Raw genomic sequence first — 57,671 nt, 5'->3', positions numbered from 1 at the left:
ATGGTCAGCTTCCTCTCTGTGTTCAAACAGATAAGCCACCGTAAACATAACCGCCAGCTTTCCGTTCTCCACCTCATAGAGTGAACTTGTCTCATCCACCCTCAAAATATCCTTGCAGGTCTTTTCAGCGGAAGCGATCATCTGCTCTAACAGCGTGTCATCATCCGTGAAATCAACCCTCAGATAATTTTTCATTTCTCCTACCGTTACAGCCATCTGCTCACCTCCTAAAACTATGGCGGTAGATTTCTCCACCGCCTACAATTCTTATTCCGGCTCCACGATCACAAGCTTATAAACTGTTTCTGCATAGCCATCAGCCCACAAAGTGAAGTTGTCCACGGACTTCTGCGTATTATCACCTGCAAGTACCAGATCAGCCGCAACCCATCGAACAAAATACCCTGCCGACAGATCACAGGCTGTAGCCTCAGATACATCAGCGGAAGATAAGGCTGTTCCGTTATAATACAGATCCGTTATAGGTGAAATACCAACACCAAGACCGATTCCAAGCCACTTATGAACTCCCCATCCATTGCCGCCATCAAAATCCTTAAGATTCTTGACCTTATCGGATAAAGTAATCGTGATGATATGATCCTCATTGTCCACGGATACACTGGAAATCTTTCCTGTGTTGTAAGTACGGTCTGCATGTCCGGAAACACTGTCCGTCACAGCTGCATACTGCATCGTGAAAGCATCGGCCACCATAAGACCTGCATTCTTAAGTTTTGTGATCAGGGCGTTCAGGCTGGTTCTGACCTTTGCCACTGTATCGCTGGTCACATCGGCTGTACTCATATTCGGCATCAGTCCATTGTCATACACAATCTTTCCTCCGATATGAGTGACTTCACCGCCCTGCTCTGTATAATTCTTTGCGTTATACTCGCTCATTTCGCACCTCCTTAAATTAAGGGAGTCACAAAAAGTGACCCCCTCTAACTCTTATCCTTACGCCTTCATCTTAAGAAGCTTGATGCCTTCAGGAAGGATCACCTTGCCGTCAACTCTCTCAGTAGCGACAAATCCGACCTGACCGTTGGTGCTGTAGAGCTCATTGAGTCTCTGTACCGTTCTTCCGGAACGATCAGCAATCCAATAATTCTTGAAGTCACCAAACGCCACAGTATATGCGCCTGCAGCTGCCTGAGGAACATAAGGGCTCGTATAAAGATCGTAGCCCAGAAGCTTGTCAGGCTCACCTGCCTGAAGAGAAGGCTGCCAGAGATAAACCCCGTTGCCGTCCTTAAGCTTACGAATAGCCGCAATAGTCGCATCATTCATAAGGAACTTCGCATTTCTGCGATAAGGACTCTTCAACGCATACACAAGGCTGATAAGCTCATCTGCAGCGATTGAAGTCTGATTTGCCGCAGTCACACCAAGCTGTCCACCATTTGCGGTAAAGATACCGGTAGGCTGATTTGTTCCGTTACCTACGCAGAATGCCTCTTCCTCTGCAATACCAAAGGCTCTTGCAAACTCTCCTGCAATATAACCTTCGAGATCAAACGCAGAATCCTGTAAAAGCTCGATGGAAACCTTCACAAGGTCAGTAAGCTTAAATGCGTCGATGGTCTTCTGATCGAAAGTAGGATCACTCTCGGTGTAAGCCCCATTCTCTGCAGTCCACTGAGCAGCCGAATGAGTAGCCGCAACAGGGATCTTTCTCTCAGCACTGGTAGTGATAACCTTTGCAAGGCTTCTCACCACATTGGCCTCATCAAGACCGGTCACGATCTGACGCTCAAACTCTTCCGGAACAAGATATCCGCCGTCTGCCTGGACGCCCTCGGAAAGCACGTTGTGAACAAGTCTCTTGCCACGAAGATGTGCCCCGAAGTCTTCCTTATAGGCATTGGATGCACGACCGGTCTTTTCCTCAACCTTCTGGGAAGGTCTTCCGGTCAAAGGCTGGTTCATAGCCTTATTAAGCTCCTGCTCCCTTGCATCCGCTCTCTGCTGTCTGTCGATGGCAGCGGTAAGATCCTCGATCTCCTGCTCCATACGACCGTAAGTGGCACTGTCCTCTGCAGACAAAATGCCGTTTTCGTTCTCATGGGTATCCACGAAGTTCTTCGCAGTCTCCCAAACCTTTGCTCTCTTCTGAATCAATTCATTGATAGTCATAATTCAACCCTCCATTAAATGAATTTCCTGATAAAATTCAAGCGCTCCCTGACTTCATCAGCGGAACGCCCATTACCAACACTGTCTTCAGTTACATCTGTTGCACCGGTGCAACTCTCATCCGTCTTCTGGATCCTGCACTTTGCAGCAATCCTTTCCATAAGGGAATTGGTCACCGCCGCCTTGGAATACATAGCCGAAACCTCCGGAGCCTCGATTTCCTCTGCTTCAGTCTCTTCCCTTTCAAGGATCCCGTCCGCAAAGCCAAGCTCCACCGCCTTATGCGCATTCATCCAGGTCTCGGCATCCATCATGCTTGAAAGCTTTGCCCGATTAAGACCGGTCTTGATCTCATAGGCGTTCATAATGCTTTCTTTTACTTCTGCCAGCATATGGATCGCTTTCTGCATCTCAGCCTTGTCGCCAAAGGCGATCGTCGCCGGATTATGGATCATCAGCATACTGACCGGACTCATAAGCACCTTCGTACCTGCCATTGCGATCACGCTTGCAGCACTGGCCGCAATGCCATCGATCTTGACAGTCACATCGCCCTTGTAATCCATAAGCATGTTGTAGATCTGCGCAGCCGCCACGCAGTCACCGCCAGGACTGTTGATCCAGACCGTAATATTTCCGCTGCCGCTTTCCAGCTCCTGTTTAAAAAGAGCCGGTGTGACATCGTCGTCAAACCAGCTTTCTTCCGCTATCGTGCCATTAAGGAAAAGCACCCTCTCTGTCACTTCTTCATTTGTTGCCTGGTCTCTGATCCTTCGATCACGCCAGTTCCAAAACTTCTTCATCGTTTACGCTCCCTTCTGTCCGAATCCGGACTTCTGCTTTTCTGCTTATCGGGATCATCGCCTGACTGCTGTTCCTCCACCTGTGTCTCTGCGTAAGCTCCCGACATAGAGAGCGGAAGCATATTTCCGTTCACAAGATAAAGGTCACCGCCATCTTCCTCAGAGATCCTGTCCATATTTTCCAGCTCACGGATATCATTGGCTGACATCCAGCCGTTCTGACGTGCCGTTGCATAGCCATTCATACGGCTTTCGTAGTCGCCTCTAAGCAATCCGTCCACGTTGAACTTAAAGAAGAACTTCTTCTTTTCATCCGCAGTAAGCAAAGCCCTCACCATAGCCTGTTCCCATCTGCAGACCCACGGGTCCAGTGTGTATTTAACAAACTCCAACGACTGCTGCTCTATATTGGAAAAGCTCGATTTATCCAGATCACCCACCATATGCGGCGGGATACGGAAGATCCTTGCGATCTCATCGATCTGAAACTTCCTTGTCTCCAAAAACTGAGCCTGCTCCGGACTGATGGAGATCGGCGTGTACTTCATGCCTTCCTCCAAAACAGCCACCTTATTGGCATTGCCGGAACCTCCGAAGGTCGCCTGCCAGCTCTCCCTCACTTTGGAAGGATCCTTTATGGTACCCGGATGCTCCAGCACACCCGAAGGCGCCGCTCCGTTTGCAAAGAACTTGGCTCCATACTCTTCGCAGGCAATCGCCATACCTATCGCATTCTTCGCCATAGCGATAGGCGAATAGCCTACAAGTCCGTCAAATCCAAGCCCCGGAATGTGAAGCACATCATAAGGCTGAAGTCTTACGGTACTTCCCTTCATGGTCTTGGCATCATCGGAAGTCAGCGTGTATTCGTAGTAAAGCTTTCCCTTATCATCCCTGTCCACCTTCATTCGGTCAGGCATCAAAGGGTATAAAGCCACCACTTCACCTTTTCCATTTCGGATGATCTGACTGTAGGCATTGCCCCACAAGAGCAGATGCGTCATCAATGTCTCCCTGAACACAAAGGAAGTCATCTCCGGATTCGGCTCATCATGGAGCAAAAAATAAAGCGGATGATCCACCGCTTTTTCCTTACCGCCATCATCGGTATATCTGTAAAATTGTAGCGGCAGGCCTGCAATCGCCTCCGACAGGATCCTCACGCAGCTGTACACCGCCGTCATCTGCATCGCAGATCTCTCGGTCACGTATTTGCCGCTTGTGCTGCTTCCCAAATAGAAAGCAAACGAACTGCCTGCCGTTCTGTCCACAGGTTTATCCCTGCTCCTAAATATTCCGCTCAGTATTCCCATACTCCCACGCTCCTATTCCCTGGTTGATTCCCTCGGAGATCACCAATAATCCGATTAAACATATGATCAGCATTCAAAACCCTCCATCAGAAAACGATGAGGCCTCGCTCATCATAAACACTTCCCTGCTTCTCGCCTTCGTGACGGATGCACCGGTCTAAAGCCATGATCGCCGCTACAATTCCGTCTATCTTTTCCTTGGACTTCGCCTTCGTCACTTTAATGTTGCCAGCCGGATCCGTATCAATGACCACATTTCCAGCCATCCATCTGAGAACCGGATTTCCTCCGTGTATCATCTTGCCTTCCATAAGGATCTTGTAAAACTCCTTGGAAGGCGGGCTCATATCCTTAAAGCCCTGACCGAAAGGAACCACCGTAAAGCCCATTCCTTCCAGATCCTGCACCATCTGCACAGCACCCCAGCGGTCAAATGCGATTTCCAAAATGTGATACTTCTTTCCAAGCTCTTCGATGAAATGCTCGATGAAGTCATAATGGATCACATTCCCTTCCGTTGCCTGGATGAAACCTTGTCTCTCCCAGACATCATAAGGAACCGAAGCCGCCTTTACCCTCTGTGGTATCGTCTCTTCCGGTACCCAGAAATAAGGAAGTACGATATACTTCTCATCCTCATCCCGCGGTGGGAACATCAACACAAAAGCCGTGATGTCACCGGTACTGGATAAGTCCAGTCCTGCGTAACAGTCACGGCCTTCAAGGGCATCCATATCTATTTTTTCATTTCCACGCATATAGATCTGATCCGGGATCCATGCAACCGTGGATGAAACCCACATGTTGCAGCGTAACCATTTGAAGGTTATCTCATCAGCCGGATTCTGCTTTGCTTCCCTATATGCATCTCTCAGTCTCTCGACATCAACGGTATATCCAAGAGAAGGATTTACCTTATACCAGTTTGCTTCATCCTCCCAGTCCTCATCATCCTTAAGCCCATAGACCACCGGATAAAAAGTCGGGTCCGATCGCCTGCCTTCTAAGATATCCACTGCCTTCGTATGCAGCTCATATGCGATAGAATGTCTGTCCGTGCCTGCAGTCGTGATGATGAAATGCAAAGGATTCTGTCTTGCATCTGATGATCCCTTGGTCAAAACATCGTATAACTGCCTGTTCGGCTGCGTGTGAATTTCATCAAACACCAGGCCTGAGACTGAAAATCCATGCTTATTTCCGACCTCTGCAGAAAGCACCTGATAAAATCCTGCATTTCCGTAATTGACAATTCTCTTTGTCGCTGCCATCAGCTTTGACCTTTTCATCAATGCCGGTGACATCTCCACCATTTGTTTTGCCACATCGAAAACGATAGAAGCCTGCTGGCGATCCGCAGCTGCGCCGTACACTTCAGCAGAAGGCTCATTGTCCGCATACAAAAGATAAAGAGCGACGGCTGCTGCCAATTCGCTCTTCCCGACTTTTTTGCAAATTTCCACAAATGCTGTTCGAAACTGTCTGTTACCATCCGGTTTAACAATCCCAAAGATATCCCGGATCAGCTGTTCCTGCCATGGAAGCAACCAGAACCTCTTTCCTGCCCACTTTCCTTTGGTATGACACAGGTTCTCAATAAACTTCACTGCTCTGTCTGCCTTCGCCTTATCATAATGAGAATTCGGAAGCATAAACTTTGAAGGCTTATAGTTCCTTAGCTTTGGATAACCCTTTGGCCTTGTTTCCTTTGCCATCAGCTATCACACCTCCCGGACCCTCCACTGGAGGCTCCGTACGGACGCTCAGGTGCCCCAAGCAGCTCCTCCATCTCATCTTCTGACTCTTTTCCTTTTCCGGAACCGGCAATGATCCTGCTCCTTGAAGAAGGCGTAAGTCCAAACTCGGCAGCCGCCTGAAGCATCAGCTTCTGATTGGTATTTGCTATGCCAACCCAAGGTGTCTGCTGCTGATATCCTTTATCGGTCTCAAAGGTTGAACCTTCCTTGTCGATATGTTCCTGGGCTTCCTTCCATCTGGCATAGGACTGACAGTATGCAGCAAACGCCGCCATGTCCACTTGCGTGAGCACTCCCATCTGATTCATCAGCTTGGCCAGTCGCTCCCACTCTTTCTTTGCCTCCGGCAAAAGCCATTTCGGACAGGCGGGCATTCCCTTATCAGGCACCGGCTCCTTCGTATTCATTTTTCTCTTCCCCGGATTGCCTTCCAGCTCCTTAAGAGCAGTCGGCTTCGGTTTTCTTCCTGCCATCGGGATCCCTCCTTCCTTCAAAATTTTGTATTCCTGACCCCCCGTACTCCATTTCGCGATTTTGCACAGAAGAGGGGGCGTCGGTTTCCGTAGCTAAGGCTCCCAGAGATTTCACTCCCCCTACCCCGACCACGAAAAATCAGAACCTGTACTCCACATCACGATCCTCAGTCTTTGTCTTCACATCGTGATGATGCTTACATAGTGACTGCCAGTTCTCACGGTCCCAGAACAGCTTCATGTCTCCGCGATGTGGAACGATATGATCCACGACCGTAGCCGGCACAATCTTTCCTTCCTCATAACATCTCACGCATATCGGATGCAGCTGAAGATATTTCTTTCGCTCCCGTTGCCATGCACGACCGTACCCACGCTCGCAGGCGTACTCTCTGTCATGTGAATGTAATGGCTTATGCTCATCACAATACATCTGATTATATGGTACAAGCCTTGCACAGCCGGGATGCTTGCAGGGCACATCCGGTTTTCTCGGCATTACCCTCACCTCTTTCAATATAAAAGCCCGGCAAGGATCTCTCCCTCCGGGCTCGTATCATTTTCCACTTTCGTCAGTATAACAATATCATAAGAACAATGTGACATTCTATGACATCAACTGCCAACTTTATGGAATCCTGATATTTTTGATTGCTTCATCATGGATACGATATATGTGCCTTACAGAATATCCAAACTCTCCGGCTATATCCTCCCACCTGTCAAAGCATAGATACCTTCGCTCCAGAACAATCTGTCCTTCACGGTCTTTGACCTGGCTGATGTATCCCATGATTTCTTTTTTCACATCCAGTAGTTGATCGACCTCGGCATTTAATTCCGTTTCAAGATCAAGTATCTTCACAATGATATCTTCCAGCCTGTGGATGTTCTTATTCGGACTCTTTGGCATATCGGATATATTGCTTCCTGCTCTTGTAGCCAGATCATGAAGGGAAGCAATCTGATCAAGCTTACTGCTGATATGCTGGTCGATACGGTATGCTCTCATAAGATTCCTTTTAACTGCTAACTGTTTCTGGTTCATAATCTACCTCCGATAGAAAAGATTTGTTTTCCCTCGGATTGACTCTGATTTACCATGATTGTCTTATTTCTTCCTGTAGCTTTTGGATCAGGAATTCTCCGTCCACGGATGTCAATGTTGAATACCACGAAGAACGAAAGAACTTCTCTAATGTCAGTGCTTCACTGATGGCCTCTTTATTCCTTGGATTTTTCTTCACTCTCTTAAGTGCCATTCGGTAATCCTTAACAGCCTGCAGGATGATCGCATTGGCAAGCGCTTCGTGTGGATCCATTCCGTTACTTGCCATAGGCACTTACCTCTGCTTTTACGGCATCGATCAGTCTGGCCTGTGTATCTCCTTTATGAAGTAGTGCCTTCATAATTCTTTCATCAATGGAATCTGCCGTAATAATATGCTGCACCACGACCGTTCCGGATTCCTGTCCCTGTCTCCAAAGTCTTGCAACAGTCTGCTGATACAGCTCCAGGCTCCATATCATCCCGAACCATACCAAGGTATTTCCTCCACTCTGAAGATTTAACCCATGACCTGCAGAAGCCGGATGTATCAAACCAACTTCTAACCTTCCTGCATTCCAGTCCTCAATGCTTTGATCTGAATCCAGCTTTCCGTAAATAACGCCCAAAGCATCCAGCCTCTCAATGATCCTTGACAGATCATGCTTGTACCAGTAAGCCACAAGAATGCTTTTACCATTTGCAGCCTCGATGATATCCTCCAACGCATCCAGCTTCTTATCATGAATAAATTCAATGCCACCTGCATCAGAATAGACAGCACCATTTGCCATCTGTGTAAGCTTCCCTGAAAGAGTTGCAGCGTTTGCAGCTGTCACTTCGCCTCCCGGAAGATTGATCACCAAGTCACTGGCCATTGCCTCATACTTCTTGCGTTCATCTTCATCTAGATAGACCGGATATTCTGAATTGATCAGCTCCGGCATCTGCAGATGATCGGTACCTTTCATAGATATTGTGATGTCTGAGATTTTTTCATAGATCCTTTTATCTGCACCCTTTCGGAGCCTGTAGCTGTAAACAATCGGACCATTCACCTGATCCGGCACAAAAAACTCTGCTCTGTATTGACTGATAAACCGGCCAAGCCTTTTCCCTAGATCAAGAATTTTATACTCCGCAAACAGATCCATCAGGCCATTACTGGAAGGCGTTCCCGTCAAACCGACAATTCTTTTTACCTTAGGTCTTACCTGCATCAATGCTTTGAATCTCTTTGCCTGCCAGTTCTTAAAGGATGACAGCTCATCTATCACTACCATATCGAAATCAAAAGGTAATCCGCTCTTTTCAATCAGCCAGGGAACATTCTCCCTGTTGATAATATAAATATCAGCCTCTGTTTGAAGTGCCTTTACCCTTTCTGCTGCCGTTCCAACTGCTATGGAATAGCGAAGACCTCTCAGCTGATCCCATTTTTGAATCTCTCCGGACCAGGTATGCTTTGCCACTCGAAGCGGTGCAATGATCAGAACCTTTGTTACCTCAAAGCTGTCAAACATCAGCTCATTGAGAGCCGCCAATACGATACTGGTCTTGCCCATACCCATATCTAAAAGAATCGCTGCTATAGGATGTTCCTTTATAAAATTGATCGCATATCTCTGATAATCATGTGGATTGTATTTCATCTAAAATTCCTCCGATTTGCTCTACCCCATCAAGAATGTATGTGGGGAAACCTAATTTTTTCAATAATCTATGCCTTGAAGCTTGCAAGGCCCTTGGCTTTTCTCCAGGTGCCTTTACTTCCACCATTCCGAAATGCCTGCCCGGCAAGAAAACTAATCTGTCCGGCATCCCGTCAAATCCAGGGGACACCCATTTCGGACATATCCCACCACGGCGTTTAACCTCGGAAACAAGCTTCTGCTCTATTTCTCTTTCGCGCATGTTGACCTCCGCATTTTGCCAAAGGTGACGGTCGGTGATGGTCTATCCAAAAACTCCCTTTAGAACAGTTTTGAAAACACTCTATAGGGACTTTTCCGATATGAGTGTCACCGACTGTCACCACAGCTTAAATAAGGCTTTCTAAAAGACAGCAACCCTGAAAAGGTTTACGGTCTGACTGTCACCGACTGTCACTCCAGAAAATCCTGTCCCTGTTTTAACTTCAAACCGTATACGAATGATCCCGTCTTGACCTTCTTCTTGGGAAAGCCCGACTTCTCGATTGAACTGTAAAAATCTGTCGTGCTTCTGGTAAACTCACCATTCTGCATGCAGTATGCCCTGTATGCCTGATACAGTTCCCCAGACTTCTCCGAAGCTGCCTTATCAATGTCACAGCAATCTGCCAGGAAATGCCCCAGCCAGTCGTTATCCTCGCGGTATGCTTCAATCGCATCTACCACGACCTTTGGTAACGGTACCTTGAAATCCATGTCATACGCCTTTTTCGCACCTTCGATGATCCAGCTCATAATGAAGGAACCGGCATGATCAAAGAGATAATCCGCATAATTCTTAATGTCGTTATCACCAATAATCTTTGCATTGAAGGGGATCACAATCAGTCTTCTCCATATACCGTCATCATTGGCACCGACCTTCGGCAAATGATTCGTGTACAGCACCAGAGTGTGTGAAGGTACAAAATGAAACGGAGCCTTGTACTTCTTCTCTGCCTGAATCTCATCCGTAGAGCAAAGCTGTTTGACGGTAGCCGTGTTTAAGCGCATTCCTTCTTCCATCTCAGAAGATATGATGAGTCTGCGGCCTTTCAGTTCTGCCATCTCAGGTTTGATATTTCTCTTACAATTCATAGTCAACGCTTCCGCAGACAGCTTCCCGGCGTAATCTCCCAGGACCCGAAAGATCGTGTTCCAGAAAGTCGATTTACCATTGGCGCCGCCACCATAGGCAATGATCATATGCTCCTGATAGACCTTCCCGATTGCAGCCATTCCCACTACCAGTTGCACATACTTGATCAGCTCTTTGTCACCGCAGAAAAACAGTTCCAAGGCATCCAGCCACAACTGTCCGTCACCGGATCCCGGTGCACAGGTCGTAATCTTCGTGATCAGATCTTCAGGATTATGCGGCTGCTCACCGGTCAAACCTTTTCTAAGGTCATAGGTGGCATACGGTGTGTTAATAAGAAACTCATTCTTATCCAGATCATTCACGTCAATCCCGATCATCGGCTTAGATGCATTTCCGGTAGAAACGATGTATTTATAATCACGACGTTTAAGCACAAACTTCAGATAGGTTTCTGCAGAGATAAGCGCATATAATAGCGGCATCTGATCCGGCGCAACTTCCTTTGCCACTGCCTTTGATCCGCTTTTTACTATCGCTTCCGGTATCCCGGCATCAACAAGTGCTTTCTCTGCAACTTCTTTTTCCTGCTGGGCATCTGCAAGCTGAAGATCAAGGAATTCTTCGATTGCACCGATTGCAAGCTGCACATCCTCCACCCAACGTTCTCCGTCATATCTCAAATAATCCGTAGCTGCTGAAAACCTCAACTCACTTCCATATTCCTGAACCAGGACCTTAGCTTCTCCGATATCTGAATAGTCTTCCGGCTTAAGAGATGCGTCATTAAAATCTGCATTATACTGATCCGGCGGAACGTATCCATCAGATGATGAGATCTTCTTATTGAAGAATTTTTCTGCACTGTTCCAGATTGTTTTCAATTCTGCTTCCGGGAGCGGTGGATCACACTTCTGTGCGTGCTCCATAAAGACCACATGTGCCTTTTCCGTATCTCCATATCTCTTTAATATTCTGGAAGCAAACCTGCTCATGGTATTGTTACGGCTGCCCTGCACGATTACTCCGGATTCAGCAGTCTCTTCCTTCTCTTCTGACTCGTCCTCATACACCGGTTCAATTTCTTCATCGATTGTCATCCATCCTTCATGCCAGATCGGCTCTTCAACATCAGCCCCGAATATAAATCTTGCCGCATCCAGCGCATTTCCATCGAAGAATTCAAAACACTTCTTAATCCCTCTCTTAATCGCTGCGTACCAGCCTACATCCGTCGTCTCAGCAATCTGAAAATACACATGGAACTTTGGTCTTGCCGCTTTACCGTCTTTTACCTTCATATGGTTCCGACTGAATGCAATTACATAAGAAATATCCGGCAGCATCTCATCAAGCTTCTCAGGTGTGATCCATTCCTTCGGCTCCTCAGTGTGATCATTATCAATGTCCATCACCACCACATCAGACCTGGTGAAGTTCCCGATGCTTCGATAGTTCCCTTTGTACTCAGCACAAACATGGTCGAATCTGACTGCTTCCTTCATTTCCTCCGGTGTGGTCACCACCTTCCGGTTCGGATAGCTGCAGTTACTGGCTTTGCCTGTGCAAGCTGCTGTAAAAATGGTTATCTGCATACTTAAACCTCTTTTCTTAAAAAGTAAGGATATGAAATCCTCCTAACTTCCTAAGCGCCCTATACCTCCGTTTTTCCGGTCAGCAGCAAATTTTTATGTAAAAAAAAATAACGCCATGCAGAATCGCTTCCTTTTATATGCGATCCCAAACCGGCGTCATTCTAAAAATATTTTCAAAAAATCTTCACTTCGACCGGAAAAAACAATTCCAAACCCGCTTAGGAAGATAGAAAGGCACAAAGCCATTCGGAAAGTGAGGTGCTGCAGATGCAGAAAGAATCTACTGTAAACGGCCAGCCGGATGAAGCTATCGATGAAGATCTGATTGACACCCTGATTGCCATCAGCGTCGTAGCAAAGCGACTGGCAGCCAATCTAAGAAAACAGAATACAGAAAACGGAGGTAAAGAAAATGAGCAAGATGAGTGAACTCTCTGCCATGATCGACAGTCTGATCAAATGTGGAGAAAGCTTAGCTGAAACCGGCAGAGCCTTGAAGGAATTCTATTCAGAATCCACTGAAGAAACTCCGGTAAAGCCTGAAAAGAAAGCAAAGAAACAGGAATCCTCTCCTTCGGAAGCAACTGCCGAAAAGCAGTATTCCAAGGAAGAAGTCAGAGGCATCCTGGCAAAGAAAGCCAACGAAGCAGACGGCCGCTTCAAAGCAGATGTCAAGACGATTGTTCAAAAGTATGGCAACGGAGGCAGCCTTACTGATGTAGATCCGAAAGACTACGCGGCACTTGTCACCGAGGTGGAAGGTTTGACCGATGCCTAAGCATGCATACCTTTCCGCCTCCGCAAGTCACAGATGGCTTGCCTGCCCGCCCAGTGCAAAGCTGTGTGCCGGTATCAATGACAGCGGCAGTCCTTACGCCCAGCAAGGGACCGATGCACATGCCCTTTGTGAATACAAAGTAGAAAAACTTATGGGAAGAAATCCTAAGGATCCTACGGAAAACCTGACTTGGTTTGATACGGAGATGGACGACTGCACAGATCAGTACGCCGCCTACGTTGCAGAACAGATCGAAGAAGCAAAAACACATTGCTCCGATCCGCTGATCCTGATTGAGGAAAAGCTGGACTTCTCAAAATGGGTACCTGAAGGCTTCGGCACCGGCGACTGCGTGATCATTGCAGATGATGTGCTACATATCATCGATTTCAAATATGGTCTCGGTATCCTGGTAGACGCCGAAGAGAATCCACAGATGATGTGCTACGCCTTAGGCGCTTTGGACACATACGAATGCCTTTACAACATTGAGACCATTCGTATGACAATCTTCCAGCCCAGAAGAGACAACATCAGCACCTATGAAATCAGCAGAGACGATCTGATGAAATGGGCGGAGGATATCTTAAAACCTACAGCAGTCCTGGCCTATAACGGTGAAGGTGAATTCCATGCCGGAGACCATTGCCAGTTCTGCAAGGCTAAAGCAACCTGCCGCAAGCGTGCCGAGCACAATCTGGAGCTTGCACAATATGACTTTGAAATGCCACCAGACCTGGATGAAACAGAAATTGCTGCTATCCTTCCCCGGATCGACGATCTGGTAGCCTGGGCAAATGACATCAAAGAATACGCCTTACAGCAGGCACTGAGCGGCACAGAATATCCCGGCTTCAAAGTAGTTGAGGGCAAATCAAACCGCAAGTATTCAGATGAAAGCGCAGTCGCTTCAACTGTAGAAGCAGCCGGCTTCGATCCTTATGAAAAGAAGCTTCTGGGAATTACCGCAATGACTTCACTTCTGGGCAAGAAGAAGTTCAATGAACTCCTGTCCGGTTTGATCACAAAGCCACAGGGCAAACCAACACTTGTGCCGGAATCCGACAAGCGACCGGCCATTAACACAGCCAAAGATGATTTTAATGACGAAGAATAAGGAGGAAAAAATCATGGCAAAGAACGTATCTATTCCTACAAAGGTGATCACAGGCGTGAACACCAGATGGTCCTACGCAAATGTGTGGGATCCCAAGAGCATCAATGGTGGTGCTCCTAAGTACAGCGTATCTCTTATCATTCCGAAGTCTGATACCGCTACGGTCGCAAAGATCAAGGCAGCCATCCAGGCAGCCTATGAGGAAGGTCAAAGTAAGCTGAAGGGCAACGGAAAGTCTGTTCCTGCTCTTTCTGCTATCAAGACACCTCTCCGTGACGGCGATCTGGAGAGACCGGATGATGAGGCTTACAAGAACGCCTACTTCATCAATGCAAACAGCGCTACGGCTCCCGGCATCGTGGATGCGGACAGACAGCCGATCCTTGAACGCTCCGAAGTCTACTCCGGCGTTTACGGCAGAGCCAGCATCAACCTGTACGCCTTCAACAGCAACGGCAACAAGGGTATCGCCTGCGGTCTGAATAACCTTCAGAAGATCCGCGATGGTGAACCTCTCGGAGGCAAGTCCAGAGCAGAAGATGACTTTGCAACAGCAGACGATGAGGATGATTTCCTCGATTAACCTGACAACCAATGCGGGTGGCGGCAATACCGCCGCTGCCTGCGACAATCTAAAGAAAGAATGAGGTAAATGTCATGGAATTTGCAAATAACGTTATAACTTTAATCGGTAACATTTTCAGCTGCGCTCTTATCCTTACCTTCCTGATTGGACTGATCTACGGAATCCGTTTCATGCTCCAGATCAAACAGCAGGAAAAGGAAGAATACGAACGCAAGAAGAAAAAAGATGAGCTTGATTACAAGGAATCTGAACTGCGTTATCAGAAGCTCTTTGAAGACAAGCGATAAGTTCACGGGAGGCGGCAGGCATAAACTGCCGCTTCTCTTTTCATAGAAAGGATGACAATGATGAGAGAAATGTCAATCGACTTAGAGACTTACAGCGACATTGATATCTCCAAATGTGGAGCATACAAGTACGCTGAGTCTGAGAATTTTGAGATACTGCTCTTCGGAGTCTCTGTTGACGGATCCCCAGTCACGGTCTATGACCTTGCCTGCGGAGATACCATTCCGGATGAGATCCTTGCAGCATTATCTGATGAGAACGTAACCAAATGGGCTTTCAATGCAGCTTTCGAGAGAATATGTCTCTCTAACTGGTTAAAGAGGCATCGCCCGGAATACTTCACCGGCTACAGTATCCCGGAAGATCCTGCAGGTAAATATCTCAACCCCGCATCGTGGAAATGCTCAATGATCTGGTCAGCTTACATGGGGCTGCCGCTTTCACTGGAAGGTGTCGGAGCTGTCCTAAAACTCCATGATCAGAAACTAAAAGAAGGCAAAGACCTGATCCGCTACTTCTGCTCTCCATGTAAACCTACGAAAGCAAATGGTGGTCGCACACGAAACCTTCCAGAACATGATTCGGAAAAATGGGAACTCTTCAAGAAATATAACCAACGCGATGTGGAAGTAGAAATGTCGATTCAGAAACGCCTTGCCAAATTCCCGGTACCTGAACAGATCTGGGACGAATATCATCTTGATCAAGAGATCAATGACAGAGGCATTATGCTTGATATGACTGTAGTTGAGAACGCTATTGCCTTTGATGAAAAGTCCAAGTCGACACTTATGCTACAGATGCAGAACCTTACCGGTCTTGATAATCCCAACAGCGTTGTGCAGATGAAGGAATGGCTGTCAGATAACGGCATAGAGATGGATTCCCTCGGCAAAAAAGAAGTCGCAGGCTTTGTCAAATCCTCTGACGGTAACACCAACGGTAACATCACCGAAGCCCTAAAGCTCCACCTGCAGCTTGCCAAATCTTCCGTAAAGAAATATCAGGCAATGCAGAATGCTGTCTGCAAAGACGGCAGAGCTCACGGTATGTTCCAATTCTACGGAGCCAATCGTTCCGGCCGCTGGGCTGGCAGGTTGATACAGTTGCAGAACCTTCCGCAGAACCATATGCCGGATCTAACAGAAGCCAGAGCCATTGTGAAAGCCGGTGATTATGATACCCTGCAGCTTCTCTATGATGATATCCCAGACACTCTGTCGCAGCTGATCCGTACAGCCTTCGTGCCCCGTTCCGGATACAAGTTCATTGTCAGCGACTTCTCCGCTATCGAAGCCAGAGTGCTGGCCTACCTTGCCGGTGAGACTTGGCGTTCCAAAGTATTTGCGGAAGGCAAAGATATCTATTGTGCCTCTGCCAGCCAGATGTTCGGCGTACCGGTCGAAAAGCACGGGATCAACGGTCACCTCCGTCAGAAAGGTAAGATCGCAGAATTGGCTCTCGGATACGGCGGCAGCGTTGGTGCTCTGAAGTCAATGGGAGCCTTGGAAATGGGACTGACCGAAGAAGAACTGCAGCCGCTGGTCAACTCCTGGCGGAACTCCAACCCAATGATCACCGCTTTCTGGTGGGACATCGACCGTGCAGTCAAGACCACCATCACGCAGCGCATCCAGACTGAAGTTCGTGGCATCAAGTTCTTTTACAAGAGCGGTATGCTTTTCATCAAGCTTCCATCCGGTCGCCTGCTCTCCTATGTGAAGCCCCGTATTGGTGAGAATCAGTTCGGCGGCGAATCTGTAACTTATGAAGGTGTTGGATCCACAAAGAAATGGGAACGCATCGAGTCCTACGGTCCGAAATTCGTTGAGAATATCGTGCAGGCTGTCAGCAGGGACATCCTCTGCAACGCCATGAAAACTCTCCGGCACTGCTTCATCGTCGGACATGTCCATGATGAACTGATCATCGAATGCGATCCCCGTGTTGATCTGAAATCTGTCTGCGAACAGATGAGCCGATCCCCCGCGTGGATGCCGGACATCCTGCTTAGAGCAGATGGATATGAGACAAGTTTCTATAAAAAAGACTGACATCAAAATAGCGGCTCCCGGATTATCGCCGGAGGCCGCTTATCAACTAATCAAAATAAACATTCATTACATATCCTGCAGGATAACAAGGCAGAAAATCTTCTATTGGCGGAAGATGATCTAATATGTGGTTCACATATCTATAGAATTCCTCCATATCAGACATGAACCCTTTAGCCGTGCCTATGTCTCTGTAATTGAAAGCATGTACCGCGTTTCGATAATGCTGAATCTTATCTACCCACACATATAACGGATCTTTATCGTCGTCCCACAGTTTTCCTTTACTGAAGTTCTTCAAGTCCTCGAATCTCATGTTATTAGGTTCGACAGTAATGGTTTTCCCTTTTTTCGTTTGCGTTAGAGGATTCTTCATATAGTCCTCATAGTACACGCAGTAAAAGAATTTAAGCCAGGATTCTACTAAAGCTCCCATATTTGTACGAGCTAATATCAATTCACCATCTGTCATAGTAGATCCTTTATCGATCCATATTTTCAATGTATCTGTAAGTTCAGACATCCATTTCAACATAGCATCATCAAGTTTATCAGCAACACTATCTGGTGCAATTCCTCTTGATTCCTTCCAAACTAATGCCATGTTATTAGTTTGAAGCCGTAATACTTCATAATCACTTCTTCTCATCTATTTATGCCCTTTTATAATATCCATAGCTGCTGTCGATAAATCTTTTCCTTCATACGTTATCAATAGCTTGCCAGGGAAGTGTTTCTCATACCACTTTTCTTTTATCTCCCAGTGTGCACGATAATCCGGAAGATCAAGTCTTCCAACATGCTCCCAGTAATATGTTTCGCCTCGGAATTTCACTGTAAAATCAGGCAGGAACATCGTACCGTCCGGCGCATACAGCGGTTCCTCATAAACAAACGGCACTTCTTCCGACACAAGCATATTTGCAATGATAACTTCGGACTTTGATCTCACAAAGTATTCCGACAAAGTTGCCAGCTTCTTCTCATCAGCGTACCAGTTCTGAATATACAGCAATTCTTCAGGAAGCGGATTAAACGCAAACACCGAAGAGTTGATTCTTCTGACCGCAGACTTTTCCAGATGTCCCAGTGCGGTCAAGGTACCTATATCTTCCTGCAAGAGAATCGTAACCTTCTTTTGTGCTCTGGTAATTGCAGTATAAAGTAGTTCCATCGATAACAGGTGACTATCTCTTTTCGGAATCACAATATACACATAATCAAACTCTGAGCCCTGAGACTTGTGAACACTTATAGCATATGCCAGTTCCAGATTTTCCTGCACTTTCTGTTCTGGAAGATACCAGCCTTTATCATTCCTCCCATACTCACGACCATAGTTATATCGTAATTTCTGCCGATTCTTATTTGAGAATGCAACCTGGAATCTTTCAATCGTACTGATGAAATTATACCGCTTGTTCTTTGAATCAAACGGATGCATCAGTACCAAGCCAATCTCGCCGTTATAAACTTCATGCTGCTCTACAGCCCGTGTCTCCTGATTATATGCATAGGCCATATCCGACTTCGGACGATTCCTGAATTGAATGACCTTATCAAAATAACTGATACCGTCCAGGTTATATCGATGGCTCCAATAGGGATTAAAGACATTCTGCATCAACACATTCAACGCATTGGTACCGTAGAATTCACCGCGATACGGAGATATTATCTGTATTGCATCAGGATTGGATGTACCATCTTCTTTACGGATTGCTTGCTGCCACAGTTTATCCAGACCACTGTAATCCTTCATCTTGGTCATGGCTTCCATATCCTGCGTCAGAACATCTCTCAGCACCGTTTCAAGGTCAGATTGCTCTTTCCAGAAATACACAGCCAGATCCTTGTCGATATCTCCGTTACCGTTTTCCAGTATCTTTGTAAATAACTCTTCTTTTTTCTGCTTCAAAGAATCGGCAGAACTATTGTCTTCCATATCCGACTGCTTTTCCTGTATGAAGAGCTCAGCCAGATCAAGAATCCCGCAGCCATTACCTTCTACTCGGTTTACCAATTGACGGATATTCTCACTAAGTACGCCAACATTCTCAGGATACTCCTGATTAAGCCATTCGATGGTATCGGAGAAAACTTTTCCGCGCCCTATTGGCGGAAGCTGATTTGGATCCCCTACCAGAATAAGCCGCTGAACACTGTTCCAATTGATGCTCCGCAGCAAAGTAGCAAACAGATTCAGGTCAATCATAGAACACTCATCTATAATGATCGTATTTACATCCTGTCCTTTGCTTCCACCCTTACGCTTAAGTGTAAAGTTCTTGTTCAGCCAACCATTGCTCGCAAGATAAGAATGGATCGTTGAAGAATTCTTTTCTGTCTGTGTCTTAATTCGTTCTGCTGCTTTTCCGGTCGGTGCCATCAGCAGAAAACCTGCTGCCTGTCCATGCACTCTTTCAATGTTTTCAACAATAGCCTTTATAACCGTAGTTTTTCCTGTTCCGGCAGCACCGGACAGAACACATATCGGCTTTGAGAATATCTGCATACAGATATCTGCCTGCTTATCAAGGATATGCTCATACTGATCTGCAGCAGTCTCATTAAGCTTAGATTCCGGATTTCTAAGTTTGCTCTTGAACTTTTCCTTTGTAATAGCTAACTTCAAAGAGATATCCGGTCTTTCGGCAAGCATGGTAAATATTGACTCAACCTGCCGCTCATCCTCATAAACCCACTTAAGATACAGGTAAAGATCCTTCTTGTCCTCCTCTCGCAGATATAGCGCTTTGTCATATATTTCTCTATCAAGCTTGAAGTTCTTGATTTTAAAAGTATACTGTTTCCATTCCGGCATGCGATCCAGCCTGTGATTTACTGAATTCAAGATGGTCTCTGCCTTACCAAAAGAATGAGCAGCAATACGATTAAGCTCATCAACACAAAAAGCTCTTAGGCGTTCCGGATCACCCACATCAAACAGATTCTCAATTCCATATTCCGGTGACACAATGATTCCATTATCTATTTTGTAGAACGGAATGGAATCATCCGGATCCATGCCCTGGTACTGCTCGAATATAATATATGGATTCTCTACAATTTCCTTTAAAGAAGCCGTAATTGAGACATCTTCCCTGTCTTCACTCAGGATATAACCCATTTGATCTGCAGAGATATCGAATCGCGGCAGGATATCAAATAATAGCTTCTGTTCCTCATCTTCACGAAGCAGGAACTCCCTGCGTACAGTACGTAGATTCACTACATTATGCCCGAATACTTCATCCTGATCGCCATCCATAAGCTTACGAACTTCATCTCGGAAGAGTTTCATATCCTGTTCATTGGTAAGCGCGATATAGTGCTGTACCAATTCTTCCAGCCCCATATTGATCATTGCTGATGCAAATCCCGGATAAGGACCCCTGGCTTTCCATAGTTCGCTAAGAACGCTGTTCAGCCATTTCTTACGTTCCTCCCAATTCTCTGTATCATCCCCGATCTCGATTAACACATCTACACTATTGATCAGCTGATTGATAATTTCAATGGCATCATCGTTAGACACCTCACGGCTGCCATACTTGAACGGCGACCTGTGAAGCGGCTTAATTACAATACGCTCCAGAACGGATTCATTATCCATGTATTTCCAATACGGGATAGAGAGCCCCTCATCCGGATAATATGACGTGATGGGCTTCTGCCAGATAACACCACCGGCATAATCCTTTTTTATCTGTTCGGTTGTGTTCTCATAGTAATGGAAGTCATCTATCTTCTTGATGCGTGATGCACCCACGATGACATAGTTGTCCTCTTCATTCTCGGAAAAAGGATTGCTGTATCCAGCATAATAAAATACAAGAGACTTTCCTTCTTCAAACTGCGAAAAATATGCCTCAGCATTACGCTGGCGTTTGTTGTAATCGTAAGTCTTACCTTTAACAGAAGAGAAAACATCATTCTTGTACATAGCCTCATAGCACCATGTACAAGCAGTATATGGCGGCAACGTCAGAATCGTTGCATCAGCATCCTTCTCTTCCCACCAGGAAGGCGGTTCAACCTTTACCTGAACAGTCTCTTTACCAAACGCATTTGCGCTCAATGCACATGCCACCTTGCAGGGATGCTGGCCACATGATTCACCAGCGTGAGCTGTTTCAAAATCCAGATCACGCTGTTCTGCAATCATCTCTCCCGGATATGAATGCTGTCCCACGCAATATACATTTTCACAAGGCTTCTTGCAGATATGCCCATTCCAGCCATCACTGTGCCAAGCAAGCCTCAGGCTCATATGCATTACCATAAGCTACCTCCTATAATAGTTCCAGGAACCCCTTATTGATACACATCTCAAGGGAATAATTAATCGTTTTTCCAGCCTTTGGTCCATCCTCAAACTCTATGCAGATATATTTTCCGTCAACACCTTTAACAATTCCTGTCCCACCGGCCTTATGTTTTACTCTCTTCCCAATATAATCCTTATATACATCTGTCCCTGCTATAACTAATTCTTCCTCTGGTTCATCTTCAGCCTCATCTTCATCATCAACAGTATCAGTTACCTGAGGCTTAGGTTTTATTGGTGTCGTAGGTTCCTTATATTCATCAGCAGCATTCTGAAGTGCCATCAGCTCTCTGATTTCTGCAATATGAGTCTGTGTAAACCAGATGGTCTCGTTTCCAAATGCCACTTCGACCGGATCCATGCTTCCAATTTCAGCATCCGTCAGATTTTCAATATCTTCAAGAAAATAATCCAGATCATATTCATCTGTTCGCATCTTCTTGTATTCTGCAGCACAATTAGGACACAGACAGAGATTCATAGGGTCCAGTTCCACTTCTGGCGAATTTGCAATCTGACACATCTCCACATTTGTAAATGCCTCATGACACATTTGGCAGGCATACTTATATGCGCGATCCACCTTATACATATTCATGAGATAAGCCCGTACTTCACTGATCGGCTTGCTGACACGAATCTTCCGAACTCGAAACTCATATTTTGTAGGACTTGCAAAACACAACACTTCCGCTGCATGTTTTCTCAATGAATCCCAATTCTTTACCTTCGATGAAGGAAACTCATAGGTGTCTTCAGGAATAATTGGCGTCTTTCCGCCACCACCTGCGACGTTACTTCCGAAGTTCTCATCCAAATCAGCAGTAGATATTCCATATCTTCTTTGAAGCTCAATCTCAAAATACTGATTCTTCTGTTCTTCAGAAAGCTGATCATAATCCTTAGCAGCATCCTCCAAATGATCTGCCTCATTCTTTTTAAAGCCAAGAATATCATAAATGCCAGAACTCGGATTCAGGTCGCCATAAAGTTGTGGATTTAAATCTCTCTTTGAAATCTCACCCTGAGCTACAAGGTCGAGGGATTCTGTATATAGCCATTTGCCATTCCAACTTGATCCATAATAAAGATGTTTCGGTCCATCATGGCGTAATAATTTGACGATGTCAGCATACTCATCGTACAAATTTCTTGTACTGCCACCAACATATACATTCCCCTGAAGCTTTGACTCATTTTTCATCAGAAAGCGGAAAATAAAGCTTGATTTTGCCATTGAATCCGGAGCCTTCGGATGTGCAGATATGTACTCCAAAACTGCATCCAGCTTCTCCAATGATAACTTCCAGCGAAAATCTCCACTTGTATTCCATTCCGGTTGCCTTCCTGGATTACCAGTGTAATACTCACCACTCGTTCGGTTTTCATTTACTGCAATATTCTCCCGTACCCCAAGTATCTTAAGAAACTCAGTACTTATATCCTCAATGGCATAAAAATCCATATCAACATAAGCATATGTCGCTACATGCTTAAAGTACTGTTCAATGCTCATTCCGTCAGTATTGACAGAGAAGAAAACAGCCTCATTATGGGGATTTACATAAACTTTTTTGCCAGATTTTATACACCTGAGCGGCAGATATTTCTTGATCAGATTCTCAACTTCATCACGATAATCAGAATTTACCCTATACTTTAGTAGCCGTTTCACATCGGTGATGTGCTGATCATCCGTGAACATCTTTCCGCTCTCATATCTCTTCTTAAAATCCCTTATAAAGAATTCATATTCGTTAGGCTTCTGAAGAGAAAGGATTTCGGTAAAGAAATGCTTACACTGCTCATACAGATATTCGTCAACAAAAGCAATATCTTCAGCATTATCCAGGTTCTTGGAAGGCAGGAATACATTTGGTAAATACGTTGCGTTCTCATAGCCTCGCCACATAAAGCTGTAATCGTTCTCTGTGCCGTCACTCTTTCTGTAAGGAGCTACAAAATCTCCTGTCGATGTCTTAACAAATGCAGCCGTCAGCATATTGGATCCGCCGCGCTGTTTTGAAAAAGCCGCCGCAACAGATGAATACATATTGTAGAGCTTTACAAGCCACTCATTATCCCTGCTCTTAAGAAATTTCCTGTTTTCATTAAAATTGCTTCTTAGGTTCTCTGGACGAATAACCTCAATTTCTAATGTATCCGTTAGAAAATCATAAAGAGTCTTATAGCTTTTGTTCGTTTCTGTAAGAAATGTGGGAAGCCAATGGTATTCCTTATCATCGTCAATAAGCTCCGTCAGCAACTCATCCGTAAACAATTCAGCAAAATCCGAACCTCTGGCAATCTTTACGGAATCTGCCGATGCATAGGTTCCATCCTTGCATAATAGCAGTTTTTCTTCCTGCATCATGTCGGAAGTGGACTCAAACATGCCCTCAAACAACGGTGCAGAGTAAAAGACTTCTTCATCTATCGGCAGAATATTAAGCAGACTAAAATCAAGCTTTCCAGAATCTCTCAGTTCAATAACGCTATCTCGCAATAGAGCCGCCGTCTGTTCAGCCAGCTCAATATTATCCTTATCATCAGCAGGAACACTGCTCCTGTTTGGAGTAGTACGGTAAGGTCCCTGCACAATAAATTTCAATTTGCTCTCTGTCTCTGTAGGAAAATACACAGAGATATACGGATATTTAGAAGGCTTAAAGTTATACTTGCCGTCTTCTTCAACAGAAAGAGAAAAAGCGATATCAATAGTTCTTCCAGCTTGAATCCCCTTGACCGGTCTTGAAAAGACAAGATATGAAATAGACTCTTCCTTTTCCTTTTTGTGTTCGGTTTCACCAATAGCGGCGACCAACGCACAATGGTCATTGATAACTGTTTTATCCAACAGATATGAGCCACTTGTTTTAAGCTTAGGCAGCATGATCTGATAATCGATAGCCTGTAGATTCTTCATGAACAGAAGTGTTGTAATTCCAAGATTTTGTAATCTCTTCGACAACACCTCATTTAACTTATCAATTGTTTTAAATCCAGAAAAAGTAAATCCCACGCTATACGGAAACACAAATTTGGTCGTATACCCAGGGTCTACATCCTGATCATCTATATCCACCGGATGAGTAAAATCTTTTATTTCTACTGCAAACTGAGAATAGCCACCCTCAATATCCTTTGCTGTAGGATGACTGTAAAGCTGAACCGTTTCACAAATACCGAACACGGATTTAAAACCTACGCCAAACTCTCCGATCTGGTTTAAGTCATTGATCTTATCCGACTTACCTATATCACAGAGTCCCTGCAGGTTTTCCATAGAAAATGGATGTCCGTCATGAAGGACAACCAACCTATCCGGATATTGAAGAAATTTAATTTTTGATGCTCCGGCATCTTCCGCATTCTGAAGAAGCTCATATACGAAATGAGATTTATCCGTATAGAGCTGAATAATTCTCTCCAGCGCACGCCGAAGCATACCATCCTTATCCTGGCGCTGTAAAACCTGATCAGCGATCGCCATCTTAGCCATTTCCGACACCTCCAAAACGTGTATCGTCAGTTGACAACATCAAGGATACCATTTGCAATCAGTGTTGTATGGATATCCGTTTGTGCCACCTTTTTTCTGATCTCTTCAACCTTCAGCTCATAGCTCTCTGTCGCAGATTCCAACTCACTGGTATACATCCTTCGGATACTTTCGCTGCTGGTATCCAGAATCTTCTGTTCCAGAGAACGCTTTCTGTTTCTGAAGTTATTTGATAAGCTCTCTATCTTGAATGTGGATGTATTTTCTGCCTCCTTGATCTCAGCAGACTTCTCATCCATCCACAATTTAACCTGCTTCTTTTCCAGCGCATCCCAATCGGCCGGCTGCATCTTAACCGCTGCCGCCCCACTCTGCGATTCCTGAAGGATATCCGGCAATTCTGCAGCGATCACATCATCATCGCAGACAACCACAAGCTTGAAATGCGGATTGATTCCAACATAACTCCATGCGTATACAGAGAAATGATAGCTTCCACTCGGAAGATCCTCTGTAGCATACTGAAGCCTGATATACGCCTGTTCATTCGACGCAAAGTAAGCTGCTGCCTGTTTTGCCAACGGATGCATTGCCGTAATGAAGAATGTATCTCTCTTCTTCTCAGCTGTCTCGGAATCAAAAGTGATCGGATGTATCGGAGCCTTGCCTTTCAGATAAACATCCCAACTCTGACGCACAGCATTCCTGCCGCTTGGAAGCTTCCTGAAATCATCTCTCAACTCTGCTCTTGCAGCGGCTGACAGTCTCAGCTGCTTCACTTCACTTTCGCCAAGAATATAGCTTCCCTGTCCAAGTCTGCGGAACAAATACTGCTCAATCAGTATTTGCAGGCTCTTTTGCGTAAGCCAAGGATTCTCAGCATTATGGATCTCCTGAGAAGTCATGTATTCTGACAGGTCAAATCCGAAGAATTCCTTTTCTTCCTCTTCCAGTTTATTTAATTCCTGGAGCCTGCGGACTTCGTTATCCGCCATCTGTTCCAGCTTTATCTTACGTTCTTCATCCGTAAGGGATGTATCCATTCCGATATGATCAAGCTGTGTGGCAATGTCTCCAAGGATTTCATCACACTCACCGATACTGCTTTCAAATATACCGATTCGCATAAGGCATCTGTAGTAAATATCCGCATCCACAGTGCCGTTCGTGATCATGTTGTAGATTCCAACCGCCTCACTCTGCTGTCCGCGACGATCGATACGACCGATACGCTGCTCAATCCTCATAGGATTCCAAGGTAGATCATAGTTGATCATCATATCGCAAAACTGATAATCCAGACCTTCGGAACCGACTTCTGTGAAGAGCAGAATATCAATGGCATCTTTATCATCCTTCGGCAGTTCAAATCTCGCACGGTATTCCTGCCTCATGGCATCCTTAACGCTACCGTCAACCTGTTCTACCCTGAGTCCTGCATCAAGCAGTTTTTTCTTCAAATAATACAGCGTATAGCGGAAGGTGCTGAAAAGAATGATCTTATTATTATCCTGTTGTTGCTTCTCCATGATGGCTTCCAGCATCTGATCAAACTTCGGATCTTCTTCCGGAAGATTATCCGCCATAGTTAGAAGATTCTGTGCCATTCCCGCAAGCGCGCTGGCATCTGCTCCGTCAAAAGCAAATCCCGGTGAGTAATCAAGATCCGGATCATCTTCCATCTGCTGGAATCTTCTCTGAATAAGATCTCTGATATGTGGTGCAAGTCCAAATATACAGCTTGCTGCCTGCCTCTTGATGGTAGACATCATAAACGGTATCGATCTGGCATTCCCGTGAAGCTGCAGCAGTGCATCCGCTTCAAAGCGAAGCAGCTCATCATGTAATTCCTTCTGCCGCTCTGTAAATTCCACAGCCAGAGTAAAAGGTCTTCTGATACAGAAATCCTGTATATCCTTTCGCCTTGTACGGTTCAACATAGAATTGAAGCTGTGAAGACTCTCCGCATCAGAAATAAGTTTTACACGTTCTTCACGCGTAATCTTATCCTGCTGCAACGTCTTGACCATTTCTCCATATGTCGGATTCGCAGCAATTACATTCTCGCCCCACTGAGTATCAAGAACACCCTTCAGAGCTTCCGAAGCCAGCTCCTGCCACTTCTCATCAGCGCGTCTCATTAAGCTTGCCGCCTCGGAGATATGCGCATTCGGACGGGACATCATATTGAATGTCTGCTTATCAATTACAACATCCGGACGGAGTACATTCAGCAGAGTAAACAGGTCATCATCGCTTGTCTGAAGCGGTGTAGCTGTCAGCATTACTACAGCATCCGCATTGTCGCAGAAATATTTAACGCATTTATACTCAAATGCCTTTTCCTTCTCCATGCTGCCGTTACGGATATGATGCGCCTCATCGATGATAACAAGATCAAAGTGTGGAGCAGGATCCAGATCTCTTAATCCGAAGGTATGCTTCTTCTTTGTGGTCTCACCCTCGTATGCCCTGCTATCAAGAATAGAATACGGAACAATAGTCTTGCTGAATCTGATAGGCCATTCGCCATCTCTGTCGGTATCAGAAATGATCTGACGAAGCATCGGACCGTCCACCGGTACGAATTCTTCATCAAATCGCTTCATTTCCATCTCCCATTTCCTTTCAGTAACGAGCGGTTTCGGGCAGATGATAAGCACATTTTCAAGTTCATTTCTTGCCTGGAGCTCTTTGATGATAAGACCGGCCTCGATAGTTTTACCGACACCAACGCTGTCAGCTATCAGGATTCTCGGTTCATCTGCATGAATCAGCTTTAACGCCGGTCTGAACTGATACGGCACAAAATCTATACGTGCTGAATTCAGGGAATACAGATCATTCCCTGAAGGATTATTGATTTGATATGCGGTCAGATAGCTCCGGAACGTATTGATGTCTACCCAGTTATAGGAAGCCGTCTCTACGTATAAAGCAATCTGTCCAGAATAAAATGTTTTGAAATTGCCGTCTACAAAGACATCATACTTCTTTGTTTCTCCCAGATCCGTAATGGACATAACAATGCCACGAACATCCGGATTACCGATCAGATATACAAGGCTCTTTTCCGTGATCTCATTTTCATCGACCACTTCAGGTTCTGGCTCAGCAGTTTGCTCAGTTTCCGCTTCCTGAGAGAACGACGCAAAATCGACCGTTGACGGAGACTTCACTTCCTCAATCATCCGATCAATTTCATTGAGGAGACTATCTTCACATCCGCGCTGTTCAAAGAAATCGTGTAACGTAGCCAAATCAGCCAGGATGGCATCCTTGCCCGGAAGCATGGCGCTGACATGAGCCCAGTTATTACGAACACGCATCATATCACGGATACATTCCCTCTCTCTTGTCGGAAGGAACGCCACATTACGCATCGCATACCATGACTTATCGGCAATACGGAGCAAAGCGGCCAGGTCAAACTGACCAAGCTCCGTAAAACCTCTTTCTATCGCCATCTCACGCTGGTTATAACTCAGCTTATCCAGAACGCACTCTTCCCACCAATCATCTGATGCTCTCGGAAGAAGGCTCCCAAGCCAGTCAGCCAATACGTTGGCGGAAGTATGCAAATATGAATTCATCCTGCTTACAATCTGGTCGTTATCCATATTGAAGCCTCCAATCTGTACTTCTTAATCCATAAAGAATCCGTCTGTATCAAAAATATGATCCAGTTCGTCATTTGTCATAGCATGAGCCACCTTATCTCTAACAGCACTCATAGCCATATCAAGTCTCTTAAAGCGATTATGACCAACTGCATCTTTCGCCATACGGATCAGCTGTATACGTCCTACACCCGGATTCTGTCTTGCGTATTCTGCAAATCCTCTTGCTTTTCCCAGATTATCAATTCTGGTCGGATCGTGTGGCTCCAGAATATCAACAACATATTCATCATCGCTGTCCTTACGTATGATCACAAAATCAGGATACGCCGGTTTCTGCTCTCCTCCCATTTCATAAGGAATGCAGAGAGACCAAGGCTTTCTCGGAGGATTCCTGAGCCAGCATACATAATCTGACTGACCCTGTTCCTCTACCAGTACACCTTCTTCCCAGTTATTTAGATTGATACGAGCCTTTCCATGATCGTCTACAAAAAGATGATCCTCATAATCCTTTCCGTTTACTTCATGAGGCAGGCTGATGGTCTCCGGAAGGCGGAAGTTATGCTTACTGACTACATCTCCATTAGAGACTATGGCATCATACTGTTTGATGAAACGGTCGCCTAAGCCAACGATCTTACGGCGATAATCATCATTCATCTTATGGAACATCTTCTCTGCATAAGCCAGAAGTCGTGCATAGCAATCGTCATTCGACGCATATAGAATGACATCGATCTTATAGGCGTTCGGATCATCCTCATCGTAATAGTAGTGACCATATTTGTTTCCAACGCCCTCATTTCCAAGTTTCGTTTCAGCCCTGCGGAACTGCCGGTCGATATCAATATCTGTGGATGACATGAACATATGGACAATGTTGTCATCTACGGTTTCACCAAAAGCATCGAAGACCTGCGATTTCATCTGAAACTCCATTATCCTCTTTGCCATATCGTCGTATTTACCGTTACGCTTCAGATCACCCACATATTCACGGATCATCTTTACGATCTCTTCCAGCACGTCATCTGTAGCATCCTGATATTTTCCAGACTGTCTGAGCAGTCTCGCCAGGCTATACAAAGAGTTCAGATAGTTGCTGATTCTTACATTTCTTACATCGTAAGACAGAAGTCCGGAATCATTGATAGCTTTTACCACTCCCTCTCTGTCTAAAGGATCTATAAATGTTTCCTGAACGTATTCCGGTTCTGTCTGTGTTGTATTTCCTGCAGGTGTCGTCTGTGTAACGCCTGCTGCCGGAGCAGCTCCGGTTGGTTGTGTATCCTGTGTCTGTTCTGGCTGCTGAGAGGCTACTTGATGTGTTGTGCCGCCAGCCGCATTGTTTGTGCCAGCATTATTTCCAGAATTTATTTCGTGAACGCCGGAAGCACTTCCAGTCTGCCCACCGCTACCGTACTTAACTGCACCGCCATCGTGAAGTTCCATCGGCTGTGTTGCACCAGGTGTATCAAAAAGAGACATCTGCCCCGGATAAGCCGGTGTATGACGTGTTCCTCCACCACCGGAAGCACTTCTCGGTCTTACTGACAGCGTATCCATGACTCTTGTATCCAGGGATTCTCCATAGATATCGGCAGGGATATCGCCACCCTCAGCATTCTGCAATTCTTCTACAACTTCCTTTACCGTATCAGAATTGAAGTAGGGCAGATACAAGTGTACATCATTCAGAGTTTCATCAACCTGAATATGCATCTGCATCGGTGTACGGATCATTCTTCCCAGAAGCTGTGCGATATAGGTTGCATCCGTCGCATGACGGAAGGACATCATCGTCTCTGCTCTCGGACAATCCCATCCGGTTGATAAGCTTTCTTTGAAGAATACGACTCGGATACGCTTATCCTCTGCTATAGCAGATGGAGCTACATAAGGCACGTTCAAGCCGTTTATCCTGATGACATTATTGGCATCGCCAAAGGTATGAACCACTTCGCCTTCCTGGAAGCGGATGCCTGTTCTTTCTTCGATCTTCTGAACGCAATCATCAAGATCCGTAGCAGATATGGAAGATGCCGTAGCATTCTGCACCTGGATGACAAGCACCGGATTCACATAGGCGTAATGCTGTTCGTAGCAATACTGATACCAGTGATCCCACTTATCTTTCCATTCATCCGCTGCCGCCTGAAGTACAGCCATATCTTTATTCCCGGTGTTATCTTCCGGATAGGAAATAACGATACGATCCTTCAGCAGACCAGAAGCTCTGACTTCATCAGTTGTAACAACTACATACTGCGTATCCGATGCGATACCCTGTACCAATGCATTGAATCTCGCAGATGTGGCAGACATTCCGATAACTACCGGCATAGCCTCGATACCATCTTCCGGACTTCCCTTTAGGAATTTCTGCATGATTGTTGTGGCACGTCCGGCTTCACGTCCCTGCATTCCACGATGTGCTTCGTCAATGATGAAATACAGACGATCGCTCTTTTCACGGGCTGTATTTGCTAATGTCTCCCAAATTGTATACTGCCGATTATCTGTATGCTTCGTAAGATTGGAGCTCTTGCCAAGCTTCTGCGTGTTAAGAAAATAGATATGTCCGTCATCAAACATTTCCTGATCAAAGGAATCGTCCTGAACTGTCACACACTGCCCCAGACGGATTTTATCTGCCTTCAGATCAATCTTATCCTTTGACTGCTCATTCAGCTGCGGAGAATCCGAAAGCCACACCACGATTGCTTCCGGCTGCTCCGGGTATGCTTCATCGCCAAAGAAAATACTTTCAATCAACGCGGCCATGATGATTGTCTTACCGGCTCCAGTCGGTGCTGTAAATGACACTACCTGCTTTGAATGAGTACGCTGGTAGCGATATACGGCTTCTGCCGATTTCATTCTTAGCTCGCCTAAAGCTCTTTTCTGAAATGGAAATAATTCTGCTTTCATGGCTTACCTCCCTGTGTTAATCCGGAAGTTGTCCAGATAATCTCTATATAGCTGATACGTGTCTTTGTCGCCATATCCCGAAATCATTTCTCTATATCCTGCTTCGGAATCAGTAACAATATATATAGTCTGAATTTCCGGATGCTTATTCACTGCCTCATTGAACTCCCGGAAGTGTTTCTCATCAATAAGAATTGCAAATTCATTCTCCGGAAGTACCTGCATATAAGCTTTATCATCTTCAAAATTTGGACACGCTCCATGTGCTCCTGCCTTTAACCAAAGAATGGGGAACAACTCTGCAAGTTGACGACCTAAAGCAACTGCTGTTTTATTTAGGAATCCAAGCCTAAAGAATGCTGCATTTGCCTTAAATCCCTCTGACATTGGTTTTTCACTGCCAAAATAGTTACCCTCAATGTCATTTCCATTTACGTCCTTACCTAAGATACATCCGACAGTTCTTGGCCATGTAACGTATTGCGCGATTCCCATTTGCTCATATTCCGTATCTCCAGGTTGCAAGCCTCTTTTCAATAATCCCTTTGCCTCATCTTCTGAGACTTCATTATTAGTGACCATAATGCATCTTCTATGACCACCATCTTCTGAATTCAGTAAAGCAACGGCATGGAGTGTCGTTCCCGATCCGGCAAAGAAATCCACAACGAGGGCGTCTTCTTTTGTCACTATGCGCAAGGCGTCCTCAACAGCGTATAGCGATTTAGGATAAGGAAATTTTCGATCCAAAAGGATTTTGGCAAGCAGCTTCGATCCATGCCATCCAGCATTATGGGAAACCTTATTCCAAACAGTCTTAGGAGCTCTTAAGGAACCTCCGAATTTTTCCACAAGGACCGCAGATCCTGTTTCATCAATTCTTTCTATAACTACTTCACCTTTTTCTATTCTCTTTTCAGTTCCCTCATTAACCGTTAATACGGACCATCCACTTTCTTTACGTGATGTTTTTCCAAGACGTAACAAACCTTTGGAAAGCCTTCTATTAGCCACTTCGACACCCGTCCTCCATCTTGCCTCTCGACCATCAGCTGTCATCGGCCAGATAGCCATCAATCCTTCAGGAACTGGTACACTTTCTTTCGGTATCCCAAGCGGTATAGGATCCCCGATTTGTTTAATAACGCCTTTTTCTGCATCTATAAAGATAGGGTAAAATAAACTTTTTGAGTTTTCCCTCAAATTGCCTTTCCCCGTCCTGACAAACTGAAACCAGAGTTGTCCTTTTGTTGCTGACTGTCCCTCATTCAGCATGTCATCTTCTGATTTGTTTATTTCCGCATTCCCCATGAACACAAAGAACAAGTACTCATCAGCTCTCGAAAACAATCCATCTCTCGTTGATCCTTGACTGCTAATAACGCTACTAACCATCTGTATCCGTGCTTCAGGGAACAGTTCTTCAAGAAGGCATCCTAAATGTAGATATTCTTTTTCATCTATCGTTACGATAAGAACAGAATCATTGGGATTCAGAAGATTTTTTGCAATCTTCAACCTTTTCTGCATAAAGGACAGCCATTTACTATGTCTATAGGCATCTGCACCATCAACATAATCATTGTTATACTTCCAGTCTTTTGCACCGGTGTTATACGGTGGATCGATATAGATGCAATCCACCTTTCCTGCGTAGAGGTATTCCAGCAGCTGCAGCGCATGATAGTTATCAGCTTCAATAAGTGTATGCCACAGGCCACTTTCCGGAGCATTACATATGCTGTCAATCGGCTTCAGATACGGATAAATAGGTTCTCCAAACTGAGCCACCGAAACCAGTTCTTCCACCGGAATCTCTTCTTTTTCTTCAGTGACCTTGTGATAGCACGTAGCCACACCATCTTTGATGGCACTAACTTCATACATCTCACTGACGGCACCAGTCTTCTTTGCAACAGTTGAACCACGCTTGACCGGAATATCATAAAGCGGCGTGCACTCCGGAAGATGTTCTTCAAACACCAGCCCGAACTTCTTTGTCTTTGACAGTCTGTTTATCTCCTGCTCCAGTCTGGCTCTCAGCGCCTCATCCTGAACCTGAGCAAGTAAATCATGAATCGCAGCCATGTCTTTCCTCCTGTTTATCAATATTTACCGGCATTGTATACTCCGGCATCTTAATTCTATCTCTTTAGCTGTCCTAAAAAACGGACTCTACTCTGTAATCGTTTTAATCCGTTTCCCCTTCTTCAGGGATCGTTTCAACTATATCGTTCAGATTGCACTCCAAGGCATTACAAATTTTAAGCAAGACCGCCGTTGTAACACTTTCGTCTTTGCTTATTTTTGCAAGCGATGATGAACTTATTCCAGCAAGCTTCCGCAGGTCTGATTTCTTCATATCCTTATCAATCAGCAGTTTCCATAATTTTTTATAACTCATCTTCATTTTGTTCTTGCCTCGCTATATTCCATGACTCTCCATATAGTTCACAATTATTATCCGACAGCTTCAACACACTGTGGTTCTCCAAGATTTGCTGTACTTCCACACCATACGCATCCTGTTTATCAAAGGCAATAAAGATTTGCTTATCGCTTTGAACATACAGCCGCATGATTCCGTTAATAGCGACATCACTGATGTTTTTAAGAATTAATGAGTCATGTGCTATTGCTGGCAAGGCTGTGCTTTGCAATACCGCCAGATCATACAGCACCATTCCCTTATAATTTGATCCTGTACCTGTATCATCAGGAGTCTCGAATCTATAGCTGTTATATTCATTCAAATACAGTTGGGGTGCCTTTCTAGTCTCCGTAAACAAAGAATCATTCATCTCCTGCATCCGATCATTCACCTCTTGCTCAATATCTCTGAGGATGATTTGGATTGCTTCTTTGAGAAGTTCATCAACTCTTTGTTTTTCGTTAGTCAATTCCTTTAAGGTAAGAAAAGCTTCATTTTGTGCTTTAATAGCATCGATACGTCCCTTCAGCTCAGAGTGCTTGTCCAGGAATTCTTTTGAGAAATTTCCTACATATCCAAGGTCATTGATCTCATCTTGTAAACTCTGAATATGCTCTCGAAGTTCATCTACTCTTGTCTGTACTGCTTCTTCCTCCGCAGAAAACTGATCTTGAAGAATCGCTGCCAGTTTTTTATGATATCTCTCTACCTCATATATCTTTTTCAAGTTCACTTGCGGAAAGAATTCCTGTAGTTCTGATAAATCAGCCTCTGTCGGATACAGCCCGTAGTCAAGACTCATCTTTAGGAGTTTCAGCCTTCTCTCTCCGGCCTGCAGTTCTGTCTCAGCTTGAAGCACATCAGCTTTTAATTCAGATTTTTTCCTGCTTTTTTCTATATCTGCCTCAGTATGACCAGCAACCGTTTCCTCCGTCAAATTGTTAAGCTCATACTGAAGGCTTTCAATAGTAGCAAGATTCTCTTCATACTGCTTCTTTCCGCCTACAAGATCTGGAACGAAGCGGTATCTTCTCGCTTCCTTAAAAGCCGCAAGTTTCTTTTTGGTGTCTTCTAATCTTGTGTTGAAATCCGAAATATCCTTATTTCTATCAAAAAGCTTTACCAATACATCAATGGACTTCTGCATGCTTTGCCCATTAAATCCTTTGAGCGGCCTTCTTTCATCAAGATTATCTTTACCATAGATTCGGAAGAATACACTAATGGATTCTCTGAAAGAAAGCCCGTCAAAATCCATATGATACTTTTCTTTCAGCCAATTCACATATTTTGCTTTAGGCCAAACTTCACCAGTCAGATCGTAGTTTTTATCACACTCGTGAATTTTCTCTGCTTCGCCTGTATTACGAGCAAAATAGTATTTCCCGCCATCGAATTCAAAAGCGAAAAAAATCGTATGATCGCCGATATGATTTACACCATCGCCGCTCAAATAGGCATTACCGCCAAAAACAAAATCAATAGCCAACATAGCAGATGATTTTCCTATGGAGTTTTCCCCGTCTTCCTTTCCCAAAACAACATTTAATCCGGGATGAAATTCAATCTTCGGACGGACTTCCCCCTTCTCCTTAAAGGCCGGTGATTTCATCTCGACAAGCATATGAACACCTCCCCTTCATCATTAATGTCAACTGCCTGCAAAGCATATAGGCAGTCCATGGCCGACATAAAATCCGTTCCATCGTCCATATGCTGTTGCATCGCTCTATATAATTCTGCCACCTGCATCGGTTGATGTTCGATCAATCTCAGGATCTTCGGCATCAACGCCAAGCTGCTTCTTTCATACGAATATAGTTTATTTGGTAATAACATCAAACACCTCACAGCTCTGGATAAAATAAGCCACCACAATCTGGCAGTATATATTTTCCTGCAAACTCACTCGATGAATCTTATCTACAATCTCATTGAATATTTCCACTTTGGTGAGCTTCTTTTTCTTCAGGTTTCTGTAAAAGGCCTTCATCTGATCCTGCGTTTCCTCATAGTCTATGATTCCACGTTTATCCAAGCTCATCATTATTTCCTTGACCTTAAGAAAATATGTATTGACGTAATAATTCACCACTCCATATATCGCCAGGTCTTTGTCTGGATCCAGTTTCTGCTTTATTTCCTTCGGGTCAAGAGAAGCACCGACCAAATCCTTTTGTTTTAGATCCTTTATCTTACCTATGACACCGATGATTCCTTTTTCGAGTGCCATATTATCCAAGAGCTGAACACTCTGTTTGTGAATAGACAGGATTCTTTTGGCAGCCTTTAGTTCCTTGCAAACCTGCTTGCTGTCATCCAGCTGATACGTGGTATAGCAGTTGGGGCATAACGCTATCAGATTATCAATCGAACTCGTTTTTGATTTATCTATGAGGCTGACTTTATAAAGCGGGCTTGTTTTGTTTCCATTTACTATATGAAGCTGCCTTCCGCATCCGGGAAAAGGACAATATCCATCTGTCTCCTGTAAGAGAAACTCCCCAAATCGACGACTGAGGTCAGCTTCTATTTGCTGTTGCTGCTGTTTTTCCAAATCACTCTTTGGTGCCAAACCCGCAGATATCTGAATAATCTCTACAATGATATCAGCAACATTCTTCGCAACATTATCAGCATCCATAGTTGCATCGTATGGCTGCAGATCCTCTGCGAGCAATTTGCGAACAGTATGCTTTCGCTCATTTATTCTTTTGACCAAGATCTCTGGAGTAAGTCTGTAAACAATAGCCTGAGCCAGCTTTTTGGGCAGAGTTGCACGTTTAACATAAGTACGAATAGAATTATCCGCCTTTACTTTGTTTGATGGATCTTTACACGTACCCCATTCTTCCTCTGTAACTGTCGTAATCATTGCCATCAGTTCTCGGAAAAAATATGGAATATCATCGCCATCGCCCATATGCTTTTTCAATACAGAAAATAACGTCTTGAACTCCACTGCAAACAGCCCTTTCTCATTTTTGTACCACGGTGTACCACGTTGTACCAAAGTATCCCCAAGTCCAAATAGCCCATTTTATATAATTGAGCCACCTTGAAGGAAAGCTCAAAAGCTTCCAACAAGGCGCAGTACGCACCAATAGAATTATACCACAAGCATGTCCATTTTTCAAACAAAATATTCGCAAATAGGACACGGCTGTAGAACGATTCTCAGAGGTGCAATAGCAGGATTATTCAGATGATTCGGGAGTCGCGACCCACATCAATAGGATTATTTGATTAATCGCAAATGCTGATTTTATTGATGTCAGCCTTTCTAAGAAAAAGAGGTAATGACATGACAAAAGAAGACTGGCTTATCAATCTCGAAGATGTCTCTTCTCAGGTTGATGCCGAAACCGTCAAGTTCGTTTGTGTAAAGTACGGGGCTAAGGATATCTACGGATTATCGCCTTCCGACTATCAGGAAGCATGGAACGAATTGTTCGACTATGCCAGAGACGCAAACGACTAACAAGCAAATGTCCTGAGCAAGACAAATAAAGGCTCTTCACACTGAAAGCGCTACCTTTAGCGCTGAAGGAGGTTCTGCCGGTTTCAGTGTGAAGTAACAAGTAAACACCAGCCTTAAGCAGAACAGCTGGCTATTCAAGCAAAACAGGAGGAATACCTGTATGAATGGCCGACTGATTAAGACAACAGAATATCGCCATACGGTTTCCTCCGCGCAATTCAATGGAGGAAATCCGAGATGGACGATAACAAACTCAACCAGTACGCCGATAAGAAAGCGTACAACAACCTTCCCGTACCGGAAGGACAGTATCTTGCCCCGTTCCTTATAGAGGACTGGGACACAGTAAAAGCGATGAACCTTTATCGCGACAACCTTGAAACCTGGCACTTTAGCGGTATTCCAGTTTTAGTTGCCTTCACGCCGGTCACAGCGGAGCAGTTTCCCGGCACCATGAAACTCTTTTGGAGCAGTGTTCGTACTCATATTGCTGAGTTACATGGCGATCCGAATGTTATTTCATATGACAAATTTTTGGATGATATGTCCAAAGAAGGTGAAGGCGGTTACGATCCTGCTCAGACGGAATCTTTCGAGAACACAACTCTGCTTGGTATGATCATTGATGATCTGATCCGAGAAGTTGGTGAGAAGAATCCCCGCTATGGCCGTATTCTGAATCTCATCAAGCAGGACTCTACAAAAGGTGAGATCCTTGATGCTCTTCTCGATGAATACGGCATCAAGAAAACGCAGGCCTATGCAGAAATCAAAACTGCGCAGAAGTTGGCTAAGGATCTGTACTACGGCAATTAAGACTATTTAACAACAGTACAAAGAAGCAGCGATACTGGATTAATTCCGGTACCGCTGCTTTATCATTGCTTTCTCTATTCAATTATTTTCTTTTTGACGGCCTTCCCATCAGCTGCCACCGATCATGACTCCGTATGCTTCTAACAGCCTGACGTAAGGTACGAGTCCTTCCATGCATATGATACGGCTCCGCATGATGGGAATGAAATATAATAACCACATTATTATCTGGACAATCCGGGCTGTGCAGACTCCAAAAATGCCCTGTGTTCTTACTTCGTATCGTCACATCAAACGGATCCTTATAGAGAACCGTAAAATATGTCGCATCCAACGATTCAAGCTCTTTAGCATCAAACATCGGCAGCCCCCTTTCTAAACCAAGCTTCCAAGGCCTGCTCTACAATGTTGTCTACCTGATTGGGATCCATGCCCTGAAAGTATTTTTCAATGATCCTCCCCGGCACCTTATAACATTTTTTCTTGATTGGTTCCTTCCTCAGATAACGGCGTACAAATCCATCTGTTAAGGTTCCTGTATGGCTTCTCAACCTGATAGCCATATCAACGGTAAGCTTTGTGCCGGTTTCCTTTGCCACCTCATATACCATCTGCTGTTCATTCTCAGGCAGGAATGCCAATTGAATCGCCACTTTTGTATATAATGTTCCCCGATCCAGCATATCTTTAAGCGGATCTATCAGATCATTCAGCTTCAGAAGTCTGCCAACCGAGCTACCGGATAAACCATATTCTTCGCCAATGCTTCCCTTCGTCTTTATCTTTTGAGTCCCGGGTATCGAAGTCTCCTCGTCAAACCTTGCTTTCAATACCGCCGCCTGCTCTGAAATAGACAGCTCAGAAAACGGTCTCACCATCAAATCGGATGCATTCGTCACTTTTCCCATACCATCACGCCTCCTTTGCCACACCATAACCAGTGCCGTTTTCTGCCACAAACTGAGTGCGGAGCTTTTCCTGTTCTTTTCTGAAACGCTTTTGCAGATTAGCCATTTCTCTCTCCATAAACTCCTGCTCAGCCTTTTTAATTTCTGCACGTTCTGTATCCGGCTCAATGACAATCTTTCCGTTCTCACATTTGACGGAAACATAGTCTCCGATTTCAAATCCCAGCTCTTCAAGCCACTTTCCCTTCAGCATGATGGTCGGAGTCGCCTGATACTTATATCCGCTCATTCCATAGATCTTGACGATTCTTGTATTTTTATTTGCCATAACTGTTGTCTCCTTTTCTGCTTGTCTTAGATTTTCAAGTTTTACATAGTCTTATGTACCAATCTGTGCTATACTCTTCACAGATATCCGGAAAAACACAATTGGAGGAAACATCATGAGTGCTGATAAACCAGGCTCCTATAAAGGCTTAACTGAAGCTCGCAAGAGAGCGAATAAAAAATATAATGATCGATTCGTAGAGATAAAGGTCCGTGTCACCCCTGAGAAGCGTTCCATCATTAAGGAACACGCTGAAAGCATGGGTGAAAGTGCTACCGCCTTCATAAACAGAGCAATCGATGAAGCCATGGCCAGAGATCAAAAATCCGATCCCGAAAACTAAAAAATCCGGTGACGCATGGATACATTTCCACACATCACCGGATGATTCTTCGTTTCATGAACAATCTCCTTTGTGTAATTCTTCTATAAAAGCATTTTCAGAATAGGCTCTCCACTTAAATAGTTATCTGTTTTTCTTACATTAAGTGGTCTAAATCTGGTCTAAATTCAGTTTTAAACATTCCTCACATACCGAAATCACTCTGTTTTTCGAGCTTTCTACGAATGTTGCCCCAGCAGACAAATAACACTCTTATCATAGAAACCTCCAATATTACCGATTCCCACACCGTTTTTCTCTCTTTCAGATGGTCTAAATGTGGTCTAAATCAGAAGCGCGAACCCTCGCAAACGCAGTATTTACAAAGGTTTGATGACTTTTCGCCGCCTATTGCCGTGGCAAACGAATAAGATCCTCGTCATTGCGTAAAATCCTCTATTTATGCGGCTTCCCGCGTTTTTCTAAAAATTTTTTTGTGGCAAAAAAAGGCAAATTGGGGCATATTTTTGCCTGCAAAAGGTGCAAATTAGGTGCAAAATCAAAAAATTTGCACCTTCAGTATTCATGCGGCTTGCGGGGCATGTTTTTACCAAAAACAAACATATTTTCCCCTGCAAAAAGGTGCAAAAATTATAAGAATTTGCGGCATCATTCATTTGACACCTTCTTTTTTCTATACCCTTTAAAGGTTTTAACTTTAGCAGTATCTTTCTTTGAACCAATGGCTCTTCTGCTTTCCTCAGAGATACGCTCGAACTCCTCAATAGCATCTTCATATCCAAGATGCGTATAAGTATTAAGCGTAACGCCTATATCAGAATGTCCCATTATGTATTGGAGTGTCTTTGGATTCATTCTTGCCGAAGCCATACGACTACAAAAAGTATGTCTACACACATGAGGTGTCACCTTAGGCATCTGCACCTTATAAATTCTGTTGTACTTATCAACTATATGTTTAAAGTACTTCTCCCAGTGCATTGCTACCATAGGATGCTCATCCTTATCAAGAAAAAGAAATCCCACATATCCATCTACCATAGGCTCGATTTTAGGAACCTTGCGTTTTGCTATGATGCGCCTGAAACACTCCGCAACTTCTTCCGTCATCGGGATCAATCGTCCTCCGGATTTAGTCTTCGTATCTCCGATGTTTAAACCTATACCATTATTTCTCTGGAGCTGATGGTCTACATTGATCCTCATATTGTCAAAATCAATATCATCAAATGTCAGTCCTACAAATTCCGATATGCGAAGCCCTGTATTGAACAGAATATAGATTCCATCATAATATCTGCGATAATGAGAATCTTCCTTTATAAACTTAAGGAACTTTCTTTCGTCATCGCGCGATATCGCTTCACGGGTAACACTGTCATTGTAGATTACCGTACCAAGATTAAAATCAAACGGATTCTTTTTGACAAAATCATTATCCACCGCCAACTGAAATGCAGGACGAAGAACACCTCTGATACTATGAATCGAACTGTATCCTCTTCCATTTTTCTGAAGCTGCACAAGCCAAGTCTGCGCATGCAAAGTCTTGACCTTGTCGATTCTCTGAGTTCCGAAAACATCCTTTTTCAAAAGATTCATCACAGTCTTATATCCGGTTTTTGTACTTGGACGTACACCATTTTTCAATGTGACATACTTCTCCACTAAATCTGATACTGTAAGTTTTCCTCCTTCCGGAATAATCTGGCTGATCAAATCCGCTGATATTTTCTTCTCAAGCTCTCTAAGAGCCGGCTCAGGCTTTCTTCCTTAAGGCACCGGATCATTAACATCAAGTCTCCATGATCTAACATATTTTGCCTCACCAAAAGCATCTAAATATTTATATCTATAGCGACCGGTATTTTCCTGTGTCTCGCCGTATCTTAAGATTCGACCGCGATTATCTCGTCTCTTTTTACTCATATATTGGTCTCCTTCCTACTTAGAAAGGCTCCAATATGGCATCACCATGATACCATAATCAGATCCTTTGTGCCATTGAGGACAGGTAATTATGTCATTCATATGCAAGTAGCAACATCTATATATTCCTCAAATTTTTTCCTTTTTATCTGTCTCCGATTTCCAACCGTGATAATAAAATCGGCAGTCGGGTCAAATGAGATTATTCGCCTTATCCGCTTCTGCCCGATTCCAAAATATTCTGCTGCCTCTCTGATTGAAAGAGTATATTTTTCGCAAAGAGGCACTTCTCTTATTAGCTCATCCATATTCAAATCCTCCCTGCACTCTCATTACAAAAATTATTGTGTCCGTCATTTTGCTCCTCCTTTCATAAACGTATGTCTTAGATACATTTATGATATCTCTTGCAGCTTTTCTAAAACGTCGACATTTGCGACATCCGTTCGATATTTAAGAAAGACGATTTTCAAGACAATACAAAAATAAAAAAATCTGAATCTCTCATTTTCATCAGATTCAGATTTTTTGAAAAAGTATTCTATATGTTTTTTGAAAAATAACTACCATCAAGTCAGATCAAAAATACACTTATTAAGCGTTAGCGCCGTTCCGAATTTTTCGGAAAAAGGGGTTTGGGGTGTTACACCTCCAACAAGCGTCAAGAGCATTTGTCTGTCAAATGCACTGCTTGCCACTTCTTTTATAGCCCTCGTAGGGATTCTTCAGAAGCGGCGGTGCGAGGAAACTTACCGGAAGAATTTAATATAGAAAAATTAATGAATTTATTATATAATCCTTATTCGCCTTAAACATATAAGGCCACATCTTTTCTGTTGTATATATTGCTTTAAACTGAAAGCAAAAGGAATTTAGCATGTACACAAATTCATTACACAAACTAAATCCATCTCCATACATATTTTCATGCTTTAGCATGTATTCTATTAAAGAAAAATGTTTTGTTGAATGACTATCAAAGCCATATTTATAGAATATATTATTATATTTTGCTATACATGCTTCAGACAAAAAAGGAATCATACCTCCAAACTTTCCAATGCAAAGTTCTTGATATAATTTATAATTGCTTTTTCCAGATGTATTAAAATCCGAATCACATCCCCAAAATGGTGCTTTATTTGAAACAACAAGTTGATAAGCAAATTGTTTGATCATTGCCAAGTAATGAAATGCAAGAATATAAAGAACTATGTCTTTTTCCTTTTCCTCCAAAAGCTGCTTTATAAACCCCAAATATTGATTTGCCAATCTCAATTCCACACTATCTACATTCAATCGCAAATCTTTCTCACGATAATCGAACATACATCCGTTTATATCTTCACAACCATCTATCATTTTTCCGCTTAATATAGACTTGATATTTTTATCAACCATAACAAATTCGTTTAAGTTATATTTCTTTGCAGCCCGCTTCAAAAAGTCACACTCTTCTTTTTCGTTTGCCAAAAATTCATTGATCATCTCTTTGCGATACATAACAAAACACCTATACTCTCATAAAAACACAACCGATTCTTAGTCATAACGAATCCGCTTCAGTTATCCTGTCCAAATTCCCACAATAATATAGTATCATATATTTATGGGCGTGATTATGATAACTAGCAAGAATATCGTATTGGAGACTTTTATGAGAAAAAGAATATATGAAATTATTGAAGCTGCAGAAAATAATGACAAAGCAAGTTCTACTTATGATGCAATAATGCTTTTAGCAATCATAGTAAGCATAATCCCTCTTGGATTTAAAAACTCTTTGCCCTTCTTTTATTATAGTGACCTTATCATAACAACTCTTTTCATATTCGATTATTTTCTAAGACTAATAACCGCAGACTTTAAATTACAAGATCATTCTGCAATCGCTTTTGTAAAATATCCTTTTACCCCATGGGCTATTGTAGATCTTGTTTCAATTCTACCAACAATAACTGTCCTTAATTCAGGATTCAAACTCTTCCGTTTATTCCGTATAGTCAGAACATTACGCGTTCTAAGAATTTTCAAAGCTTTTAGATATTCAAAAAGCATAAAGATTAAGGAATCTTCATCGTCAGATTGGATCTTAAGGATTTTATAAATGTATTTCTCAACTTTATCATATTCTGCGGTTTTGTACTTCTCTGCATCATAAAATCTGATATTTTTCATAATCTCCTACATCTCCTTATTCACATTTTTTTCAAATAGCAATATTCATAAAGCTTCACAAATCCTATCTTCTTATAAAGTTTTTTTGCAATTTGATTTTCCTGCAAAACCTGAAGATATAAACACTTCGCACCGAGCTCTTTTGACTTCTCTATTGTTGCTCTGCACAATTTCTCGCCCAGTCCGATCCCTCGAAGCGATCTGTTAACGACAACATTATGCAGAAGGCTGTGTCCCTCATATGTAGCAGTGGATGCAACCGCTGCAGTACTGCCGTCATGCATAACCTTAACAAACAGTTTATCAAGAGTAACGCTGTTATTTATTCTTTTGCATAACTCCTGATTCTTTGCATCCTTCGGACCTTCGAATTCAAAATACGGTTCATACCAGTCATCGGGTTCTGCACTGAATACTACATTTTTCAAAACTTCTTCCGGATCATCCGACTGATATTCATCCAATTTCAGTATCATCAGATCCGTGGGAGCCGTAATGATATAACCGCGTTTAAGAAGTTTATCCGCAAGCTCTCTGTCCGCATCAGTGATCTTGAAAATACACGGAACTCCACGGGATCTGTACTCATTCTCACAATATGCAATCTTTTCATCTACATCGAGTTTTCCGTCTTCATATACACTTACCGAGTTAACGCGTCTTGTATATCCTTCGGAAAACCTGAGCTCCCATCCGTCATACTGCTTGATTTCCAGCGCTTTAAATCCTTCATTCGATGCTTTTTCAAAAAAACATATGAGCCTGGGGGACGGGGTTAGTGGTTCATTTTTCAAATTCATCTTAAATATCTCCTCTCAATATACCGGATTTTGCGTCGATTTGCGCGGTTTGTACGCACCAACGTTTGCCCCATAATTGTATTTGATCCGGATAATACCAAAGAAAAATATGATCTCAGATTAATCTTAGAAAGTATTCATCGTTTCCTTCATATACTCCGGTACGCTTAAAAGTGGATGCCGTGGCAAACGAATAGCACCCTGATCATATTCAAAAACCTCGTATTTTCCAGCTTTTAAGCCATTTCTGTTTCTCTGTAACTTGGCATATATCGGCATATTTTCGTCTATTTTTTCAAGCATCAGGTATAAATTTCGGTATAAAAATATTCGTTTTATACCTGCAGTTCTGCCAGCGGCATTTGCCGATTACAGATGGCAGAATTTATACCTAAGTTATATCGCACTTAAGCTTCTAAGCGACTTTAGCTCCCTTTGGATTTGTTAATCTAAGTCTTTCTTCTCAAAATCCTCAATATTCAATTCGCGTCTAAGTTCATCTTTTGTTGGCATGTATGGCAAATATTTTGCAGCAAAAATCTGCTTATTGTCTTCAGGTAAAGTATATTCTACAAGTGTATCGCTCTTATCTGCACATAATACAATTCCAATTGGAGGATTATCCCCTTCATTCATCATATTACGAGTGTAATAATTTACATACATCTGCATTTGCCCTAAATCTTGATGAGTCAAGTCCCCAATCTTTAAATCGATGAGCACAAAGCACTTTAGAATATAATTGTAGAAAACCAAATCAATATAAAAATGGCGGCCTTCAACATTAAAATGTTTTTGCCTTGCGACAAAAGAATATCCTCTGCCTAATTCCAACAAAAACTTTTGCAAATGATCAATAAGCGCCTGTTCTAGTTCAGATTCATAAAAATGTTCATTTGCCGGTAAATCTAAAAATTCTAGAACATATGGGTCTTTTATGATTCTTTCATATTCTGGTTTTGGCTCTAATTCATTAATCTCTTCTGAAACGCTCTTCTTATCTTTACTTGCCAAAATTCTTTGATAATAAAAAGAATTAATCTGTCTATCTAACTGTCTGGAACTCCAACCACACTTTACAGCCTCATCAAGGTAAAAAGCACGCGCTTCTTCATCTTCTACACGCATAAGGCTTCGATAATGAGTCCAACTCAATTCAGGACGCACTGCGTCACGAATTGGAAATGTATTATAAAATCGACGCATATTACGTAAATTGCTTTCATCAAATCCCTTGCCAAATTCCCGCGTCAACTTATCCGACAAGTATTTGAGAAGCTGTTTTCCATACTCAGCGCGTTCGTTTTCTCCACAAACCTCATAAATTTGCTTACCAATATTCCAATATGCAATAACCATCGCAGAGTTTACAGCTACAGTAACCTGCTTCTGTGCGTCAACAACATATCCGCGAACTGCTTTATATGTATCCTCGCTAGTTATATCGCCATTTGTGTTCAAAATTATATCGTTCTTTTTCATAAGTATTAACACCCTCTTTTTTTCACTACTATCTAATAACAGATTTTATCATATCCTTTAATGTCATTGAATAAAAGAACAGCTACCTCTTTCGAAATAACTGCTCTATGTAAAATCACTTTTCATAGCGTCACATCTTCTCATAACATATGCCGTTTAAAAAAAAATGAACAGCTATCCTTTCGAATAACTGCTCTATGTAGCGCAAAAATCATGTGTTTCTTCGTTTTTTCTTAATTATAAAATGAGATTATTTTACCATAAAAAACAGGGGTTAAACGGGGGGGTAAATCCATATCATACATGAGTGGAACTCCAGTATTTAGGCGGGTTTCAAGAGTTTTTAGAGGGGTATGCTGGGGCAAACGAATAGCACCCTGATCATATTCAAAAACCTCGTATTTTCCAGCTTTTAAGCCATTTCTGTTTCTCTGTAACTTGGCATATATCGGCATATTTTCGTCTATTTTTTCAAGCCTCAGGTATAAATTTCGGTATAAAAATATTCGTTTTATACCTGCATTTCTGTCAGCGGCATTTGCCGATTACAGATGGCAGAATTTATACCTAAGTTATATCGCCTTTAAGCTTCTAAGCGACTTTAGCTCCCTTTGGGCATCTTCAAATCCGACATGAGTATACGTATTTAATGTAACACTTATATCTGAATGCCCCATCAAATATTGAAGAGTTTTGGGATTCATTCCGGACTTTGCCATCTTACTGCAAAACGTATGCCTGCATATATGCGGAGACACAAACGGAATTTGAATTTTGTAGATGCGGTTGTATTTATCACGAATGTGTTTGAAGTAATGATCCCAATGAAGCGAATATACAACGCTTCCACCTCAAGAGTCATAGGAATCTTCCTTCGACCGATCTCCGTCTTGGTCTCCTCAATATAATACCCTACATGGGCGCCTTTTTGAAGTTGATGGTCGACATTAATGCAATGGTTCTTGAAATCTATATCTGATAATGTAAGGCCACAGAATTCCGAAATTCTCATTCCTGTATTGAACAAGATATAAATACCTTCACTAATAACTACAGAAATAAGGTGAATAATAAGTCTCTTCTAGAAAAATAAAAACAGCTTTCACCTATACTATAAGTGAAAGCCGCAAAAACTTAATCATCAAAAATCATTTTAAACACCGCTAATTCAGCTGTGTCATATATTATTCTTCAGAAAAGATATTATATTTTTCCATAAGAGCTTCAATAACAGCGTCTTCAGCAGTCAAGGCAAGTGTAAAATCATCAGAATCTCTTGGAATAGCCCTAAGAAGTAGCTGATATTCTTTTCGTCCTTCTTTTTTTCCTTCTTCAATTTTCTCTCTATCTCTCATCAGAAGTGTCATGTACTCCACCTCCCATTTCTCATTGCGTTTAACAACATTAACTTCGTTTTGTAGATTATCTGTAAATTCATCCATCGGCTCACCGGTACGAACAAACCTCAGGAAATTTCCAAGCTCTGTGTCCTGGAGTTCAGTACAAGCCGCGTTAAGAATAACCTTGTATGAATCATCTCCAAACGGAAGCTCATACTCTCTGCAGTAATTCTCAAATCTGTAAGCCGGTTTATCTAATTCGTAAATATCCTCAGTACAGATAAAAATGACGTAACTCTTTGCCAGTTTATGATAATCTTCGCCTTTTTCTATCAAATTAAGATCTATCATCCCCTGGTAGTAACGCGCACGCCTCGGAATATTACCCAGATTTGTTGTCTGCATCTCAATGTTATAAACTGTGCCTTTTCATCATCCACGACAATTCACATAATCATTTATAAAAAAGGCACCATATACACAGGAATATAATTTATACCATTCTCCCATTTATAATCCTTCGTATGAACAACATATTTGAGTATAGCGCAAATCCCCATTTGTTCACAGCGTTTTCCCACTCAAATCCCCTTTAATCTAAATCAATTTATACTAGTAAAAGTGTACCTCCTGAGTACACAATCTGCGGAAATTTCCGGTATGTCCTCTCCTATCACATATCTCATTTGTGTGATCCGGCATATTTTACATACGCATCTGTAAATCCACTTGCCTTAGCCTTATCAAGCGCCTCGTTGGCCTCTTCTTCCGTTGTAAAAAGACCTGCCGTCACAACATAATACGGTTCGGGATTCAGTTCCTCAAAATCGGGAGTATATACTACCGAACAATTATTGAAGCCTGCTTCCTTGAGCGCACTTAACGTTTCATCACAGTCTTTTTCGTCCTTGAAAGCTTTAATGAACACACCATAGTACTTATCACCTGTAACTTTGTTAATACTTATAGATATTATGACCATTCCATACTTTGATTCACTATTCGGCTCAAGTTCATATGTTGCCACATAGTTTGAATAATCGGGCTTTTGCTCCAGTTCTCCCCAGTATCCCCAGAACACATTGACCTTTCCGATATACTTGCCATTCTCTTCAGTGACCGTGCATTCCTGGTTCTTAAAATCTGTCTCTGTTTCTACCTCCTTATCGATGATCAGCGCACATGACTCGTTTCCCGTTTTGTACAATACTGCATCATGAAGATCGCACATAGGTCCTGACGGAAGCTCTCCCAAGTCGGCCTTGGTTCCGAAAAGATCAAGACAGTTTTTATCAACATCTTTTTTAGACACCGATGCACCATGGAATCCATCGCCGTTAGGTCCTGTCTCGGCACTTTTATCCTCGGAAACGCCTCCGGTGCCAATAACGAAAGTACTGTCGATTATGCCATCCGGCTCACAGGCAAGTACAGCGGCTCTTATCTTTTCTTCACCTGTTAGTTCCAGCTTAATTTCTCTGGCTTCCTGAGGACTGTATTCAGCCTCTTTCATCATCGAAGCCCACAGAAAACTGCTAAGAGCATCACTCATTTCCTTAAGCGACTTTTCTGCAGCTACAGTATCGAATTCCGCCGTCTTCTCAAGCTCATTCTCTACTGTCTTTTCTTCTTTCTTTGCCTGATCGGTAGTATCTGCAGCATCGCTCTGCCCGCATCCTGCAAAAATACCACACATCATAAGACAAATCATAATTGCAACAATTGTTTTTTTCTTCATCTTTTACTCTTTCCCACTATAACCTGTTATTATTTGATCATTTCCTCTACTTTTGCTGTCGGCTTCACTGTCATTTCCATCCATGCCGGCAAAAATCCACTCTTTATGGCATTTCTCACTGATCTGATATTAGACCAGGCAGAACAATAAAACGGAACTTTATCAAGCTTCAAAATCTCAAGAGCAAGCCTTGTTTCTCCTAAAAAAGATGAAGTTGAAGCTGCATTTCTTGTTTACAATATCTATTTTTAAGCACATCGCTCAACTCATCATACTCTTTTTCAGTTAGTTCGCGTTTCTGTGAAACAGTATCAGAATAGTAGTATTTAAGTTGATGCTCATCATCAAAAGGAGTAAATCCATAATAGATACCTTCAATAAATTCCAGTTTTCCGGCATTGTACTTATAATATTTAACACTAGCAAGATCATTTGGAGGAAAGCAAATTTCTTCAATTATGCCATCTTCATATAATTGATACACTACTCTCAGGTTATCCTCAAATACAACATCAACCTTGCCCTCTCTAATGGTAAACACACCAGCAATATACACATCATCTGGATTTTCTTCCGAACCATTAGTTCCCAAAAGCAATTCATCTACTCCATCTCCATCAATATCCACTTCCAGATATCCAAAATGGTTGGGGTGAGTAAAACATTGATATATTGGAGTTGTAAGCCAGTCAAAACACTTAAATGTATCCGCTTTATCCCAAAACGTGTCATAATCAAAGCTTTCATATATATCCAGTAAACTTTTTATATCTTCAATAAGTTCATCATATGAATTATAATCTGCTATACATTCTTCTGACGTGTACGCTGTTTCTGATGATTCTTCCGAAGCTGCATCATCAGTGATTACGGTTCTATATTCATCGTTTAAATTTCTCTCTGCTTCGTCCGTGATAGATTCTGCCTTTTCACCCGAACACGCTGTCAATATAATAAAAAGTAATGCAGCTGTAAGTAATGCTTGTAATTTCATACTCTTTTTTCTCAATCTATTTCTACAAATTAGCCTACTACCTTTATACATTTAGTCTATTCAGCTACGAATGGTATATAATCGATTTGTTTTAGCCGATATTTCTTATAGTATTCCTCTGCGTAATTTGCATCAGGATCAGCTATTTCATATATTTTTTTATTTCTATAGCAAGTACATATTCCAGAGAACCATTCACTACCTTCAATAAGTTTTAATTCTCCTTTGCTATATCTGTAAACCATATTATGACCATCCATACAGCTGCCGGATCCCTCCTTTACTATAATTCCACCCCCAAAAAGATAATAATTATTTCTGTATTCTCCACTCAAAACATGCAAAACCTTTCCGTTTCGAATAGTAAACAAATCGTATATATAATCGCCATAATTACTCCAAGCATCTTGATTACGCTCGGAAGTAGTGCTGTTAACGCCCCCTAAAATAAGCTCATCCACTCCATCACCATCAATATCCTCTTGTAAATATCCAGAGCTTTCCAAATCTGAATAATTCATTTCTACTGCAAGACTCATTCCAGGAGCAAAATACCATAGCGATTCTTTATTTGCCTTTATGCCATTTATCATCTCATCATACAAATTATAATCAACTTCAGATGCTTCCTGCTTTTTTTCTGATACTCCAAAATCTGAATCTATATCAGTTGCATTTTCTACGGCGGTGTCTTCTTCAAGTACTTTTATGAACTCATCATAACCTAAAGATCCATCAAGAACTTCATAATCAAGATTGCTGTAACCATCTACCAATTTTTTTAATTCATCATCGCTCATGTTTTGATCGGTATGGTTGTAATATGTGTAGTTTTGCTCTTTTTCTTTGGCCCAGAGTATCGTAGAACACTTATAATCACACTCATATCCATACTTATCCTGACGTATATGGTCACCTTCATTTAGTTCATGATGAAATAATTTATAATTGGTATCAAAGCTATCGCCATACCAGTTCCACATATTCCATCTTATAATTCCGTTACCGGGAGAATATTCATGTTCATAATCGCCAACAAGTAATTCATTAACACATCCATTTTTATAATAGTAGAGCCAAACCGTGCAACCAGATTCAACCACTAATTCCATGGGACTATTGCCGTCTATATCAACAAGGGCATAGGATGGAGCAAAGAATGAATTATCTTCATTATCAGATTCATAAGCTTCAAGTTTAAACAGTCTGGCAATCTGGCTATAGGCCTTTTTATAATCGCTATAATCACATGATAAGTTGTCTCCCAGTAAGACGGACTTTAGCTTGTCCATGGAAATATCATTGCCTCGTTGCTTCTCAATATTTTCCATAGTATTCCAATCATCAAATACATGGTAATTATAATCAGCGGTAGCAGTACACAAGAGAAATTTGGACGCATCACCAGTGATTACAATGTCATTTCTTCCGTCACAATCAAAATCAAAAAAACTTATATCCGTGACATACTTCATGTAGATGCCTGTATCTAAAGTATCTATGACCGTATCGTCTTTTATGATATCAATGTAGGTATAAAGTCCTGTATAATGATTTTCATCATCTTTACCAAGTTCATTATGAACTCGAATCTGTACCAAGCCATCATCTTTAACAAGTTCAGTCTCGAATGTCTGCTCATATAATTTGCGCTCAGATTTTGAATTTTCATTAGGCTGTTTTGTTTCAACCTTATCATCAGTTTTTACTGCTCCACAACCTGTAAGCAATATAAGTAAAGTCAGCGGTAATAATATATTTAGTCTCATTTTTATCCTTGGAAATTATATATATTTTTTCAAAAGTTATCTTGTCAAAGTATCTGTACCAAACATTTCCTGATATGTGAATTCATATTCTACGAGATTGGAATCTGAGGCGCCTGTCAGGTCGAACTTTGTAGCAAATAAAACAACTGCATCATCCCTATAAGCAATGTGTGAATTGCCATCGCTAACGACCCATTCCGTAATTTCCATGGAAGATTCGTCGCCGTATTTTTCTTTAACTATTTTTTTGAAGTCATCGTCACTTCCTTTAAAAAAATCCTTAAAAGATAATTTCTCGCCGGTAGTCAGATCAAATATAAGTTGATTATTAGCATAGAATCTGCTTGCACCTCCGATAGCGCAACAGGAGGAAATATCTACGGTCAGAAATTTATCGTTGATAACGTTAATGGAATCAATAGCATCATTATCAAAGCACATTCCGGAATAATCAGAAGGATGAAAAACGCATTCTAAGTCTACAGAGTAACTCTGCAAACCATCTAATTCTTTCTGCATATATTCGTTTATCTTTGGCGCACCTTCAGTATAGTTTTCAGGTAGCTTAATAATTTCTGTAGAACGTGAACATACCTCTTTTCCGCATTTCTTACATGTAACGTTATAAGATTTATTCATAATTTCGGCAATTGTATCCTTTCTGATCTCTTCTGTGCTTTCGACATCAAAATCCGGATTATTCATCAGATCTTTGATTGTCGCACTATTCATGTAATTGGCCACCGTTTTGTTTTCTTTAGTACATGCACATAGCATGAATGCAGCAATAATTGTTGTAAATAATAGCCGTCTTCTCACTATAATATTGTTCTCCATATCAATATATTTTTTTGTATTGTTTTACATCCGGTGCCATTATTTCTTTAATTATTTTTTGCATTGCCATATTAACCTCCACAATCTATTTTTGAGCGCATAAATCCCAAACTTACCATCTCCAAAACATTACGCCATTACATGTAACAAGTCTGGCAAAGAAGGTATTGAAATCACAGTTTAAGAATTTCCATTCATTTGATGGATATCCTACATCACCATCCAAAATACAACGAGATCCTTTATTGGTGTCAAACAGCATAATATCCGCACTGAAAAAGCATCTCATAAAAACATAGCATCCGATGGGTATCTCATATCCGGCATCATTAAGTTCGTCTGTATCTTGCATCCTGTCTCTTTTTCAAAATCTTCTATTTCATTTAGATCTGCCGGATCATTCCATTTAAAATCATACTCTACATCATTTAATGCGTCCTTTATCAACGCTTTACCTATTGCTTTTTTTGTGAGTTCTATTAAAACATTCATATTCTTTAAATATGGCAATATGCTCCTTTATGCCATTTACTCCTCTTTGTAATTTTTTCATCTTTTATTATCTGAGTCAATCTTGTCGGGACATTCACAACGCTTTTTGACGCTATGAGTTAAAAAGCGTTACTACGCACAGTATAACGTTTTTTTACCAATCATTGTCAAGAAGCGTTATAATATATATCCCCTTATGGCACCGATATAACCGATGCCATAAGGATCCTTTATCAAATATCCAGCACATACCTCATCTGTCTTATCGCCGACTGCAAAGAATAATGCACCGCCGGCTGAGACACGCCCTCAATATCCGCTATCTCCTTCTCGCTAAATCCATGGAAAAAGAACATTCGTAGCCTTCTTTGAAGCTTATCCGGCAGCTGATTTATTGTGTGATCCGGCATATTTTACATACGCATCTGTAAATCCACTTGCCTTAGCCTTATCAAGCGCCTCGTTGGCCTCTTCTTCCGTTGTAAAAGACCTGCCGTCACAACATAATACGGTTCGGGATTCAGTTCCTCAAAATCGGGAGTATATACAAACACCTCTTCATTTGAAAGAGCTGTCAAACTCTTAAATGGTCCCGAACGCTTGTCATAATAGTGATATAGATTCATGCTTACACTCCTCTATACTTTCCCCTTCCAACGGTAGTTTCCCAACATGTCTTTTTTCAAAAAACATATCTCTGTTTGTAGCAACGATAATAATAGCAACAACTGTGACCACGATAGTTTCTACGCATTTTGTTTCCGGCGTCATCGCGATTCTTTCCTGCATGAAATTTATAAAAAGATGAAATATCATGTTTGCCAACATACTGCGGCCATTTTTTACATATACCCATGTAGTCAGAAATCCCATAGGCATGCATGATGCAAAGAAATTAAGCATGAATCCGATTCCCATCGTCCTAAGCCCATAATGATAGGTCCCCGGTATCCAGAATAAAGGCAAATGCCATAACGCCCACACAAAGCCAAAGATTATGGACTCCTTAAACCAGCTGCAGTACTGTGCTATCGAGTCTTCGCCGTACCCTCTCCAGCCAATTTCTTCTATGACAGATGCAAGCAATATGGTCAAAAAAGCTGAACCGATCCCCGCACCGCTAAAAGAAAAGTCTTCAGTAAAAGCTAACTGATCAAGCGATTGCCCAAAGAATGTAGACAGTAATATCGATGCAAGTACAATTGTCATAAAGGCAGCCACCGCCAGCGCAAGATTCAGCGGTTTCAATTTGTAAAAGCCAAAGATCTTTCTTTTAAAATCATTGATCAGATCGGTGTCTTTAGAAGAAAAAACAGTATACACAGCCACCGCAGAAGGAGCCAGTAGACCTCCAAGCATACCCATAGCGCATGATATTCCCTTGTCAAAAAGAATAGCGAACAGCCAGCATGCCCAAGTCAAGCCAATTGCAGTAACATAAAATCTCACAGGACGATATTTGTATCTCATACTTCCACCGCACTTTCCTTACAGATCACCAATTCACTGCGCGAACCGTTCAATTCAATTGTGTTTTTACTATCCTCGGCAGAAAAATCTTCCGCTTCTACACCGCCAACTTCATAGGTTATAGAATTCTTGATTCCCTTTACTACTGCGCCAAAATCATAATCTGCCGGAACACTTAATCTGGATGTAGCGGACACTTGGTTGAGTTCAAAAGAGCCTTCAAAATCATCCAGATCAACAGACAGATCTGAGTTTGAATCCACTTCAAACGTACCTTTAACAGATGCCACATGGCATATAGAAGTTTTCCCTTTATACTCGATGTTTTCGCAAACAAGATTATCTAAGCCGATCTCATTACAATTGCACTCAATTTCAATATGATCAAGATATTTGTCCGGCAAAAGAACTTCTATAAACAGCCCCTCTTTTGCCTTTGCCTCAGTCATTTTATTCTTTCGCTTAACATCTATATCTATGCGCCTTTTGAGGTCATCGATCTTCACCTTAAAATCTTCGGCTACAGAATCGATATCATTTGATGCCAAAAGAACAATCACTTTTTCCTCTGAATGTCCCTTAACCGTAAGTGCGGCGGCACCTCCCAGTTTCATATCAAATATCTTTGGTCCGTCGATATCATATTCAGTCTTACTTTCATAGAGAAATCTTCTTCGATCTGTGGAATGTTTCTCATTAGAAAGAAGTTCATCCAATGAGATGCCAAACAGATTAGAGATAACGATCATGTTCTCAATATCAGGTATTCCCTTATCCGTCTCCCATTTTGTTACAGCCTGTCTGGATACTCCAAGTTTTTCAGCCAATAGTTCCTGAGACATTCCGGATTCTTTTCTGGCTTTTCTAAGTTTTTCAGCAAATGTCATAATACTTTTCCTCCTTTAGAAATTATCCAAACTATAATATTGCTGTAACGTAAACACCAGAAACTACAGTTGTCATATGGCATAAAAAATGCTACTTATCGTAGCATTTATATTTTACGCGCATTTTCTGCACACGTTTTCTGCACATTTTTATTTTTCATTAAGTAAAGCCATTCGCCATCTTACAACTGCAACTCCGATAATTATGACGTAGCCAATGATACTTAATGCTGTCGGTACCTCATGCAAGAATAAAATGCCCCAAAGTGCGGCAAATATAACCTGAAGATAGTCAAACACGGACAACTTCTTTGCCGGAGCGTATTTATATGCCGTAGTTATAGCAAACTGCCCCACTGCCGCAGACAATCCCGCAGCGATCAACATAGCAAGCTGAACCGGTGACATATGTACATACCCGACTATCATGAAAGGAAGCGTGAGCAGGCATGAAAAAAGTGAGAAGCATATGACAATAACCGGCGTAGCTGCACCCTTTCCGGTCGCTCTCCTGACAAATACATATGCCGTTCCTGCACCAAACCCTCCATACAATCCAACCAAAGCCGGCACAAGTTCCATATTTCCGGGAGTCGGTCTTATGATAAAAAGAGCTCCCGTAAAAGCAATAACCGTAGCAATAATATCGCTCTTTGACGGTTTTTCCTTAAGTAACGGAATCGATATCAGTATCGCAAAAAATGGCGACAACTTATTAAGCATGTTAGAATCCGCAAGAACAAGCCTGTCGATAGCGTAAAAATTGGCTATCAATCCTGTCGTTCCAAACAGGCACCTGAACAAAATGTCTGTACCGAATTCCTTTTTTATCTCAAATCTTTCTCTTTTAACAAACAATGTCACTACTGCGATCAACAGTGCAAAAGCATTTCTGAAAAAAGCCTTTTGCATTGTCGGAAGTTCTCCTGATAACCTTACAAAGAAAGTCATGAAAGAAAAACCAATTGCTGCTATAACTATGCATGTTATTCCTTTAATCTGGTCTTTCAACGCATCCTTCACCTCTGTCCTAATATTATAAAAGACTGTTATGTCTCTTTTTCCATTTGAAAACAGCTGACCGGCACTTCAGACACTCCGAAGTACCGGTCTATATATCATAGCATAATTCAGTTACAAGATGTGGGTGTCAAAAAATAAATTTGACACCATATGATATACGCATTTCGTCAGGATTTTCAAACATCTGCTGTGGCTCAAACGCCTTGCCCAAGGTCTCTGTCTTTTTTATCAAATATCCAACACATATCTCATCTGCCTTATCGCCGACTGCAAAGAATAATTGCCTGACTTGAACTTTCAATCCAAAAGGTATATTATATATGCGCCCGAACATTAGTTCTTTTTTGATTGAGGTATATGTTATGAGTAGAGTGATTGATACTGTAGACGTCATCTGCCAGCACAAATCGAACGGCGAAGTGATTCCCCTCCGCTTCCGGCTGATGAACGAAGATGGCCAATATGAAAATTATACGATAAAAGGTTATAGAACAATTACCCATCCGGGGCCTTATACTACTCCGGACGGGCTCTATGTTTCTTACTCCACATTTGTTTTTGAATGTATTGTTGTCGTGCTGGATTATAAGCGGAAGGTACGATTATATTTTGAGACACATAACAGTAAGTGGAGGATTGCGATATAAAACACCTGCACAGAATTCATTCTGTACAGGTGTTCTATTCTCTTCCATTATTCAAAATCTCGCTTATTCAAACTAAGCCATCCACAAATACCTTTATGGAAGGTAAATATCCAGCTCATATTCTACATACTTCTCATCTTCAATGAATAAATCCATAGTCCAGCTTATATCGCTATTAAAGACCTTAAACGAAGACGCATATGTTGTATATCCGGCATATGGCGATTGCTTATCTGTACTTACTATTTCCACCTTAAAGTTTTGCTCTTTGAGACTATCAAGATATTCCGCAACGCCATCTGTAACAGTGGCTTTTACCTCATCAATAATTTCGAAAATAGTAAGCGCGCAATAATCCGGTGGGTTGTAAAATAACCACCATTGTTATCGGGTACAAGGGCTTTTGCCCATAAAATATACCCCGAGTTCTTATGAACCCGGAGTACCTTGACAATTCACATATGATAAAGATTACATCGCATCAAAGATGGCATCTTGATGCTTCCTGAACAGCTCATCAAGAGCTTCTTTGCATTCTGGATTCCATGGAGATAGCTTTTCAAGCTCCTCGTCGCTCATCTGAGATGATGGACATTTGATCAACAGATACTTGAGATAGTAGTAAACATCTACTCCGCAAGCCTTGGCAGT

General features: G+C 42.4%; 52 protein-coding genes and 3 pseudogenes (1 of these 55 running past the window's edge). 11 read left to right on the top strand and 44 right to left on the bottom strand.

Annotated features, from left to right (window positions below):
- From BM398_RS14430 to BM398_RS14370, 13 genes are all read right to left on the bottom strand, one after another.
- A protein-coding gene (locus BM398_RS14430) for a head-tail connector protein (protein ID WP_092338577.1) crosses the window boundary here: on the bottom strand, positions 1-216 show its 5' portion. 60 nt of this gene lie to the left of the window's left edge; the window shows 216 of its 276 coding nt (coding positions 1-216); the start codon lies at positions 214-216; the stop codon falls past the left edge of the window.
- A gap of 51 nt (positions 217-267) precedes the next feature.
- A complete protein-coding gene (locus BM398_RS17570) occupies positions 268-903 on the bottom strand; it encodes a hypothetical protein (RefSeq protein ID WP_207648081.1) in 636 nt (211 codons plus the stop codon).
- A gap of 57 nt (positions 904-960) precedes the next feature.
- A complete protein-coding gene (locus tag BM398_RS14420) occupies positions 961-2,139 on the bottom strand; it encodes a phage major capsid protein (protein ID WP_175531967.1) in 1,179 nt (392 codons plus the stop codon).
- Between the two features lie 14 nt (positions 2,140-2,153).
- Positions 2,154-2,942 carry a head maturation protease, ClpP-related gene (locus BM398_RS14415; RefSeq protein ID WP_092338573.1) on the bottom strand — a complete coding sequence of 263 codons (789 nt, stop codon included), beginning with the start codon at positions 2,940-2,942 and terminating at the stop codon, positions 2,154-2,156.
- Positions 2,939-4,255 (bottom strand): phage portal protein, encoded by a 1,317-nt coding sequence (locus tag BM398_RS14410; RefSeq protein ID WP_092338571.1) that lies wholly within the window; start codon positions 4,253-4,255, stop codon positions 2,939-2,941. The genes BM398_RS14415 and BM398_RS14410 overlap by 4 nt, the downstream gene beginning before the upstream one ends.
- Before the next feature lie 86 nt (positions 4,256-4,341).
- On the bottom strand, positions 4,342-5,970 hold the full coding sequence (locus BM398_RS14405) for a terminase large subunit (protein ID WP_207648080.1): 1,629 nt from the start codon (positions 5,968-5,970) through the stop codon (positions 4,342-4,344).
- The gene (locus BM398_RS14400; protein ID WP_330390593.1) at positions 5,970-6,485 is read right to left on the bottom strand and encodes a phage terminase small subunit P27 family; all 516 of its coding nucleotides are present in this window, start codon (positions 6,483-6,485) and stop codon (positions 5,970-5,972) included. The genes BM398_RS14405 and BM398_RS14400 overlap by 1 nt, the downstream gene beginning before the upstream one ends.
- 139 nt (positions 6,486-6,624) lie before the next feature.
- A complete protein-coding gene (locus BM398_RS14395; protein WP_092338569.1) occupies positions 6,625-6,984 on the bottom strand; it encodes an HNH endonuclease in 360 nt (119 codons plus the stop codon).
- A gap of 129 nt (positions 6,985-7,113) precedes the next feature.
- Positions 7,114-7,533 carry a hypothetical protein gene (locus tag BM398_RS14390; RefSeq protein WP_092338567.1) on the bottom strand — a complete coding sequence of 140 codons (420 nt, stop codon included), beginning with the start codon at positions 7,531-7,533 and terminating at the stop codon, positions 7,114-7,116.
- Between the two features lie 49 nt (positions 7,534-7,582).
- Positions 7,583-7,822, bottom strand: coding sequence for a hypothetical protein (locus BM398_RS14385; RefSeq protein ID WP_242949824.1), 240 nt, complete (start codon positions 7,820-7,822; stop codon positions 7,583-7,585).
- Positions 7,812-9,185, bottom strand: coding sequence for a DEAD/DEAH box helicase (locus BM398_RS14380; protein ID WP_092338565.1), 1,374 nt, complete (start codon positions 9,183-9,185; stop codon positions 7,812-7,814). The genes BM398_RS14385 and BM398_RS14380 overlap by 11 nt, the downstream gene beginning before the upstream one ends.
- The gene (locus tag BM398_RS14375; protein WP_092338563.1) at positions 9,166-9,447 is read right to left on the bottom strand and encodes a VRR-NUC domain-containing protein; all 282 of its coding nucleotides are present in this window, start codon (positions 9,445-9,447) and stop codon (positions 9,166-9,168) included. The genes BM398_RS14380 and BM398_RS14375 overlap by 20 nt, the downstream gene beginning before the upstream one ends.
- A 191-nt stretch (positions 9,448-9,638) precedes the next feature.
- Complete coding sequence (locus BM398_RS14370; protein ID WP_092338561.1) at positions 9,639-11,918, bottom strand: phage/plasmid primase, P4 family; 2,280 nt, start codon at positions 11,916-11,918, stop codon at positions 9,639-9,641.
- Positions 11,919-12,185: 267 nt separating this feature from the next.
- On the opposite strand from BM398_RS14370, the gene BM398_RS17235 reads away from it, so the two are divergent.
- The 6 genes from BM398_RS17235 to BM398_RS14345 all read left to right on the top strand — a co-directional run bounded on the left by BM398_RS17235 (position 12,186) and on the right by BM398_RS14345 (position 16,741).
- Positions 12,186-12,347: a hypothetical protein gene (locus tag BM398_RS17235; RefSeq protein WP_175531966.1), complete on the top strand. Its 162-nt coding sequence runs from the start codon at positions 12,186-12,188 to the stop codon at positions 12,345-12,347.
- On the top strand, positions 12,331-12,696 hold the full coding sequence (locus tag BM398_RS14365; RefSeq protein ID WP_092338559.1) for a hypothetical protein: 366 nt from the start codon (positions 12,331-12,333) through the stop codon (positions 12,694-12,696). The genes BM398_RS17235 and BM398_RS14365 overlap by 17 nt, the downstream gene beginning before the upstream one ends.
- Positions 12,689-13,813 carry a DUF2800 domain-containing protein gene (locus BM398_RS14360; protein WP_092338557.1) on the top strand — a complete coding sequence of 375 codons (1,125 nt, stop codon included), beginning with the start codon at positions 12,689-12,691 and terminating at the stop codon, positions 13,811-13,813. Before BM398_RS14365 ends, BM398_RS14360 begins: the two co-directional genes overlap by 8 nt.
- Positions 13,814-13,826: 13 nt before the next feature.
- Positions 13,827-14,396, top strand: coding sequence for a DUF2815 family protein (locus BM398_RS14355; RefSeq protein ID WP_092338555.1), 570 nt, complete (start codon positions 13,827-13,829; stop codon positions 14,394-14,396).
- A gap of 74 nt (positions 14,397-14,470) precedes the next feature.
- Positions 14,471-14,686: a hypothetical protein gene (locus tag BM398_RS14350; protein ID WP_092338553.1), complete on the top strand. Its 216-nt coding sequence runs from the start codon at positions 14,471-14,473 to the stop codon at positions 14,684-14,686.
- 60 nt (positions 14,687-14,746) lie between these two features.
- Complete coding sequence (locus BM398_RS14345; RefSeq protein WP_092338552.1) at positions 14,747-16,741, top strand: DNA polymerase; 1,995 nt, start codon at positions 14,747-14,749, stop codon at positions 16,739-16,741.
- A 46-nt stretch (positions 16,742-16,787) separates the two neighbouring features.
- Here the strand turns inward: BM398_RS14345 and BM398_RS14340 are convergent, their stop codons facing one another.
- The 10 genes from BM398_RS14340 to BM398_RS14295 form a co-directional block, all read right to left on the bottom strand.
- Entirely contained in the window at positions 16,788-17,390 is a 603-nt protein-coding gene (locus BM398_RS14340) for a hypothetical protein (RefSeq protein WP_092338550.1), read from the bottom strand.
- Positions 17,391-21,026, bottom strand: coding sequence for an ATP-dependent DNA helicase (locus tag BM398_RS14335; RefSeq protein ID WP_092338548.1), 3,636 nt, complete (start codon positions 21,024-21,026; stop codon positions 17,391-17,393).
- 10 nt (positions 21,027-21,036) lie between these two features.
- A complete protein-coding gene (locus tag BM398_RS14330; protein WP_092338546.1) occupies positions 21,037-24,573 on the bottom strand; it encodes a sacsin N-terminal ATP-binding-like domain-containing protein in 3,537 nt (1,178 codons plus the stop codon).
- Between the two features lie 26 nt (positions 24,574-24,599).
- Positions 24,600-28,193 carry a helicase-related protein gene (locus BM398_RS14325; RefSeq protein WP_092338544.1) on the bottom strand — a complete coding sequence of 1,198 codons (3,594 nt, stop codon included), beginning with the start codon at positions 28,191-28,193 and terminating at the stop codon, positions 24,600-24,602.
- A gap of 24 nt (positions 28,194-28,217) precedes the next feature.
- Complete coding sequence (locus BM398_RS14320) at positions 28,218-31,127, bottom strand: DEAD/DEAH box helicase (RefSeq protein WP_092338542.1); 2,910 nt, start codon at positions 31,125-31,127, stop codon at positions 28,218-28,220.
- Positions 31,128-31,130: 3 nt separating this feature from the next.
- Positions 31,131-33,215 (bottom strand): site-specific DNA-methyltransferase, encoded by a 2,085-nt coding sequence (locus BM398_RS14315; RefSeq protein WP_092338540.1) that lies wholly within the window; start codon positions 33,213-33,215, stop codon positions 31,131-31,133.
- A gap of 103 nt (positions 33,216-33,318) precedes the next feature.
- Positions 33,319-33,537, bottom strand: a complete 219-nt coding sequence (locus BM398_RS14310) for a helix-turn-helix domain-containing protein (RefSeq protein WP_092338538.1) — start codon at positions 33,535-33,537, stop codon at positions 33,319-33,321.
- The gene (locus tag BM398_RS14305) at positions 33,521-35,182 is read right to left on the bottom strand and encodes a DUF2326 domain-containing protein (protein WP_092338536.1); all 1,662 of its coding nucleotides are present in this window, start codon (positions 35,180-35,182) and stop codon (positions 33,521-33,523) included. Before BM398_RS14305 ends, BM398_RS14310 begins: the two co-directional genes overlap by 17 nt.
- On the bottom strand, positions 35,167-35,346 hold the full coding sequence (locus BM398_RS17565) for an ABC-three component system middle component 7 (RefSeq protein WP_330390596.1): 180 nt from the start codon (positions 35,344-35,346) through the stop codon (positions 35,167-35,169). The genes BM398_RS14305 and BM398_RS17565 overlap by 16 nt, the downstream gene beginning before the upstream one ends.
- Before the next feature lie 34 nt (positions 35,347-35,380).
- Complete coding sequence (locus tag BM398_RS14295; protein ID WP_242949823.1) at positions 35,381-36,571, bottom strand: ABC-three component system protein; 1,191 nt, start codon at positions 36,569-36,571, stop codon at positions 35,381-35,383.
- 291 nt (positions 36,572-36,862) lie between these two features.
- Here BM398_RS14295 and BM398_RS17230 point away from each other — a divergent pair, with 291 nt between their 5' ends.
- Positions 36,863-37,039 carry a hypothetical protein gene (locus tag BM398_RS17230; RefSeq protein WP_175531965.1) on the top strand — a complete coding sequence of 59 codons (177 nt, stop codon included), beginning with the start codon at positions 36,863-36,865 and terminating at the stop codon, positions 37,037-37,039.
- Positions 37,040-37,276: 237 nt separating this feature from the next.
- Positions 37,277-37,855: a PqqD family protein gene (locus BM398_RS14290; RefSeq protein ID WP_092338532.1), complete on the top strand. Its 579-nt coding sequence runs from the start codon at positions 37,277-37,279 to the stop codon at positions 37,853-37,855.
- A gap of 353 nt (positions 37,856-38,208) precedes the next feature.
- Here BM398_RS14290 and BM398_RS14280 read toward each other — a convergent pair whose 3' ends face one another.
- Entirely contained in the window at positions 38,209-38,763 is a 555-nt protein-coding gene (locus BM398_RS14280; RefSeq protein ID WP_092338528.1) for a hypothetical protein, read from the bottom strand.
- A gap of 4 nt (positions 38,764-38,767) precedes the next feature.
- Positions 38,768-39,091, bottom strand: a complete 324-nt coding sequence (locus BM398_RS14275; protein WP_092338526.1) for a SymE family type I addiction module toxin — start codon at positions 39,089-39,091, stop codon at positions 38,768-38,770.
- 115 nt (positions 39,092-39,206) lie between these two features.
- On the opposite strand from BM398_RS14275, the gene BM398_RS14270 reads away from it, so the two are divergent.
- Entirely contained in the window at positions 39,207-39,434 is a 228-nt protein-coding gene (locus BM398_RS14270; protein ID WP_092338524.1) for a hypothetical protein, read from the top strand.
- 648 nt (positions 39,435-40,082) lie between these two features.
- On the opposite strand, the pseudogene BM398_RS14265 reads toward BM398_RS14270, so the two are convergent.
- From BM398_RS14265 to BM398_RS14255, 3 genes and pseudogenes are all read right to left on the bottom strand, one after another.
- Positions 40,083-41,363: pseudogene (locus BM398_RS14265) on the bottom strand (tyrosine-type recombinase/integrase).
- A 98-nt stretch (positions 41,364-41,461) separates the two neighbouring features.
- Entirely contained in the window at positions 41,462-41,671 is a 210-nt protein-coding gene (locus BM398_RS14260; RefSeq protein WP_026654618.1) for an excisionase, read from the bottom strand.
- A 454-nt stretch (positions 41,672-42,125) separates the two neighbouring features.
- Positions 42,126-42,836, bottom strand: coding sequence for a hypothetical protein (locus BM398_RS14255; RefSeq protein ID WP_175531964.1), 711 nt, complete (start codon positions 42,834-42,836; stop codon positions 42,126-42,128).
- A 184-nt stretch (positions 42,837-43,020) separates the two neighbouring features.
- Between BM398_RS14255 and BM398_RS14250 the strand changes: the two genes are divergently transcribed.
- A complete protein-coding gene (locus BM398_RS14250) occupies positions 43,021-43,470 on the top strand; it encodes an ion transporter (RefSeq protein WP_092338520.1) in 450 nt (149 codons plus the stop codon).
- 91 nt (positions 43,471-43,561) lie between these two features.
- Here BM398_RS14250 and BM398_RS14245 read toward each other — a convergent pair whose 3' ends face one another.
- From BM398_RS14245 to BM398_RS14170, 14 genes and pseudogenes are all read right to left on the bottom strand, one after another.
- A complete protein-coding gene (locus BM398_RS14245; protein ID WP_092338518.1) occupies positions 43,562-44,341 on the bottom strand; it encodes a GNAT family N-acetyltransferase in 780 nt (259 codons plus the stop codon).
- A 444-nt stretch (positions 44,342-44,785) separates the two neighbouring features.
- On the bottom strand, positions 44,786-45,823 hold the full coding sequence (locus BM398_RS14240) for a PDDEXK nuclease domain-containing protein (RefSeq protein ID WP_092338516.1): 1,038 nt from the start codon (positions 45,821-45,823) through the stop codon (positions 44,786-44,788).
- Positions 45,824-46,395: 572 nt separating this feature from the next.
- Positions 46,396-46,911: pseudogene (locus BM398_RS17625) on the bottom strand (site-specific integrase); the annotation flags it as partial.
- Between the two features lie 96 nt (positions 46,912-47,007).
- Positions 47,008-47,580: pseudogene (locus BM398_RS14225) on the bottom strand (Rpn family recombination-promoting nuclease/putative transposase); the annotation flags it as partial.
- A gap of 265 nt (positions 47,581-47,845) precedes the next feature.
- Complete coding sequence (locus BM398_RS14220; RefSeq protein ID WP_092338511.1) at positions 47,846-48,901, bottom strand: SPOR domain-containing protein; 1,056 nt, start codon at positions 48,899-48,901, stop codon at positions 47,846-47,848.
- A gap of 199 nt (positions 48,902-49,100) precedes the next feature.
- Entirely contained in the window at positions 49,101-49,895 is a 795-nt protein-coding gene (locus tag BM398_RS14210) for a hypothetical protein (protein ID WP_092338509.1), read from the bottom strand.
- Between the two features lie 56 nt (positions 49,896-49,951).
- Positions 49,952-51,664: a hypothetical protein gene (locus BM398_RS14205; protein WP_139233834.1), complete on the bottom strand. Its 1,713-nt coding sequence runs from the start codon at positions 51,662-51,664 to the stop codon at positions 49,952-49,954.
- A 36-nt stretch (positions 51,665-51,700) separates the two neighbouring features.
- Positions 51,701-52,396, bottom strand: coding sequence for a hypothetical protein (locus BM398_RS14200; protein WP_092338505.1), 696 nt, complete (start codon positions 52,394-52,396; stop codon positions 51,701-51,703).
- A gap of 217 nt (positions 52,397-52,613) precedes the next feature.
- Complete coding sequence (locus BM398_RS14195) at positions 52,614-52,853, bottom strand: hypothetical protein (protein WP_092338503.1); 240 nt, start codon at positions 52,851-52,853, stop codon at positions 52,614-52,616.
- A gap of 373 nt (positions 52,854-53,226) precedes the next feature.
- Positions 53,227-53,403 (bottom strand): sigma factor-like helix-turn-helix DNA-binding protein, encoded by a 177-nt coding sequence (locus BM398_RS14190; RefSeq protein WP_092338501.1) that lies wholly within the window; start codon positions 53,401-53,403, stop codon positions 53,227-53,229.
- Between the two features lie 3 nt (positions 53,404-53,406).
- Positions 53,407-53,619, bottom strand: coding sequence for a hypothetical protein (locus BM398_RS14185; RefSeq protein WP_092338499.1), 213 nt, complete (start codon positions 53,617-53,619; stop codon positions 53,407-53,409).
- Positions 53,597-54,463 (bottom strand): CPBP family intramembrane glutamic endopeptidase, encoded by an 867-nt coding sequence (locus tag BM398_RS14180; protein WP_092338497.1) that lies wholly within the window; start codon positions 54,461-54,463, stop codon positions 53,597-53,599. Before BM398_RS14180 ends, BM398_RS14185 begins: the two co-directional genes overlap by 23 nt.
- The gene (locus BM398_RS14175) at positions 54,460-55,350 is read right to left on the bottom strand and encodes a helix-turn-helix domain-containing protein (protein ID WP_092338495.1); all 891 of its coding nucleotides are present in this window, start codon (positions 55,348-55,350) and stop codon (positions 54,460-54,462) included. The genes BM398_RS14180 and BM398_RS14175 overlap by 4 nt, the downstream gene beginning before the upstream one ends.
- Positions 55,351-55,500: 150 nt before the next feature.
- A complete protein-coding gene (locus BM398_RS14170) occupies positions 55,501-56,361 on the bottom strand; it encodes a DMT family transporter (protein WP_092338493.1) in 861 nt (286 codons plus the stop codon).
- Positions 56,362-56,735: 374 nt separating this feature from the next.
- Here BM398_RS14170 and BM398_RS14160 point away from each other — a divergent pair, with 374 nt between their 5' ends.
- Positions 56,736-57,020, top strand: coding sequence for a hypothetical protein (locus tag BM398_RS14160; RefSeq protein WP_081777849.1), 285 nt, complete (start codon positions 56,736-56,738; stop codon positions 57,018-57,020).
- Positions 57,021-57,113: 93 nt separating this feature from the next.
- Here BM398_RS14160 and BM398_RS17225 read toward each other — a convergent pair whose 3' ends face one another.
- Both BM398_RS17225 and BM398_RS14155 read right to left on the bottom strand, forming a co-directional pair.
- Positions 57,114-57,272: a hypothetical protein gene (locus BM398_RS17225; protein WP_175531963.1), complete on the bottom strand. Its 159-nt coding sequence runs from the start codon at positions 57,270-57,272 to the stop codon at positions 57,114-57,116.
- 219 nt (positions 57,273-57,491) lie between these two features.
- On the bottom strand, positions 57,492-57,671 hold a 180-nt coding region (locus BM398_RS14155; RefSeq protein WP_139233833.1), incomplete at its 5' end, for a transposase domain-containing protein.

The sequence above is a fragment of the Butyrivibrio sp. M55 genome, from assembly GCF_900116865.1.
In the GTDB taxonomy this organism is placed as follows: Bacteria; Bacillota; Clostridia; order Lachnospirales; family Lachnospiraceae; genus Butyrivibrio.
The sequence above is the reverse complement of the archived record's forward strand: the minus strand, read 5'-3'. Positions and strand labels throughout refer to the sequence as shown.

What these genes read in the sequence shown, in the direction of transcription:
- BM398_RS17570 (WP_207648081.1), bottom strand. Translation starts at nt 903, where the DNA reads ATGAGCGAGTATAACGCAAAGAATTATACAGAGCAGGGCGGTGAAGTC.
- BM398_RS14420 (WP_175531967.1), bottom strand. Translation starts at nt 2,139, where the DNA reads ATGACTATCAATGAATTGATTCAGAAGAGAGCAAAGGTTTGGGAGACT.
- BM398_RS14415 (WP_092338573.1), bottom strand. Translation starts at nt 2,942, where the DNA reads ATGAAGAAGTTTTGGAACTGGCGTGATCGAAGGATCAGAGACCAGGCA.
- BM398_RS14410 (WP_092338571.1), bottom strand. Translation starts at nt 4,255, where the DNA reads ATGGGAATACTGAGCGGAATATTTAGGAGCAGGGATAAACCTGTGGAC.
- BM398_RS14405 (WP_207648080.1), bottom strand. Translation starts at nt 5,970, where the DNA reads ATGGCAAAGGAAACAAGGCCAAAGGGTTATCCAAAGCTAAGGAACTAT.
- BM398_RS14400 (WP_330390593.1), bottom strand. Translation starts at nt 6,485, where the DNA reads ATGGCAGGAAGAAAACCGAAGCCGACTGCTCTTAAGGAGCTGGAAGGC.
- BM398_RS14395 (WP_092338569.1), bottom strand. Translation starts at nt 6,984, where the DNA reads ATGCCGAGAAAACCGGATGTGCCCTGCAAGCATCCCGGCTGTGCAAGG.
- BM398_RS14390 (WP_092338567.1), bottom strand. Translation starts at nt 7,533, where the DNA reads ATGAACCAGAAACAGTTAGCAGTTAAAAGGAATCTTATGAGAGCATAC.
- BM398_RS14385 (WP_242949824.1), bottom strand. Translation starts at nt 7,822, where the DNA reads ATGGCAAGTAACGGAATGGATCCACACGAAGCGCTTGCCAATGCGATC.
- BM398_RS14380 (WP_092338565.1), bottom strand. Translation starts at nt 9,185, where the DNA reads ATGAAATACAATCCACATGATTATCAGAGATATGCGATCAATTTTATA.
- BM398_RS14375 (WP_092338563.1), bottom strand. Translation starts at nt 9,447, where the DNA reads ATGCGCGAAAGAGAAATAGAGCAGAAGCTTGTTTCCGAGGTTAAACGC.
- BM398_RS14370 (WP_092338561.1), bottom strand. Translation starts at nt 11,918, where the DNA reads ATGCAGATAACCATTTTTACAGCAGCTTGCACAGGCAAAGCCAGTAAC.
- BM398_RS17235 (WP_175531966.1), top strand. Translation starts at nt 12,186, where the DNA reads ATGCAGAAAGAATCTACTGTAAACGGCCAGCCGGATGAAGCTATCGAT.
- BM398_RS14365 (WP_092338559.1), top strand. Translation starts at nt 12,331, where the DNA reads ATGAGCAAGATGAGTGAACTCTCTGCCATGATCGACAGTCTGATCAAA.
- BM398_RS14360 (WP_092338557.1), top strand. Translation starts at nt 12,689, where the DNA reads ATGCCTAAGCATGCATACCTTTCCGCCTCCGCAAGTCACAGATGGCTT.
- BM398_RS14355 (WP_092338555.1), top strand. Translation starts at nt 13,827, where the DNA reads ATGGCAAAGAACGTATCTATTCCTACAAAGGTGATCACAGGCGTGAAC.
- BM398_RS14350 (WP_092338553.1), top strand. Translation starts at nt 14,471, where the DNA reads ATGGAATTTGCAAATAACGTTATAACTTTAATCGGTAACATTTTCAGC.
- BM398_RS14345 (WP_092338552.1), top strand. Translation starts at nt 14,747, where the DNA reads ATGAGAGAAATGTCAATCGACTTAGAGACTTACAGCGACATTGATATC.
- BM398_RS14340 (WP_092338550.1), bottom strand. Translation starts at nt 17,390, where the DNA reads ATGAGAAGAAGTGATTATGAAGTATTACGGCTTCAAACTAATAACATG.
- BM398_RS14335 (WP_092338548.1), bottom strand. Translation starts at nt 21,026, where the DNA reads ATGGTAATGCATATGAGCCTGAGGCTTGCTTGGCACAGTGATGGCTGG.
- BM398_RS14330 (WP_092338546.1), bottom strand. Translation starts at nt 24,573, where the DNA reads ATGGCTAAGATGGCGATCGCTGATCAGGTTTTACAGCGCCAGGATAAG.
- BM398_RS14325 (WP_092338544.1), bottom strand. Translation starts at nt 28,193, where the DNA reads ATGGATAACGACCAGATTGTAAGCAGGATGAATTCATATTTGCATACT.
- BM398_RS14320 (WP_092338542.1), bottom strand. Translation starts at nt 31,127, where the DNA reads ATGAAAGCAGAATTATTTCCATTTCAGAAAAGAGCTTTAGGCGAGCTA.
- BM398_RS14315 (WP_092338540.1), bottom strand. Translation starts at nt 33,215, where the DNA reads ATGGCTGCGATTCATGATTTACTTGCTCAGGTTCAGGATGAGGCGCTG.
- BM398_RS14310 (WP_092338538.1), bottom strand. Translation starts at nt 33,537, where the DNA reads ATGAAGATGAGTTATAAAAAATTATGGAAACTGCTGATTGATAAGGAT.
- BM398_RS14305 (WP_092338536.1), bottom strand. Translation starts at nt 35,182, where the DNA reads ATGCTTGTCGAGATGAAATCACCGGCCTTTAAGGAGAAGGGGGAAGTC.
- BM398_RS17565 (WP_330390596.1), bottom strand. Translation starts at nt 35,346, where the DNA reads ATGCCGAAGATCCTGAGATTGATCGAACATCAACCGATGCAGGTGGCA.
- BM398_RS17230 (WP_175531965.1), top strand. Translation starts at nt 36,863, where the DNA reads ATGACAAAAGAAGACTGGCTTATCAATCTCGAAGATGTCTCTTCTCAG.
- BM398_RS14290 (WP_092338532.1), top strand. Translation starts at nt 37,277, where the DNA reads ATGGACGATAACAAACTCAACCAGTACGCCGATAAGAAAGCGTACAAC.
- BM398_RS14280 (WP_092338528.1), bottom strand. Translation starts at nt 38,763, where the DNA reads ATGGGAAAAGTGACGAATGCATCCGATTTGATGGTGAGACCGTTTTCT.
- BM398_RS14275 (WP_092338526.1), bottom strand. Translation starts at nt 39,091, where the DNA reads ATGGCAAATAAAAATACAAGAATCGTCAAGATCTATGGAATGAGCGGA.
- BM398_RS14270 (WP_092338524.1), top strand. Translation starts at nt 39,207, where the DNA reads ATGAGTGCTGATAAACCAGGCTCCTATAAAGGCTTAACTGAAGCTCGC.
- BM398_RS14260 (WP_026654618.1), bottom strand. Translation starts at nt 41,671, where the DNA reads ATGGATGAGCTAATAAGAGAAGTGCCTCTTTGCGAAAAATATACTCTT.
- BM398_RS14250 (WP_092338520.1), top strand. Translation starts at nt 43,021, where the DNA reads ATGAGAAAAAGAATATATGAAATTATTGAAGCTGCAGAAAATAATGAC.
- BM398_RS14245 (WP_092338518.1), bottom strand. Translation starts at nt 44,341, where the DNA reads ATGAATTTGAAAAATGAACCACTAACCCCGTCCCCCAGGCTCATATGT.
- BM398_RS14240 (WP_092338516.1), bottom strand. Translation starts at nt 45,823, where the DNA reads ATGAAAAAGAACGATATAATTTTGAACACAAATGGCGATATAACTAGC.
- BM398_RS14220 (WP_092338511.1), bottom strand. Translation starts at nt 48,901, where the DNA reads ATGAAGAAAAAAACAATTGTTGCAATTATGATTTGTCTTATGATGTGT.
- BM398_RS14210 (WP_092338509.1), bottom strand. Translation starts at nt 49,895, where the DNA reads ATGAAATTACAAGCATTACTTACAGCTGCATTACTTTTTATTATATTG.
- BM398_RS14205 (WP_139233834.1), bottom strand. Translation starts at nt 51,664, where the DNA reads ATGAGACTAAATATATTATTACCGCTGACTTTACTTATATTGCTTACA.
- BM398_RS14200 (WP_092338505.1), bottom strand. Translation starts at nt 52,396, where the DNA reads ATGAATAGTGCGACAATCAAAGATCTGATGAATAATCCGGATTTTGAT.
- BM398_RS14195 (WP_092338503.1), bottom strand. Translation starts at nt 52,853, where the DNA reads ATGCAAGATACAGACGAACTTAATGATGCCGGATATGAGATACCCATC.
- BM398_RS14190 (WP_092338501.1), bottom strand. Translation starts at nt 53,403, where the DNA reads ATGCCGGATCACACAATAAATCAGCTGCCGGATAAGCTTCAAAGAAGG.
- BM398_RS14185 (WP_092338499.1), bottom strand. Translation starts at nt 53,619, where the DNA reads ATGAATCTATATCACTATTATGACAAGCGTTCGGGACCATTTAAGAGT.
- BM398_RS14180 (WP_092338497.1), bottom strand. Translation starts at nt 54,463, where the DNA reads ATGAGATACAAATATCGTCCTGTGAGATTTTATGTTACTGCAATTGGC.
- BM398_RS14175 (WP_092338495.1), bottom strand. Translation starts at nt 55,350, where the DNA reads ATGACATTTGCTGAAAAACTTAGAAAAGCCAGAAAAGAATCCGGAATG.
- BM398_RS14160 (WP_081777849.1), top strand. Translation starts at nt 56,736, where the DNA reads ATGAGTAGAGTGATTGATACTGTAGACGTCATCTGCCAGCACAAATCG.